The organism is Streptomyces sp. AC555_RSS877, assembly GCF_019049245.1.
Classification (GTDB): Bacteria; Actinomycetota; Actinomycetes; order Streptomycetales; family Streptomycetaceae; genus Streptomyces.
The window spans coordinates 29,185-86,855 of sequence record NZ_JAGMUK010000052.1 but is presented as its reverse complement, the minus strand read 5'-3'; the positions used below and the strand labels follow the sequence as shown (position 1 = coordinate 86,855).

The following is a 57,671-nucleotide window of genomic DNA, read 5'->3' as shown; positions in this document are numbered from 1 at the left end:
CCCAGAGGGGTTGGAGGGGGTTTCCGCAGGTCGGCCGCTATGTGCTAGCGGCCTGATCAGGGGCGGTTTGGGTCGCTAGCAGGGTTGCTACCGGTAGCGACGTCTGCCGCTACCGGTAGCAGGCTGTGAGACCTATCCGGCGTCCCGCTTCTGGTTGCGCTGCGTAATCGCGGTGGCGATGTCGTCGCGCTTGATGCCGCGCTTGTTGACCTGTTCGCCGTCGATGCGCCGGCTGATCTGCATCGTGCCGATGCCGTACGGCTTGAGCGCGGCGGTGAGCGCTTCCGCCTTGGGCTTGGGCTCCAACTCCGCCCACGGGCCGTAGACGTCCGGGCGCAGGTCGGCAAGCCGGTCCACGACCGTTTCCGACCACACCTTGGCCTCGCCCTTGCCGAGCACGGCCGCGACGTCGTCAAGGATCGTCGCGGACGTCTCCGCCGCCGGGACCTCGCCGACCGCGTCACCCGACAGGGTCCCCTCCGCCTCGCGCAACGCGGCGGCACGGGTCAGGACACGTTCGGCGTCGCGGCCGTCGGCGAGGTAGGTGCGCACGATCCCGGAGTCGTCGGACATGCCCTTGAGCAGACCGACGCCCTTGTGGGACTTCAGCAGCTTGGACGCGTCCAACCCCTCCGAGTACGACCCCGCACCGAGGATCGTGTCCGACACCTGGTAGGCGCCTACCCGCAGGGCGAACCGGGCCTGATGCTGGTCACGCAGCTCTGACGGGCACGCCTTGTCGTCCGGCTTCTGCGTCGCCGTCATCACGGAGACGCCGACGGCCGGGGCGACGCGGGCGAGGTAGACCATCAGGGACAGGATTTCCTTGCCGTGCTCGGGGTGGGTCAGGTACTCCTGCACCTCATCCACCACGAACAGGGTCAGGGGCATGTTCAGCTTCTTGTCCCGGCTGATCTCCGGGGTCAGCTTGCCCTCCGGGCAGACGTGCAGAGGCAGTTCCGAGAGCCGGTGGTACCGGTCCTCCACATCCGCCTTCAACTCCCGCAGGGAGGTCAGGAGATGCCCCACCGGGTCGACCCCGTTCTTCGGGACGATGCCGAAGCCGATGCGGTGCGCGACCAACGCGAACTTGCGCCAGTCCGGCGACGCCTTCCCGTCGAACACGTACAGGCGCACGTACGGATCCAGCGCAGCGGCGAGCGCGATCGTGCGCGCTGAGAACGTCTTGCCCTGCCGCGGCACGGCGCCTACCAGCAGCGACAGCCACAGCATCGTGGCCATGACCGGGTTGCCCCGCTCGTCGACACCCCACGGGAACGGCTTCCAGAAGTCCACCCGCGTCGCCCCCAGCAGCGGCGACTTGCCCGACGGCACGGCGAGCGGGTCACGGTCGGCAATCCAGTACGACACCCGCCGCCCGCTCGTCTCGTCCTTGTCGAGGAAGAGCTGAGTGGGGGCGATGTCCATACCGGAGGCGAGACGGGCGTGAGCCTTCATCGCGTCCTCGAACGTCTTGCCGTACGGCAGATCCACGATCACGCGCCACCCGTCCCCGTCCCGCCCGATCGGCCGCGGGAAGGCAATCGTCTGATCCTTGGTCGTCAGCCCGGCCGCCTCGTGTGCGCGGATGACGATGTCCGAGGACAGCTTGCGCTTGCGGAACGTCACCTTGGCCATGTCGATGAGCGGCCGGTCCGCCGGCGCACCGACCACACCCAGGGTGGTGGCCAGCGTCGCCATGGCCAGCATGAGCAGCCACGACGGCGCCATGACGTACAGGGTCAGCGCGGCGGCCAGACCGACGAACCCGACGACCGTCGCGACGATCCCCCGCAGCCGTACGCGGTCGTTGCGCTGCCGGGACAGCTTCAGGTACTCCGCCGCGTCCTCGTTGGCCACGGAGGCGAGCCGCAAGCCCTTGCCCTCCGCGTCGAACACCCATCGGCCGATCGCGGTCGACCACCGCCACGCGCCGCGCGGCGAGTACATGCAGATCTTCGGCGTGTAGACCAGCGGGAGCCGGACCACGTGGTAGCCGACCACGGCGGAGTAGTGCCGCACGGCCCACTTGCGGACCGCCGTGCGCTGGTCAGGCAGCTTCACCCAGTCCGGCAGCACCGGCAGACGGGCCTTGTCCTTGGCCTCCATCCATTCCGCGACCGAGGGCGGGTAGACCTCGCGCGGCGGGTCGACCGGCGCGCCCTCGCTCAGGCCGTCGGCCTCCGGGTCGTCGGTGTCGGGGAGTTCGGCCTCCCACTCCCCCGGCTTCACGACACCCTCGCTCGGAGCGGTCGGGTCGGGGTCGGTCTTCTTCTTCAGCGGGAACGGCACGATGTCGGCCGTCGGCTGTTCGGAGCCCTCCGGGTCCTCCGAGGGCGGGAAGGCGGTGGTTTCCGTCACGATGTACGCACTCCTTCGGGAGTCGAAGGGTCCGGCTGGCTTGCTGTGGAAGGTCGGGCGGCCGGACCCAGGAACGATCGTGAAGCCGTGGAAGGGCCGTAACTAGCCTGGGTTTGGGCTAGTTCTGAGCCTTAGCTTCACTCTGTGTGTTCGTTGGTGGTACTCAGGCAGCGCGCTGGTCTTCGGGAAAGGCGCAGGTCACACAGGACCCGAGCGAGGAAGGGATCACGTATCCGGCGTCCCGGCCGCACTCGGGGCAACGGCGGCGGGCGGCATTGGCCTTGGCGAGCGCCGCCCACCTCGCCGGGGTCATCGGCCTCACCGGCCGGGCGAGGTCGACCCGGTACAGGTATGCCGTCAACGGTTCGCGCCGACGGCGCGGCCGGAGGATCTGTGCCGCGATGTCCTGACCACCCGGGCGCAGTCCACGTGTGCGGAGTTGGCGGCGGGTGGCCAGGTCGTCGGGGGCGTATCGCCACGGGTAGGTGGGGATGCCGAAGCGCTCGCCGTCCGGGTCGAAGCAGTCGGCGAGGGTCAGCCGCTTCACGCGGCCTTACCGCCGTCGGCGGCACGTTCGGCGAGGATCGTGTCCCGCAGCGTCCGCGCGTTCGCCGGCGAGGTACGGAGTTCCCGGCGGATGCCCTCCGCCGTGATCCGGCTGTCCGGCCAATCGGCGGTCGCGGTGCGGGCCTCAGTGAGCAACTGATCCGCCGTGCGCTTCGGTCGGGACGACCGGGCCACGTCGGGAACCCGGCCGGTCGCCCGACGGGATCGGGGGGAGTCGACCGCCACCGCCCGCCGCCCGGCCGAGTCGACCGGCGAGGCGAGCGCCGGGGCAGGCTTGAAGGGAAGAGTCGGCTTCATGAAGTCGACCGGCACCGGATCGGGTGCGGGCAAGCGGGTCAGCACCACCGACGGCGCCGGGGTCGATTCCCGCAGGTCAGCCATAGACCGATTCCTCATGGTCTCGGTAGATTCCTCCGCATTCGCGTCCACGTCGGGAACCGGCGCGAGGGCGGGGGCCGTGCCGCCGAACATCGACCCGAGCGCGGCATCCGCACCGTCCGCGATCCGGTCGCGCTGGACATCCAGCAGCCTCGACCCGAGCGCGGCATCCCCGACCCCGACCTTGCGCGCCAGACGCCACGACGCCCGATCCGACCGCTTCCGCACCCGGTCGACCGGGTGGTGTGCGGCACGCGCCCGGTGGTAGGCGAGGGCCTGCACGATCTCGGCGGTGCGCCGCTCGTTCTCCGCGTCCCGGCCGTCGGTGTGAACGACGATCCGGCGGGCGAGGAACGCCATGCCCTCCGCCGACACGGACATGCCCATCGGGGTCAGGGCGTAGATCACGGTCCGCCCCGGGTCCGGCGCGGCCATGGCACCCATGACGGCGGCGGCGGCCGGCAGCGCCCACAACCCGATCCGTACGACGCGCGGCGAGGACTGGCCCAGCATGGTCAGTCCCAGCAGAACCAGGGCGAGAACGGCCGTGGCGCCCTCACCGGCACCGAGGGCACCGAGCGCGGTCCCCGTGCCGTAGGCGTGCCCGATGTTGCTGTACGTGCCGATCCCGCCGACCACGCCCGTGGCGAGCATCGGCACGAACGCAGCCGTCAGAACGCCGATCTGAACTTTCGTCAGAGGCTTGCGGGTCTCGTTCATGCCGCTTCCCCCGTCCCCGACCGGTAGCCGCGAGCGGAGCGCAGGAACGGCACCGTACGGGTCAGCGCGTCGGCGTACAGGGCGTCCCAACCGGCGATCTCGTCACCGGCCTCCGCCTCCGCACGCAGGTCGGCGAGGATGTCACGGGCCGCGTCCTCGCGGGCGGCACGCTCGCCGTCCGTCTCGAACTCCAACGGGCCCCGGAACAGGTCGACGTCGATACCGAGCGCCAGTTCCGCGAACTCGATGTCACCGTGCGCTTCCTGGCCGGCGACGAAGGTGCGCATACGCATGGTGGATCTCTCCTTGGAACGTCGGGAATGGGAGATCCGACGCGGCGGGCTGTCCTGTCCGGGAGTGCCGCCGCGTCGGAGGTGAGGGCCAACGCCGCACGTCGCGGCGGACCCCAAGTGGCCCCGGGCGGAAGTCGATTCCGCGCCCTCACGGCTGGATACCGGGGCCGACGGTCCTCACCCGGCCGTCACGGGGACAGGGGCAAGCCCCGTCGATCTCAAAGCACTCTGTTGAGTTCTCAAGGAACCGGCGCTTCCTTCGTACTCACCCCCTCGGGCTTTCCTCCGGACGCTGTCTGTGCAGGTCAAGCGGTTTCCCCTTTGAGTCGGGGCGACCTCTTACTGACTAGCTTGCACTAGTCTGCTGTGGTGCACAACCCTCGTAGGGTGATGCGAACTAGTTCGCTGTGGTGGGTACCCTCAAGTCATGACTGTCACAGGAGGGCCCAAGCCGAAGGCGGTGCAGGTCGCGGACGCTCTCCGCGACGACATCAAGAAGATGAAGCCGGGGGAGAAACTCCCGTCTCAGCGAGAGTTGATGGACCGCTTCGGATATGCGAGCCAGACCATCCAGAACGGGCTAGCTGCACTCCGGTCCGAAGGACTGATCGTGTCAGCGGGGAACCTGGGCAACTTCGTCAGCGACGGGTCTGCCCCGGGTGACGACGTACGCGATGACATCAAGGAAATCCGCTCCCAACTCAAGGCGTTGACCGAACGGCTCGAAGCGCTGGAAAGCCGCTCCGTACCGGGTGGCGCTTGATCTGCAACCAGCATGGGAGTAACGGAGTGTGTGAGGTAAGTGACAGCAAGGGGACGGCGAAAGGGGGGTGGGGACATGTCCAGTGACACCCCTCTGTCCCCTTCCCTGTCCCCCCTGCCCGCGCGCGAGACTCGGAGTAGGCACTCGGAGGAGGGCGCATGACTGACGACAGGCCCGCATGGGCGCGACGCATCGCTGCCGAACGACAGGCGCGCGACTGGTCACAGCGTGACGCGGTCAGGGCCCTGCGTGCGCATGCCCCCACGGAGCTGCCAGCAGACGACAGCATGATTCGCCAGTGGAAGCGCTGGGAGTCCGGCCAGGCACCGAACGACTTCTATCAACCGATCATCGCTGCCGTGTTCGGCACGGTGACGCACGCGCTCTTCCCTGCTCCGTCTCGCCGAGACGGAGACAAGGAGATCTTGGCAGCGAGCGGAATGGAGACTCTGGAGATCGTGAGTCGCCTGAACCGGTCCGACGTCGATAGCGCGACGCTCGATGCGCTCCGGATCACCACGGACCGCCTCTGCTCCGAATACCCGTTCATGCCGAGTGGTCAGCTTCTTATCGAGGGTCGGCAGTGGCTTCGCCGCGTTGTTGACCTGCACACGAAGAGCCTCACACTTGCCCAGCATCGCGAGGTGCTCGCACTGTCGGGTTGGCTCGCCTTGCTGGTCGGCTGTGTCGAGTACGACACGGGCGACCGCCACGCAGCCGAGTCAACGCGGCGTGCCGCTCTCTCGCTCGCGACCGAGTCCGACCACCCCGAGGTGGCGGGGTGGGCACACGAGATGCGGGCGTGGTTCGCCCTCACGACCGGCGACTACCGCGGGGTCATCGCGGCAGCGCAGGCTGGGGCAGAGACCGCAGCACACCATGGCGTCGCCGTGCAGCTCGCCGGCCAGGAGGCCAAGGCATGGGCGCGGCTCGGGGACCGTCGGCAGGTTGAGGTGGCCCTCGACAAGGGGCGCCGGCTGCTAGAGGGGATGCCGTATCCCGAGAACCTGGACAACCACTTTGTTGTCGACCCCGCCAAGTTCGATTTTTACGCGATGGACTGCTACCGGCTGGTCGGGGAAGACCGACTTGCACGGACACTCGCGGATGAGGTTCTGCGCGCCGGAACTGACTTCGACGGCACGGAGCGCTCACCCATGCGGAACGCCGAAGCGCGGGTAACCCTGGGGGTCACCGCAGCGCGAGAGGGCGACCTCGAACAGGCACTCATCCATGGCGAGCGGGCCCTACAGGGAGACCGGCAGTCTGTCCCGTCCCTGATCATGACCAGTCGAGAACTCGCGGCCGTCATGAGACAGCGCTACAGCACCGAACCGGCAGCACAGGACTACTTGAACCACCTGCAAGATCTAGGCAGGGAGAAGCCTGGGTTCCTGCCCTCCTGACGACAGAAACTGAGGCGGGCGGGGCCTCGCACTGAGGCCCCGCCCGTCTCAGTTCCATGCCCTCCCAGTTGTTCCATGTACCCGACAGTGTCAGGCTTGAGATAGCAGACCCATCGCTTCACTCGGCGGTATCATCTGCCTGCTTCTCCGGTAGGCGGCGTTTCACCCGTAACGTTCAACTGCTGCTCAGCATTCTGCGCTCTCCGCTCCGTTTGCACTCGACACCATGCGCCTAGTCCAATTTTAGAGATGGCGCACAGAAGTACGGCAATCGCTGGAGCAAGAAACGACGGGGCCGAGTCAAGCTGTGGCGCAATGAATGCAGTAATGGTAGCGACTAGGCCAGTCTGGCCCGTTTTGAAGCCGTTGGCAATTTGCGCGCGCTCTTGCTCGTAAGTGTTCCCAACGCATAGGAAGTCGTGCAGCTCGTCAACGACTTTCTCAAGATAAAGGTTGACACCCGCCCCCGCCCCAAAGGGAGCTGTCTGTTCGGCAACGCCACCGTTGAGCCATGCTGCAGCGACCTGCTCCGGCGTCTTTCCACTTGCCAGCATGTCAGCTACAGTCTGCCGCTGATAGCCCGGAAGATCTGCAAGCCAGAAATCTTGCTCTCCAGAGATGAGAATGCCCAAACCGGTCACGGGATCATTCCTTTCAGGTACTCAGCGCTTACCGCATGTCCAGTTTGGTGGAGTGTCGTTGGGTCCACTCCACCAACGACGACCGTGGCACTCGAAGCCGGGGAGTAACTCCCGATAGAGACTGCACAAAGCGTCCCAGTCTTGGCATCGAAGATGGGACCGCCTGACTGCCCAGGGCGAAGGTGAGCATTCACCACAATATGCTTACTCTTAACTCCCTGGTTCGAGAGTAGGACTTTAGCCCCGACATGAGACCGCTGTACCGTAATCACCCGGCGCCCGAATTCCATATGCGGATATCCGTACACATTAACTTCTGCGCCAGGCTGCAACATATCGGTCCCACCGATTTGATACGGCACGCTCGCCGTCCAGCTTTTAGGAAGTTCAAGGAGGCATAGATCCCTCATTGGATCCACTGCAACAATCTTCACCGTATGCGCGTTGAAGTGATTTACGGTCGTATCTTGATACTCCGAGACGTCCGACATCGCAGGAAGCGAAGCAACTAGGTTCCTGTCACTACCTCGAACCACATGGAATGCGGTGGCAAGATAGTTCGATGTGACCGGAAAGCATGACCCTAGAAGGGTCCCAGTCCCACCCTCGACTCTAGCGAGTGATACAACCAACTGGCCGTGCCAAAGCATGTCGTGCGCCCCCCTAGGTGCAGACTGTTTCAGCACAATATCCGACGCCGGACCACGGCACACCGTTGTTGCGGCGTGGTTACACATTCGCGGCGTGGCTCCTCGCGTCTGAGTTGTGACCTCGGTTCAGACCCCGCTCGTTGTCCTGGTCTTTGTCCTGTACGCCGACGGTCCTCACCGTTCAGCACCGTACGCGCACCCCCTCTGACCTGGCCCGTGAACTCCTGCGAACGCCCCCGTACGGCCATGCGGACAGTTGGAAAGCGTGTTGGGGCGCAGACGCCTGAAGCCCCCGAACCGCTTCAGCGGTCGGGGGCTTCGGCACGTCTTTGCCTCTCGGTATCAGGCCGTGTGACCGATGCGCCGCAACCATTCGGCGTAGCGCCATGCCAAGGCGTCGCGGTGGGGAAGACGAGGCAAGGCGAGCTTGGGGTGAACGATTCCGAGCTCATCCAACGTCGGGCCCTCCGGGCGCACTTCTGCCGTCAATGTGTCCGGGTTGATGGCGAACAAGTGGGCGTCAAACGCACGGTGAAGGGCCGCGTTCATGGGCAGGCCGTTCCGGGCATCCGAGCTACCACCGTCGGCATCCCCCCGCAGGTGGGCAGCTTCGATCATCTCGGGAACGGCAATGCCCGACAGGGGACAGTGAGGCCCGTACCGACGGAACACCTCGATCTTGAAGCGCGCTTGATCCGGGCGGACCGTCACCGCACCTCGCCGCTTCCGCCTGCGGTTGCCCTCCAACACGAACGGCTCTTCTTCAGATCGGTCCCGGTCGATGATGCGCTCGGGCGGAGCCTCGCCGAACCGGACGAGGAACAGGTGACTCTCGTCTTCCCACCCCTCGACCCAAGCGAGCTGTACGCCGCGGTAGTCGCCAACCTCGCTGATGACGAAGACGGGAATCTTGAGTTCGGCGGCCACCTTGGTCGCGTTGACCTCGGCGAGGTCATGACCAGGGCGTCCCGTGACGGGGTAGTGGTAGAGCACGCCCGTGTCGCTGAAATCGTCTGGGTAGTGCTGCCCCGTGTGTTTAAGACCGACCGCGACGCCAGCGGGATGGACCTTCTTCGTGCGAGCGGAGTCAACCCAGATGCCGCGGAAGTTTCCGTACGCTCCGACGGACCGTACGGCATCGGGAGTCACGAGACCGGCCTCGTTCCGACGGTTGACGAGGTCCCCCCAGACCAGGAGTCGCCAACTGCGCTCTTCTTCCACGGACTTGGAGTGGCTGTCGACGATGGTGAATCCAAGGCGGCGTAGCACCTTGTTCGTTGCCGCCTCGCCGCCGTCGAACTGCTTGTTGGTGAGCGCTCCCGTGGCGGGGTGCTGGTAGCCGTATGCCACGCCGGCAATGGCCTTCGCGTCATAGAGCCGGCCGTCGTGGCTGAGGTAGTACTGAGTGGACGGACCGAAGTTGTACCGCTTGCGAAACGCGAGTCCGCCAAGGTCGTCGAACTCGGCGACGGCCTTGGCAACGGCTCCAGCATCCGTAAGGTCTTGGATCTTCAACCTGTACCCCCGTCTGGTTGGCGTTTCCCAGAGCGTACGCAACGGCACTGACAACGACCGCTCTGGCATCACCGTTCGCCCCCTCCAGGGATGGCGCACACCCCGGGGCCCGCAGACCGTCTCAGGTTCCGTCTCGTTGATCGCCGTGCGCAAGCGTCCAGGACCGTTCGCCTAGTCGCGGCCGGTGGAAGGGCCGTACGCGAATGAAACCCTGCTGAACGCATCCGGATCACGCTCCGACCAGAGCGGACAAACCTGCAAAGCCAGGGACTCAAGGTTCGATGCACTCCACGGTCTCCGAAGGCAGTCTGCGTGTCAGAAGCTGGCCGTAACCTGATCCCCATACAACTTGAGGGGGATCGATGCCGAGGGTGCCCGAAAGCCGGCGTATTGGACGCATGGCGGTGAATGAGCTGCGTGCTCTGCTGGAGCGGCACGGCCACATCGTGCAGGAGATCGATGGTGGTAACGACCACGGCGAGGATCTGCACGTCACCTTCGTCCAGAACGGGCAGCGGACAGAGGATTCCGTAGCCATGCAAGTTAAGGGCGGGGTTTCGACCCGGACCAGGCGCGGGCACCGCGTCCCAGTCGGCGATCACGGCGACAACTGGCGCGATGGCAGCCTGCCCGTGCTGTGCGTAGTCCACGATGCTGAGCGGGGCGGCCTCTTCTGGGCCAATGCGACCCGTCAACTTCGTCGAGCCAGGGCGCTACGCAAAACGGCGAAGTCCATCGTCGTATCCCGGGAGTCAGTACTAAACGACGCGAGCCTCAACGCGTTCGTGCAGGACATGCGGCACTACCTGGCTCGGGAACGCGAGGGAGTCGGAAGGTGGGCAGACATGGCCGATGTCGAATTCGCCCCGGACGACATCGTCAAACCCTTCGAGAACGAGGTCTACGAACCCATGGTCTTCTGGCAGCGCCGCGGCCAGCCTTACGCGGTCCTGCTCCACCACGATCTTGACTGGGAGCCAGTGCCCATCCAAGAGGGAATGCTCCGCTTCCGGCCGATCCCGTCGGTCGGCCAAGTCATCCTCGACATCGCGGAAGCACACTGGCTGATGGGCTGCTTCAAATCCACGGAGTGGTGGCGGCGGCCGCTCGAGCAGCCCGACTCAGCCTAACCATCACGCGGCGAGGCCTCCCCTATGGGAACCCCCCGCAGTGAGGCGTCACCGTCTCAGTTTCCGTCTCGTTCATCGCCGTACGCGGGCGTCCGAAGCCGTCCACATGCACCGCTCCGCTCAACGCCTGAACGACCTTGAACTCGCGCGAACCAGGCCGGATCACGCTCTGATCAGCGCCGACAAACCTGCAAAGCGAGTTACGTGGGTTCGAATCCCGCTACGGCCTCTGACGGCTTCACGCGGCTTCACCAGGAAAAGCAAAAGGGCGGCATCCCCGAGAGGGGACCGCCCTTTTGGTCTTCCGTCTCGGTTTCCGCCCCGGTCGGCTATATCACGTTGTGAGAGAACCAGCCGTGGGAGCAGCTGCCGCACCTGCCGTTACTGCCACGGGTCCATCCCTCGCACGCAATGCAGGCCAGGCAGTTCAGTATGTCCGTGCCATCCCCCAGCCCCGCTCTCTCCAGGCGATGCAGCACCTTTTCGTGTACCTCGTCCAGCTGGGGTTGCAGCTTTTCCAGATCGTCCGCGTTCTCCTCGAGCGCCTTCATCTGCACGTCGGTCAAGTCAGTGTTGAGGTCCACCGTCTTCCCTCATTTCACACTAGAGAAGCCGTGCATCTGTACCGATTGTCACTCAAGCGAGACGGGGAAGCATCTGGAGCAGTCACCGCATCACGGTCGACTCTTTGTTCGACACAGGGGCGCCCAAGCGGTCGGTCACAGCGCCCCGCTCGCCCCGCCCGCCTCGCCCCGGAACCACTCCGTCCAGTAGTGCCGCCCCGGCTGCGTTCTCGTACCCGTCGGGTCGACGGTCGACAGCACCTGGATCATCATCGCGGCCAGTTGGTCGCGGGTCTCCGCGGTCAGGCCGTTGGACGGGTCCTCGTCGATGGCTCGCTCGCGGTGGAGCAGCCAGAGGGTGAAGCCCAGGGTGGAGACGTCCGTGTTGAGGGGGTACAGGGCCGCCTCGGGCTCGCTCCAGTTCAGGACCGCGCCCGTCTCGCCGTCGATCACGAGGCTGTTGTCCTCGACCAGGTCGCCCAGGCGTATCAAGTGGGTGGCCCGGTCCGGGAGTTCCACGGACGGATCCTCGGCGTAGTATTCGGCCAGTGTCGCCAGCGGCACGTCCGTGTCGAGGTGGAAGAGGAAGGCGTCCTCGGGCAGGCCCGTCTCGCGCAGGAAGCGGCGGGTCGGTTCGTGTGTGAGGGTCGCGGGGAAGTCGACGTCCTCGAAGCGGGCGACCTTGCCCCGGCCGAACTCCTGGTCGAGGAGGCGGGCCGGGAGGTCCAGGGCGAGCCCGGCCGGTGTGCCCGGTCCCGCGACCAGGGAGAGGGGGCGGATCAGGGCGGCCATCTTCCAGAACGGCGGCACCTCGCCGCCCGTCCCCTCCTTGAACACGGCCAGCAGCTGACGCGACGCCTCGGCCACGGCCTTGGGCCCGAAGCGACCCTCGTACGACGCGAACCGTCCCCGCAGCGCGGCCAGTTCGTCCGTCGCCGTCGCGAACCGCACCAGCCTCTCCAGCGAGGGCGCGAGCGGGCGACGGCCCATCAGGCCGGGGCGGTCGTGGAGGTAGCGCGTCGTGGAGATCTCGCCGGTCGCGCCGTCCAGCAGGACCGACTCCGTCTCCCGGCCGCCTGGCCCCAAGAGCCCGCCTATCACCAGCTGGGCGCACAGATCCGGTGCCGGGCAGTCCATGTCGCCGGTCGAGTCCCCCACCGTCCGCAGCCCCTCCCGGCGCAGTTCCGCGAAGGTGAACAGGCCGCTGTCACCCGGCAGTCCCGGCCCCGTCAGCCAACGGCGCGTCGACGCGTGTGTGACGTACGGATCCAGTTCGGCCTCGGTCAGCGTGATCGTCGCCGGGCCGGCGTCGGTCGTGCTCATGTGTTCCCCCGCATGTGCTTCTCTCACGGTCCCCGTGCAGGGCACGCACAGCCGACCGATTCCGGTGGCCGTCCCAGCCGTCCCCCACTGCTCAGAACACTACGCGCCACCACTGACAACGCCCCCGGGCCAAGCCCCCCGCCCCAGGAGACGTCAGACCACCCTCGCCCGTTCCCATCCGGCCAGGATCTCCTCCACGGTCTCCCTCACCGTCAGCCCCGAGGAGTCCACCCACAGCCCGATGCGCGGCGTCCGTGTCCGCAGGGCCCGGTCCAGCTCCTCGACCGTCCAGGCTCCGTAGCCCGTCTTCACCCGCCCCGTCTCCCGCGCCGCGACGGCCTCCGAGTCGGGGGCCAGGAGGATCACGTGCAGCGGGCGGGTGCGCACCAGCCGGACGTACGCCGCGAGGCCCGCGCCCAGCACCACGTCCTGGACCACCGCCGTGAACCCGGCTTCCGCGTACGCGTCCGCGGTCGCCGCCGACAGCCGGTACCGCAGCCGGAGTTGGTCCTCGCCCTCGCCGTCGTCGCCGGGCTCGTAGTCCGCACGCCCGGACACGATCATCCGCCGGAACAGGTCGCCACGGACATGCGCCGCTCTCGGCAGCCTCTCCGCCAGTGCCTGGGCGACCGTCGACTTCCCGGCCGCCATCACCCCGGTGATCAGCACGACCCCGTGCATCACACGAGGTAGACGCCGCCCAGCACCACGACGATCGCCGCGAGCAGGAACAGCAGGACCCACATCGCCACCTTGCCCACGCCCGGCGCCGGTTCGTAGCGCGGCTGCTCTCCGGTCGCCGGCCGCGGCGTGCTCACTGCGCCGTCACCACCGCGGCCTGCGGCCGGATCGGGAGTCGGTTGACCGGGCGGCCGGTCGCGGCGCGGACCGCGGAGGCGATCGCGGCGGGGGACGTCACCACCGGCACCGCGCTGACCGCCTTCGCCCCGAAGGGGGCGACCACGTCACGTTCCTCGACCAGCTTCACGATCCGGATGTCCGGCGCGTCCAGGGCCGTCGGCAGGGCGTACCCGGTGAGGTCGGGGTGTCGGATCAGCCCGCGCGCGCTGCGCAGGTTCTCCGTGAGGGCGATGCCCACACCCTGTGTGACGCCCCCCTCGATCCGGGCCACCAGCTGGGTCGGGTTCAGGATCCGGCCGACGTCCTGGGCGAGCGCCAGCTCCACCACCCGCACCGAGCCGAGTTCGATGTCGACGTCCACCACCGCGCGGATCGCGCAGAACGCGAGGCCCACGAAGGCGTCGCCCTGGCCGGCCTCGTCCAGCGGCTCGGTCGGATGCGGGCGGCACTGGGCGGTCGCCCACAGCTCCTTGCCGTCCATCGCCTCGGTGACGGTGGTCGACAGGACGCCGTCGTACGACGTGATCTTGCCGTCGGTAATCTGCAGCAGCTCGGTGGACATGCCGAACTTGTGCGCCAGGGGCTGCAGAAGCTGGGTGCGGACCATCTTCGCCGCCCGCTCCACCGCGCCGCCCGACACCCAGGTGTGGCGGCCGCGGCAGCCCGGACCGGCCGGCGGCTGGTCGGTGTCGACGGGGGCCACGTGGACCTCGTCGATGCCCAGGGTCTCCTGGACGATCTGCCGGGCCAGGGTCGTGAAGCCCTGCCCCGTCTCGACCGCCGCGCACAGCACCGTCGCCACGCCGTCCTGGACCCGGACCGTGGCCGTGGAGACCTCGTCCGCGCCCTCCGCGCCCAGCATGTGCACCATGCCCAGGCCGTAGCCGACGCCGCGGCGCACCGCGCCGGGTTCGCCCGCGCCCTCAAAACCACCGGGCAGCAGCCACTCGTCCTCGGGGGTGTCCTTGGGGAGCGTGGGCAGCGGGAAGTCCCGTACGGCCTGCAGCAGTTCGGCGACCGGCGCCGGGCAGGTCACCGTCTGGCCGGTGGGAAGGACGTCTCCGGTGGCCATCACGTTCTGCAGGCGCAGCTCCGCCGGGTCCATGCCCAGCTTCTTGGCCAGCTTGTCCATCTGCGCCTCGTAGGCCGCGCACACCTGCATGGCGCCCTCGCCGCGCACGTGGCCGGAGGGCGGGTTGTTGGTGCGTACGGCCCAGCCCTCGATGAACGCGTTCGGGACGACGTACGGCCCGCAGGCGAACGAGACGGCGGCGGCCAGTACCTCCGCCGAAGTGTCCGCGTACGCGCCCGCGTCCAGGAGGATCTGCGCCTCGACCTTCACCAGCCTGCCCTCGGCGTCGGCGTGGTGGCGGTATCTCAGCAGGGTGGGGTGGCGGTGGATGTGCCCGAGGAAGGACTCTTCGCGCGTCGCGGTCAGCTTCACCGGGCAGCCGGTCTTCAGCGCCAGGAGGCCGAGCGGCAGTTGGAAACCCTGGTCCTCGCGGTCGGCGGTGGCGCCGGGCACGCCGGTGACGACGACCTTCACGCGCTCGGGCTCCAGGCCGTAGCAGGCGGCGGCCGTGTCCCGGTCGGTGTGCGGGTCGGTGGAGGCGACGTACAGCTCGACGCCGCCGTCGGGGCGCGGCACGGCGAGGCCGGCCTCGGCACCGATCGGGGCGGGGTCCTGGCGGCCGATGCGGTACAGGCCCTCCACGACGATGTCGCCGGCCGCGTCCGGGTCGCCGTGGCGCAGCGGGATGTGCCGGATCAGGTTGCCGTCGGGGTGCAGGGGTTCGGCCTCGAAGGCCCGCTCGGGGTCGGTGACCGGGTCGAGGACTTCGTACTCGACGATGACGGCGGCCGCCGCCATGCGCGCGGTGTCGGGGTGGTCGGCGGCGACGGCGGCGATGGGCTCGCCGTGGTGGCGTACGACCTCGGAGGCGAACACCGGGCGGTCGGCCTTGCCGCGGCCGTGGACCGGGCTGCCGGGCACGTCCTCGTGGGTGACGACGGCTCGCACGCCGGGCATCTCGCGCGCGTGGGTGGTGTCGATGGACACGATGCGCGCGTGCGGGTGCGGTGAGCGCAGGACGGCCGCCCACAGCAGGCCCTCGGCCCACAGGTCGGCCGCGTAGGGGAAGGTGCCCTCGGTCTTCGCACGGGCGTCGGCGGCCGGCAGTGCGGCTCCGAGGCCGTGCGGAATCGGTTCGGGGGCGGGGGCTGCCTCCGCGGCGGTGGTCGCGGTGGCGGCTTCGTTGCTCACGCCTGGCCTCCGTCCTGTCCCTGTCCGTTGCCGTACGAATGGTCATGCCGTTCGGCCGGTTCGAACGCCGACGGGTGGACCCCGCCCGCTCCCGGACCCGCCTGGTGCGGAATACGTGCTTCGTCCGCGTCCGTCTCAGTGTCCGCCGCGGAATGCGACTCGCGTTCCGCGACGACCTCCTTGACGGCCTCCACGACACCCCGGTAGCCGGAGCACCGGCACAGGTTGCCGCACAGCGCCTGGCGGGTCTCCATCTCGTTCGGCGCCGGGTTGCCCTCCAGGAGGTCGTGCAGGGTCATCGCCATGCCCGGCACGCAGAACCCGCACTGCACGGCTCCGCACCTGGCGAGCGCCCGCTGCACGTCCGAGGGCTGTCCGTCGACGGCCAGGCCCTCGACGGTACGGACCTCGCTGCCGGCCGCGGTCACGGCGGGCACCAGGCAGGAGGCGACGAGCCGGCCGTCGACCTGCACGTTGCAGGCGCCGCACTCGCCCTGCGAGCAGCCGTCCTTGGCGCCCGCGAGACCGAGCCGCTCGCGCAGCACGTAGAGCAGGGATTCGCCGATCCACGCGTCGGTGACGGGGCGGTCGACGCCGTTGACGCGCAGGACGTAGGAGGCGAGGGGGTGTTCCTCGCCGGACGGCGGGGGTGCGGCCTCGCCGTCGGGAGTCTCCGCGGCTACGGCGGTGTCCTCGCCGGCGTCCGCCTCGGCGGGCGGCTCCGTGGCCCCGTCGACGGCCTCGGCGGCCCCGTGGGCCTCCTCGGGCGCCCCGTCGGCTTCTTGGGTCTCGCCGTCACCGTGAGCGGGCTGTGAGGCGGGTTCGGCGGGCGGTTCGGGCGCGTGTGAGCGGGGCTGCTCATGGTCGTGTCCGGCCGGGCCGGACTCGACGGGGGTCGGCGCGTCCGGTGCGAACTCCTCCGGCGCGTACGCGTCCGGCGCGCGGCCGCCTTCGCGGGGCGCGTGGGCGGCAGGCGGCAACGGGTACGCGGCGGGCTGCTCGCGCGTGTGCCCCGCCTCCGCCGGCGGTTCGGCAGGCTGCTGGTCCCAGGGCTGCCCCGCGGCCTCCGTCGCCCAGGGGGCGGACGCGCCGCCCGGCAGGGTGGCCGGCGGCGTACCGCCGCCCCACTGCTCGACCAGGGACGACGTGGTGAACTCGCCCGATTCGTCCGGGATGTCCCCGCCGGCGACGGGGATCGACCACTGCCCGGTCACGTCGTGGCCGGACGCCGGAGCCGCCGTCTCGTCGAAGTTCCACTGTCCCGTGGCGCCCGGCTCGTAGGTGAACCGGTCGTTCCCGGCGTCCTGGGGCACCGCGTTCGGGTCCGGCCACCGAACCCCCTCGGCGGGCATCGCCCACGAGCCCGTCGACGCCGGGTCGGTGCCGGCAGTGGTGGCCGGCGTGACCGTTATCTGCGGCGGCACATAGCCGTGACCGGGTGCGGCAAGCGGGTCGGCGGAGGCCAGGAGGGCGTCGACACCGCCTTCGGGGAGTTTCACGAAGGCGGTGGCGCCGTCGTCGTAGTCGCCCTGGGGCAGCGGGTCCCAGCGGCCCGCGCCCCGGGACATGCCCTCTCCCTGCTGGTCGTCAGTCACGACAGTGCCCTCCCCAGTGCTCGTCGGGCCAGCGCGGCGACAGTGCGCCGCAGGTGCCGTACGGCGGGCGGAAGCTGTTGTGCGGAGCCGTCCTCGGCCGGGCCCGGCTCGGGGATGCAGGCCGCGGCGACGTACTCGCCGAAGGCGCTGAGCGCCTCGGGGACGATCGCGCGGCCGTTGTCCCAGTCGATCAGCCGGGCGACCCACTGCTCGGCGTCCAGGGGCCTGAGCGGCATCGGCGCTATGGCGCCCACCGCGCACCTGACTCCGCGGCGGGCGGGGTCGAGGACCAGGGCGACGGACGCGAGGGCCCGGCCCGGGCCGGTGCGGCCGGTCGCCTTCAGGAAGACCTGCGGGGCGTGCAGCAAGGGCACGCGCACGTAGCCGATGAGTTCGCCGGCGCGCAGCATCTCCATGCCCGCCAGCAGGTGCGACACCGGGATCTCCCGGCGGGCTCCGCCCTGGCCCGCGATGATCAGCGTCGCCTCCAGAGCGGCCAGCACCGGAAGCGCGTCCCCGGTGGGGGACGCCGAGGCGATGTTGCCGCCCAGGGTGCCCGCGTTGCGGATCTGCGGCGGGCCGGCGGCACGCGCGGAGGCCGCGAGCGCCGGGATGAGGGCGGCGAAGTCGGGGCGGCCCATGCGTGCGTGCGTGAGGCCGGCGCCGAGCAGGGCGTGGCCGTCCTGGTACTGCCAGCCACGGATCTCGCTGATCCGGCCGAGTCCCACCAAAGCGGCGGGCCTGAGCTGCCCGGAGTTGACGGCGGCCATCAGGTCGGTGCCGCCGGCCACGGGCACGGCGGCGGGCATGGCGGCCAGGGCCGCCACGGCCTCGTCCAGCGTCGTGGGCAGCGTCACGGCCTGCGCCGCCTGCGGTGCGTGCGTGGTCAAAACCGGCTGCCCCTTCCCGCTGCCCCACCTGGTCCCACCTGTGTTGCCGTACGGTACGTGCTGACAGGGCGGACGTGGCAACTCTGGCACATCTTCGCAGGACCCGGACGCGGGGGTCCGCTAGGAGGCATTCGCCCTCCTCACCAGGGAGATGGTCCGTTTTCATACGGCATCACCGGTGCGTACCGATTGACACTCTTCCGTGACTCTTGCGGGTTTTCTCGCTTACCTGTTCGGAGGCGGCCCCTCGATGGGCCGGCCGAGCACCCCGGGCCGCCGCTGCCACGGCAGGGGCCCGGTCGGCGGCCGGTAGGCGACTCCCAGGGCGTCGAGGCGCCGGTAGTGGACGGCCATCCGGCGCTCGAAGTCGGCGAAGTCCCGTTCCGCCGGGGCGGGCAGGGAGCTCCAGGCCACCTCGGCGAAGGCCGCGAGGCGGGGGAACGTCTGATAGTCCACGCGTGCATGGTCCTCCATCACCTCGGTCCACACGTTGGCCTGCGCGCCGAGTACGTGTCCGGCCTCCTCGGGCGTCAACTCCGGTGGAACGGGATCGAACCGATAGACGTCCTCCAGAGTGCGGACGTAGCCGATGGGGACCGGCTCGTCCGCACCCGCGTCCTGCCGGTGGTCCAGGTACACCTGCTGCTCGGGGCACATGACGACGTCGTGGCCCGCGCGGGCCGCCGCGATGCCGCCCTCGTAGCCCCGCCAGGACGAGACCGCCGCCCCTTCGGCCAGCCCGCCCTCCAGGATCTCGTCCCAGCCGATGAGCCTGCGCCCGCGCGCGGACAGCCACGTGTCGAAGTGTCCGATGAACCAGGACTGCAACCCGTCCTCGTCCGCGAGGCCGAGTTCCGCGATACGGGCCTGCGCGAGGGGCGAGCGCCGCCACTGGTCCTTGAGGCATTCGTCACCGCCGACGTGGACGAACTCGGACGGGAAGAGGTCGAGGAGTTCCTCGAACACCCCCTCGTAGAAGCGCAGGGTGTTGTCAGTGGGGGCGAGTACGTTCTCGGAGATGCCCCAACTGTCCCAGACCGTGAGGGAGGTCGTGTCGATGACGTCGGTGTTGCCGAGTTCCGGGTACGCGGCGATGGCGGCCTGCGAGTGGCCGGGTACGTCGATTTCGGGGACGACGGAGATATGCCGTTCGGCGGCGTAGGCGACGATCTCCCGGATGTCGTCCTGGGTGTAGTAGCCGCCGTGCGGCTTCTCCTCCCACAGCGGTGAGGCCCGGTGACCGAATTTCGTGCGCGCCCGCCAGGATCCGGTCTCGGTCAGCTTCGGATACCGCTTGATCTCGACGCGCCATCCCTGGTCGTCCGTCAGGTGGAAGTGGAAGACGTTGAGTTTGTGTGCCGCCATCAGATCGAGGTAGCGCAGGACACCGTCCTTGGGCATGAAGTGCCGGGCCACGTCGAGCATGAGGCCGCGCCAGCGGAAACGGGGGGCGTCCTCGATCACGACCGCCGGCACGAACCACTCCCGGCGGGCCGGGTCGACAGGTGCCCGCCGGTAGGCGTCGGGGCCCATCAGCTGGCGGAAGGTCTGCGCACCCCAGAAGACGCCGGCCGCGCTTCCGCCGTCGACGCGGATCGCGTGGCCGTCGATGACGACGCGGTACGCCTCCGCCGCCAGCTGCGGGTCCACGCGCAGCACGATGCCGTTGTCGCCCCGGCCCTCGGCGAACGGCAGGCCGGTGGCGGCACCCAGCGCGCCGCGCAGCCAGCGCGCGACCCCCTCCGTGCCGGGCTCCGCGTGCAGCACGGTCTCCTCGTCCAGGGGAAACGCCCCCCGCGTCGGCGGCACCCACCAGCCCTTGCCGGGAGCCGGAATCAGATCCTCGAAGCCCATGTCGTCAGTCCTTAACCGCTCCGCCCAGCCCGGAGACCAGCCGTCGCTGTACGAGTACGAAGAAGATCAGTACCGGAATGGTCATCACCGTGGAGGCGGCCATCACACCACCCCAGTCGGGGTCGTCCGGCTTGTAGAAGACGAGCAACGCCATCGGCAGGGTCGACTGCGAGGTGTCGCTGATGATGAAGGACTTGGCGAACAGGAAGTCGTTCCAGGCCGAGATGAAGGAAAACACGCTGGTGGCCACAAGACCGGGGAAGACCAGCGGGAAAAGGATCTGCCACAGGAATCGCGCCCGGCTCGCCCCGTCGATGTACGCGGCCTCCTCCAGCGCCTCCGGTACGGCTTTCACGAAACCGCGCAGCATCCAGATCGCGAAGGGCAGCGAGAAGGCGATGTGCGGCAGGATCAGCGAACCCAGCGTGTTCAGCTGCCCGAAGTCCCGCATGAGGAAGAACAAGGGGATCGTCAGGGCCTCCACGGGCACCATCTGGGCCACCAGAAACATGATCAGCAAGGTGGTCCGGAAGCGGAAGCGGAATCGTGTCACGGCGGTCGCCGCGAGAAACGCGATCAGTGCCGAGATGATCACGACACCGCACGCCACGATCAGGCTGTTGAGGAAGTAACGGCCGAATTCCTGCTGTTCGAAGACGCGCCGGAAGGAGTCGAGGGAGGGCGCGAGCGTCCAGGGCCTGGGCTCGGTCGACTCGATCTCCCCGGCCGGTTTGAAGGCGCTGAGCACCATCCAGTAGAGGGGGAAGGCGACGACGACCGCGATCAGCAGCGACGACGCCTCGGCGGCCAGCCGCCACGGGCGCCGCACCCGAAGACGAAGAAGGTTCACAGTTCCTCTCCCTGGCGGCGCAGCAGCCGCAGGTACACGAGCGTGACGGCGAGCAGGATCAGCAGCATCACCACGCCGATCGCGGAGCCGAGGCTGTACTGCGAGGACGCGAAGGCCTGCTGGTAGGCGTACACGTTCAGGACGAGGTTCTGGCCGGCGATGCCGCCGCCGTTCGTCATGACGTAGATCTGGGTGAAGACCTTGAAGTCCCAGATGACCGACTGGATGGTGACGACGGTCAGGATCGGCCGGAGCATCGGCGTGAGGACGGACCGCCAGATCCGCCACTGCGAGGCGCCGTCCAGGGCGGCGGCCTCCAGCACCTCGCCCGGGACGGCGCGGATGCCGGCGTACACCGTGACCATCACGAACGGGAAGGAGCACCACACCACTTCGAGCAGGACGAGGAGGAAGGCGCTGTAGCGGCCGTACGTCCATGAGTGGTCGCCGAGCCCCAGGACCCGGTTCACGGGCCCGAAGTCCGGGTCGAACAGGAGCAGCCACACCGTGGAGCCGGTGACGGCCGGGGTCGCCCAGGCGCCCAGCGCGGCCATCATCAGGACGAGCCGGGGCAGGGCGCGTACGCGCGTGAGGGTTACTGCCAGCGCGCAGCCGACCGCCAGCGTCGACGCCACGCAGGCCGCCGCGAAGAGGACCGTCGCCAGCAGCACCTGCCAGAACTGGCTGTCGGAAAACAGCTCCGTGTAGTTCCCGAGCCCCCTGAAGGTGGTCGGTTCGCCACCGCTGACCTGGGCCTGCGTGTACTGGAAGAACGAGATCAGCCCGAGCTGGTAGATGGGGTAGACGAGCAACCCGCCGAGGACGACGAGAGATGGGGCGAGGTACAGCCAAGGGGTGTTGCTACGCCCCCAGGGGCGCGGGTCTGTGTTGGATTTGCGGCTACCGCCGCGTGGGCGCGACCAGCCACGGGCAGCCGGCACCCGCACACGATCCGCAGCCCCCGCGCTCTCGGGCACCCGCGTCACCCGGCGGAGCCGAACGCGTCGTTCATCTTCGTCGCCGCGTCCTTCGAGGCCGCCGCCACGTCCTTCTTGCCGCTGATGACCTCCTGGAACATGGTCGGCAGCACCAGCGAGGAGTCGATCTGCGACCAGGCCGGCGAGGCGGGCACGAACTTGGTGCCGGCGGACAGGGTCTGCACGAACGGCTTCACGAACGGCTCCTTCGCCGCGACCTGCTGCCGGACGTCCCCGAAGGTCGGCAGGAAGCCCATCGCGTCGAAGAGTTCGGTCTGCGTCTTCTTCGAGGCGAGCTGTTCCATCAGGTCGACGGCGAGGGTGCGGTGCGAGGTGCTCTGCAGTACGCCGATGTTGTTGCCGCCGGCGAACGCCGGGGCGATCGAACCCGGGCTGACACCGGGCAGCGGCACCACCTCGTACTTGCCCTTCACCTTCCCCGCCTCGACCGCGGTGTGGCTGAAGTCGCCGCCGATCGCCATGGCCGCCTTGCCCGCGGCGAACGCGGTGATCGTGTCGTTGCCGCCCATGCCCGCGCACTTGGGGGCGGGACAGTTGTCGTCGCCGAAGAGGGACGTGTACGCCTTGATGCCCTTCTGCGCGGCGGCGCTGTCGATGGCGGAGGCGTACGACCCGCCCTTGCCGGTGGCGAGTTCGCCGCCGTTGGCCCAGACGAAGGGCATCGCGCCGTACATGTAGGCGCCGCCGACGACGAGGCCGTACAGGTCGGGTCGGGCCGCGCGGATCTCGCGGGCCGTGGAGGCCAGTTCGGCCATGGTCTTCGGGAGCTTCAGTCCCAGGTCCTCGAAGACGTCGGTGCGGTAGTACAGGGCGCGGACACCGACGTAGAAGGGCGCGCCGTAGAGCTTGCCGTCGACGGTGACCGACTGTTTAGCGGTGGGGTCGGTGTCCTTGGCCTCGTTCCAGTCGCCGAACTCCTTGGTGACGTCGAGGAGTCCGCCGTCCTTCACGTAGCCGGCCGTGTCGGTGTTGCCGTACTCCATGACGTCAGGAGCGGACTTCGGGTCGTTGAAGGCGGCCTTGACGCGCTGGGCGCGGGTTTCGACGGGGATGTACTCGACGTCGACCTCGGTGCCCTTGTGGGCCTTCTCGAAGGCCGTGACGACGGAGTCGACGACCTTTTCCTTCGGCTTGTTGCCGACCTCCTGGAAGAGCCAGACGCGCAGGGTGCCCGTCTCCTCGTCCTTGTCGGAGGAGGCGTTGTCGGACGTCTGCGGGGCGCAGGCCGTGATGACGAGAGCGGCCAGAAGAAGGGCGGGGAGTCGGGGGGCGAGCTTCATGGAGTACTCCTCCGAGCGTTGCAGCATATGCAATGACGGTTTCGCTCTGCACAACACCACGGAGGCTAAGTACTACATGAACGCGCCGACAAGAGGTCTCAACCACTCTGTGACCAGCCGACGCACCCCTTGCAACGACAAAGGACGACAAAGGCCCTCGGGGCGCGCAAAACGCGCCCCGAGGGCCTCGTGAACCTCAGACGGACTCAGACGGGCTCAGGCGGACTCGGACGGACTCGGACTGACCTCAGCCGGCCTCCTCAGCCGGGAAGGACTACTTGTCGCCGCCGCCCTTGCCCTTGTCGTCGCCACCGGCGCCCATGGACTCGTAGATCTCCTTGCACATGGGACACACCGGGTACTTCTTCGGGTCGCGGCCCGGCACCCAGACCTTGCCGCACAGCGCCACGACGGGAGTGCCGTCGAGGGCGCTCGCCATGATCTTGTCCTTCTGGACATAGTGGGCGAAGCGCTCGTGGTCTCCGTCGCCGCGGGACACCTGCGGCGTCGGCTCTACGAGGGTCCCCGTACCAGTCCCGCGCTGCGGCTGGGTCTCAGGCTCAAGAGTGCTCATAACAGCCAAGGGTACTGAAGCTCACACCCATCAGTTGAGCGAAGGGTCGTCCGGATAGGTGGCCACCATCGCCAGCTCGTTGCGCTGACGGCGCAGGACCTCGCGCCAGAGCCTTTCCGGGCATGGCGAGGACACGTCACCCGGTTCCGACTCGACGACGTACCAGGCGCCCTCCCCCAGCTCGTCCTCCAGCTGGCCGGGGCCCCAGCCGGCGTAACCGGCGAAGATCCGCAGGCTGCCCAGGGCCGAGGCGAGCAGTTCCGGCGGGGCCTCCAGGTCGACCAGGCCGATCGCGCCGTGCACCCGGCGCCAGCCCAGCGGGGCTCCGTTCACGGACGCGCCGCCCGGGATGACGGCGACCCCGAGGGCCGAGTCCAGGGAGACCGGGCCGCCCTGGAAGACGACACCGGGTTCCCCGGCGAGGTCCGCCCAGCCCTCCAGGATGTCGCCCACGTCCACCGGGGTGGGACGGTTGAGGACGACACCGAGGGAGCCCTCCTCGTCGTGGTCGAGGAGAAGCACCACCGCACGGTCGAAGTTCGGGTCCGCCAGGGCGGGCGTTGCCACGAGCAACCGCCCTGTGAGCGAGGACACCTCGGTCATGCCAGACATGATCCCGCATCTTCCCCTTGAGCGGGGAGCCAATGCGCCTACGGCAGTGAATGCAGCTCAGGGCGCAACGGTGCGCCCCGAGCGCACGCCCGCGCCGGTGACCCCATGTGGCCGATGCGGAACGGTTCGTGTTGTGACACAGCTATGACGGACCTGGGCGGTCCTTGGGCTTACAGAAGGGGGGTAGGCGGCGATTACCCTTTCCCTTCTGGTCCCTGCCCCACTCATCGGAACGCGAGATACATGACCGTCAACGGCAATGACGACGTACTGCTTGTCCACGGCGGAACCCCGCTGGAGGGCGAGATCCGTGTCCGTGGTGCGAAGAACCTCGTACCGAAGGCCATGGTCGCCGCCCTGCTGGGCAGTGAGCCGAGTCGACTGCGCAATGTTCCGGACATCCGTGACGTGCGCGTCGTACGCGGTCTGCTGCAACTGCACGGCGTGACGGTCCGTCCGGGTGAGGAACCGGGCGAGCTGGTGATGGACCCGACCCACGTGGAGAGCGCGAACGTCGCCGACATCGACGCCCACGCGGGTTCGAGCCGTATCCCGATCCTCCTGTGCGGTCCCCTGCTGCACCGCCTGGGCCACGCCTTCATCCCCGGCCTCGGCGGCTGCGACATCGGCGGCCGGCCCATCGACTTCCACTTCGAGGTGCTGCGGCAGTTCGGGGCGACGATCGAGAAGCGGGCGGACGGGCAGTTCCTGGAGGCGCCGCGGCGGCTTCGGGGCACGAAGATCACACTGCCGTACCCGTCCGTCGGCGCGACCGAGCAGGTGCTGCTCACCGCGGTCCTCGCCGAGGGCGTCACCGAGCTCTCGAACGCGGCCGTGGAGCCGGAGATAGAGGACCTCATCTGCGTCCTGCAGAAAATGGGCGCCATCATCGCGATGGACACCGACCGCACCATCCGCGTCACCGGTGTGGACCAGCTCGGCGGCTACAACCACCGCGCCCTCCCGGACCGCCTGGAGGCCGCCTCCTGGGCGTCCGCGGCGCTCGCGACCGAGGGCAACATCTACGTCCACGGCGCCCAGCAGCGCTCGATGATGACGTTCCTGAACACCTACCGGAAGGTGGGCGGCGCCTTCCAGATCGACGACGAGGGCATCCGCTTCTGGCACCCGGGCGGCCAGTTGAAGTCCATCGCCCTCGAAACGGACGTGCACCCCGGCTTCCAGACGGACTGGCAGCAGCCGCTGGTGGTGGCCCTGACGCAGGCCACGGGCCTGTCCATCATCCACGAGACGGTCTACGAGTCCCGCCTCGGCTTCACCTCCGCGCTGAACCAGATGGGTGCCCACATCCAGCTGTACCGCGAGTGCCTGGGCGGCTCCAACTGCCGCTTCGGCCAGCGCAACTTCCTGCACTCGGCGGTCGTCTCCGGCCCCACCCGGCTCCAGGGCGCCGACCTGGTCATCCCCGACCTCCGCGGCGGCTTCTCCTACCTCATCGCCGCCCTGGCCGCCCAGGGAACCTCCCGCGTCCACGGCATCGACCTCATCAACCGCGGCTACGAGAACTTCATGGAGAAGCTGGTGGCGCTGGGCGCCAAGGTCGAACTGCCGGGCAAGGCACTCGGCTGACCGTCGCTCATCCGCCACTCCGGCCCGGGGCAACCGCCGCCCCGGCCGGGGGTCCGGGGGTTGCCCCCGGGCAGACACAGCATCGCTCATACCGCCCGTACACGCGTTTGTACGACGATGGGGCGGCCACCCTCACCGGGTGGCCGCCCCATTCGCGTTACTGAGCCTCGTACGCAGGTTCCGTCGCGTACGCGAAGGCTTACTTGCCCTTGGCGGCTTCCTTGAGCTTGCTGCCAGCGGAGACCTTCACGCTGTAGCCGGCCGGGATCTGGATCGGGTCGCCGGTCTGCGGGTTGCGCGCGGTGCGAGCGGCACGGTGGGTGCGCTCGAAGGTCAGGAAGCCGGGGATGGTGACCTTCTCGTCGCCCTTGGCGACGATCTCGCCGACGGTCTCGGCGAACGCGGCCAGAACGGCGTCCGCGTCCTTGCGGGTGACCTCGGCGCGGTCGGCCAGCGCGGCCACCAGCTCACTGCGGTTCATGTTGTTACTCCCGTGTTCTTCTTGCTGTTGAGGCGTGCCACGCGGCGGAGCCGCATATTGGGCACAGCGAAGTCGATGCTGCCAGGGCCCTCGGACAGTCCCAGGACCCGGGTCCGTCGCCGGACCCTCGCGCCCAGAGACGCATCCTGCCCCTACCTGCGGCGGGAAAGCCAATCCGGCACCCCTAGGAGTCGTGAGAACACCCTTGGGAGTCACACGAAAAGAGGGTTGAGCCTGGCCGACACGATAAACGTCGGCCAGGAGGGCCGGGTTCCACGACGCGCCGGTGTCAGGCCTGCCGTGGCAATCCTCACAGTCGGCCCCCGCCCTCGCGGGCCCGGGCGGCTAGGAGGCCGGGCCCGCCGCCGCGCCCGCCGCCTTCGCGGCCTCTCGCACCGCCCCGGCGACCGCGCCCGCGACCTTGTCGTTGAAGACGCTCGGGACGATGTAGTTCGGGTTCAGCTCGTCCTCGGTCACCACGTCCGCGAGGGCCTTCGCCGCCGCGATCATCATGTCGGTGTTCACCGTGCGGGACTGCGCGTCGAGCAGACCGCGGAAGACACCCGGGAAGACCAGCACGTTGTTGATCTGGTTCGGGAAGTCGGAGCGGCCGGTGGCGACGACGGCGGCCGTCTGGCGGGCGACCGCCGGGTCGACCTCGGGGTCGGGGTTCGCCAGCGCGAACACGATCGCACCCTCGGCCATGCCGGCCACGTCGTCGCCGTTGATCACGTTGGGCGCCGACACGCCGATGAAGACGTCCGCGCCGCGCACGGCTTCCTTCAGCGTGCCCGTCAGGCCCTCGGGGTTGGTGTTGTCGGCGATCCAGCGCAGCGCCGAGCCCGGGGCGGCGTCGACAAGGTCCTCACGGCCCGCGTGCACGACGCCGTGGATGTCGGCGACGACGGCGTTCTTGAGGCCGGCGGCGATCAGCAGCTTGAGGATGGCCGTACCGGCCGCGCCGGCACCGGACATCACGACCCGGATGTTCTCGATGGCCTTGCTGGTCACGCGCAGTGCGTTCGTCAGCGCCGCCAGCACCACGATCGCCGTGCCGTGCTGGTCGTCGTGGAAGACGGGGATGTCGAGGGCCTCACGCAGGCGGGCCTCGATCTCGAAGCAGCGCGGCGCGGAGATGTCCTCGAGGTTGATGCCGGCGAAGCCCGGGGCGATCGCCTTGACGATCGCGACGATCTCGTCGGTGTCCTGGGTGTCCAGGCACAGCGGCCAGGCGTCGATGTCGGCGAAGCGCTTGAAGAGGGCCGCCTTGCCCTCCATGACCGGCATGGCGGCCATCGGGCCGATGTTGCCGAGGCCCAGGACCGCCGAGCCGTCCGTCACGACCGCAACGGTGTTGCGCTTGATGGTGAGGCGGCGGGCGTCCTCGGGGTTCTCGGCGATGGCCATGCAGACGCGGGCGACACCCGGCGTGTAGATCATCGAGAGGTCGTCACGGTTGCGGATCGGATGCTTGGACTGCATCTCGATCTTGCCACCGAGGTGCATGAGGAACGTACGGTCCGAGACCTTGCCGAGCGTGACGCCCTCGATGCCGCGCAGCTGCTCGACGATCTCCTCGGCGTGCGCGGTGGAGGTGGCCGCGATGGTGACGTCGATCCGGAGCTTCTCGTGCCCGGAAGCAGTGACGTCGAGGCCGGTGACCGAGCCTCCGTGGGACTCGACGGCTCCGGTGAGCAGGGAGACCGCGGTTCCGCTCGCGGGCACCTCCAGCCGGACCGTCATCGAGTAGGAGACGCTGGGCGCCGTTGCCATGGCCGACTTCCTCTGCTTTCACCTGTGCGCTGGATGCCGTCCGATCGTCGCACCTACCGCCGAGTAGGCGGTAGCCGGGTGGGATTGCGAACGTTGTGTTCGCAGCGGAAGGGCAGCGAAAGAGGCCCACGTCACGATCGACGTGGGCCTCTTCGACATTCAGTGGCACCGACCCGCCATGCTCGCCTCGCGGCAAGTGGTCGCTCGTAGCGACGAAGGTTGGGCCCGGGGGCTTGGATCGGGCCGGTGCCACACCCAGGCTAACAAACGGATCCCGTAAGGCCATTCCCGTACCGGGACTTCCTCGGATCAATCTCTGAGCAGGTCCGGCACCCCGTCGGCGTCCGGCGCGTCCCGCTCCGCCGACACCACCGTGAGCTGCTGCGTCGCACGGGTCAGCGCCACGTACAGCACCCGCAGCCCGGCCGGTGACTCGTCCGCGATCTCCGCCGGGGAGACGACGACCGTGGCGTCGTACTCCAGGCCCTTCGCCTCCAGGCTGCCCAGCGCCACGACCCGGTCGCCGAGCCCGGCGAGCCAGCGCCTGGCCTCTTCGCGGCGATTCATGGCGACCACGACGCCGATGGTGCCGTCGACGAGGTCCAGGAGACGGGCGGCCTCCACCCGGACGGCCTGGCCGAGGGATTCCCGTACGACTCCGAACCGCGGCTGTACGCCCGTGGAGCGCACCGCCGACGGGGACTCGGCGCCCGGCATCGCCAGTGCCAGCACCTTCGCGGCCAGCTCGGCGATCTCGGCCGGGTTGCGGTAGTTCACGGTCAGCTGGAAGCGGCGGCGCGGGCGGCTGCCAAGGGCCTCGTCACGGGCCTGGGCCGCCTCGTCGGGGTCGGACCAGGACGACTGGGCGGGGTCGCCGACCACCGTCCAGGTGGCGTGCCGGCCCCGGCGGCCGACCATGCGCCACTGCATCGGCGTGAGGTCCTGGGCCTCGTCGACGATGACGTGGGCGTACTCGACGCGCTCCTGGGCCAGCCGCTCGGCCCGCTCGCGCTGAGTCTCCTCGCGGACCGGCATCAGCTCCTCCAGGCCGGTGAGCTGGTCGAGCGGGTCGGCCTCGCGCCGGCGGCGGGGGCGGGCCGGGGTGCCGAGGATGGACTGGAGTTCGTCGAGCATCGCGATGTCGTGGACGGAGAGGCCGTCGCGTCTCAGGGAGCGGGCGACCCTGCGTACCTCACCGGGGTTGAGGATCCGCCGGGCCCAGCGGCCCAGGCGCCGCTCGTCGGCCATGGCGTCGAGGACCGCCCTGGGGGTCAGCTCCGGCCACCAGGCGTCGACGAAATCGATGAAGCTGTCCTCGGAGCTGACGTCCTCGTCGAAGCCGGAGCGCAGCTCGGCGGCCAGCTCCGGGTCGGTGTGCCGGCCGGCCGCGCCGGAGCGCGACCACAGGGCGTCCAGGAGCAGCTTGCGGGCGCGGGGGCGCAGCATGTTCACGGGGGCGGTGCCGCTGAGCGCGTTGTTGCGGATGCGGTCCAGCTCGGCGGCCTCCAGCTCCAGGCGGCGCCCGAAGGCGACCACGCGGAGCCGGGTGGGCGGGCCTGCGGGGGCCTGCGGCTGCGGCTCGGGGTCGTCGAGGGCGAGCTGTCCGGCGGGGCCGCCGGGGCGCGCGGTGCTGCCCGGCCCGGCCTCCAGGGCGCCTCGTGCCGCCTTTCGCAGGACCTTGAGCATGCGGTACGAGCCCTTCGCCCGCGCCACCGCCGGCGAGTCGTACTGCGTGGCCTCGGCCCCGTCGACGAGCGAGCCGATCGCCCGGATGGCGACCTGGCCCTCCTCGCCGAGGGACGGGAGGACGCCTTCGGTGTACGCCACGAGCAGCGGGGTCGGGGAGACGATGAGGATGCCGCCCGCGTACCGCCGCCGGTCCTGGTAGAGCAGATAGGCCGCCCGGTGCAGGGCGACGGCCGTCTTGCCCGTGCCCGGGCCGCCCTCGACGTACGTCACGGAGGCGGCGGGAGCGCGGATCACCAGGTCCTGCTCGGCCTGGATGGACGCCACGATGTCCCGCATGGTGTGGGTGCGGGCCTGGCCGAGTGCGGCCATCAGGGCGCCGTCGCCGATCACGGCCAGGTCCCGGCCGCCGAGGCGGGCCTTCAGCTCGGGGCGCATCAGGTCGTCCTCGACGCCGAGCACCTTGCGCCCCTTGGAGCGGATGACACGGCGACGGACGACCCGCCCCGGGTCGACCGGGGTGGAGCGGTAGAACGGGGCGGCGGCGGGCGCCCGCCAGTCGATGACCAGAGGGGCGTAGTCCTGGTCGAGGACGCCGATGCGGCCGATGTGCAGGGTCTCGGCGATGTCGGCGGTGTTGTCCGGCCGGACCGCGCCCTCCGCCGGTTCCACCGCGGTGTAGGCGCCGTCCGGCCCCTTCTTGCCGTCCTTGCCGAGGAGCAGGTCGATACGGCCGAAGAGGAAGTCCTCGAACTCGTTGTTCAACCGGTTCAGGTGGATGCCTGCCCGGAAGACCTGGGCGTCGCGCTCGGCGAGCGCGCCGGGGGTTCCGACCTGGCCACGCTTGGCCGCGTCGTTCATGAGGAACTCGGCCTCGTGGATCTTCTCCTCGAGGCGCTGGTACACCCGGTCGAGGTGTTCCTGTTCGACGCTGATCTCTCGGTCACGCACGGAATCGTGCGCGGAATGCTGAACCGAGTCGACCGCGATTTCCTGCTGAGCCTGAGCGGCCACCGGGCCCCCTTCTGACGTGCTGGGCAGCCGTCAACCGTACGCGAAGGGGGCCCCGAGAAGCTATGTGCGCGCCCAGTCGATCACACGTTGCCCTTGGCGATGACGTCGCCGTCGAGTGTCATGACCTCGAACCCCTTCATCTGGTCCGGGGTGAAGGACGCGCCGCCGACGACGTAGAGCGGGTTCTTGGACTTCTCGGTCTTGCCGTCCGGGAGGCCGTAGCCCCAGGCCGGGACGGACCAGTTTGCCGCCGTCACCCGCTCGCCGTTGTCGCCGATGAAGATCAGGGAGCACTTGAGCGGGCCCTTGACGCCCTTGAGCTCCAGGACCGTCTCGGTGCCCCAGTCCTTCTTCGCGAGGGCCACGGTGGCGCTCACGCCCGTCGACGGGTCCGTCGCCGTGACCTTCTCGCCGATGCCGTCGAACAGGTCCTTGGCCGGGGTGGCCGAGAGGGTCACACCCTCCTTGGCGCCGCCACCGCTCGAGTCGCCGCCGGCCGTTGCCGTCGCGACGATCGGGCCGCCGATGATCAGCGCGGCCGCGGCCGCCACCATGTAGAAACCGCGGCGGCGCTTCTGGGCACGTCGCTCGGCGACCTCGTCGACGAGCCTGTTCACCACGCGCGGGCTGGGCTTGGCGGACAGCGACTCGCCGATGGCGGGGGTGCCGGAGCCCGGCAGGTCCGCGAGCGCGGCCAGCATCGGCTCCATCCCGGCGAGCTCGTCGAGCTGCTGGGCGCACCATTCGCAGGTGGCGAGATGGCCTTCGAAAGCGGTTGCTTCGGCGTCGTCGAGGATGCCGAGAGCGTAGGCGCCGACGGTCTCGTGCTCGTTCGGACCCGGAGATCCCATCATGGGGCCAGACATACCCGCACCACCCGTACCGAATCCCTGGTTTCCCCCGTACACACTCATCACGCCGTCACCCCCCGCTCCTCCAGTGCCAGCTTCATCGACCGCAGTGCGTAGAAGACTCTTGAGCGCACGGTGCCGCTGGGTATGCCGAGCGTCTCGGCGGCCTCGTTGACCGTACGCCCCTTGAAGTACGTCTCAACGAGCACCTCCCGGTGAGCCGGGGTCAGGTCGTCGAGCGCGTCGGACAACGTCATCAGCCACAGCGCCTTGTCGATCTCGTCCTCCGCGGGGATGACCTCCAGCGGCGACGGATCGACCTCCTGCGGCCGGGCCTGCCGGCTGCGGTGGCCGTCGATGACGATGCGCCGGGCGACCGTCACCAGCCAGGGGCGTACCGATCCGGTCGCTCGATTGAGCTGGCCGGCGTTCTTCCAGGCACGGATGAGCGTCTCCTGCACGACGTCCTCGGCACGTTGCCGGTCTCCCGCGACAAGGCGGAGGACATACGCGAGCAGGGGTCCGGCGTGTTCTCTGTAGAGCGCACGCATGAGCTCCTCATCAGGTTCCGAGGGCTGGGACATGCGATGTCGGGCCCTCGATCCACGTTCATTGGCCACGACGGAATCCTTGCGCACGCCCACCTCCGATGTCCGGGGGTTCCCCCAGTCGGTCGCTCGTCCACGGGTACGGGCGCGGAGAGTTGGATGTTCAAAGGGAGGCGACAGTTTTCTTGTGAGTGACGTGACGAGGCGGGACATGGGTGCACATTCCCACCGCGCGATCTTTACATTTCCGCCACAGCGACAAGATCACGTCAGCTGCCCTCGGGCCGCCGAAGGTAAACGGCATGTAATCGAAATCACTTCGACAGCCGTTCCACAGAAGCAACATAACGGGCACTCAGGCGCGGGTGAGCGCCGCCCGACGACGGTGCCGGGCCACCCTTTCGCGGTTCCCGCACACCTCGCTGGAGCACCAACGCCTCCTGCGCCCCCGTGATGTGTCGAGATAGACGATCGGGCAGTTGTCCCCTTCGCACTGCCGCAGGCCCGCCCGCGCGACCGGATCCGTGAGGAGTTCCACGACGTCCCGTGCGACGGCGCCGAGCAGTGCCGCGCACTCGGGCGGCCCGTCCAACTCCCGGACGAGGGTGCCGTCTTCGCAGGTCACGGCGCGTGGAGCGGGAGGGGCCGCGCGGGCGATCTCATTGACGTGGGCGAGCGCGAGATCGTACGGCCGCCCCTCGGGCGCGAGTCCTCCGGGCACCAACTGCCCTGTGCGGTCGCGCAGTTCGCGGAAGCCGTCGAGCCAGGAGGCGTCGGCGTGCGCGAGCCCGGTGCCCGCCGGGACGAGTCCCGAACCGGTGATCCAGGCGCGCAGCACCTCTACGGAGTCGAGGCGTTCGTCGGGGTGGGTGGTCGCGAGGAGATCCAGACAGATCCGCCCGGCATCGAACCGCAGCTCGTACGCGGCCGTGGCCGTACCCAGTGCCATGTGCCTGTCACCGCCTAGCAGTCACACCGGTGAGGAACCGTTCCGTTCCCTCTTACAGTGCCTGCCCGCTCGTGCGGCCGGAACCCCTCGTACCGGCGGTGAGCGGAGTGTGACGTCCCCCCACGCGGCCTCGGGGCGCTCGGCGCCGCCGGGTCACACGCCGGCGTACTTCGTGTCCGCAGCCGGGTCCAGTGCCAGCCGGTAACCCCGCTTCACCACGGTCTGGATCAGCTTCGGCGCCCCCAGTGCCGTACGAAGCCGGGCCATCGCGGTCTCCACCGCGTGCTCGTCACGTCCGGCACCCGGCAGGGCCCGCAGCAGGTCGGAGCGGGCCACCACCCAGCCCGGGCGTCGGGCCAGGGCCCGCATCAGGGACATGCCGGCCGGCGGTACGGGCTTGAGTTCGCCGTCGACGAGGACCGCGTGGCCGCGGATCTCCACCCGGTGCCCGGCGATCGGCAGGGAGCGCGCCCGGCCGGGCAGTTCCTGGCAGAGGAGCTGGACGAGGGGGCCGAGCCGGAAACGCTCCGGCTGGACCGTGTCGATGCCCTGGGCCTGCAGCGGCAGCGCGGTGACCGGGCCGACGCAGGCGGGCAGGACGTCGTGGTTGAGGGCGGCGAGCAGTTCGGGCAGCAGACGGCGGTCCTCGGCACGGGACAGCAGGGAGGCGGCGGCCGGTGCGCTGGTGAAGGTGAGCGCGTCCAGGCCGCGCGAGACCGCCGCGTCCAGCAGCCGGTCCACCGGCGCGATGTCCTCCGGCGGCATCCACCGGTAGACGGGGATGCCCAGGACCTCGGCTCCCCCGGCCCGCAGCGACTCCACGAAGCCGGGCAGGGGTTCGCCGTGCAGCTGAATGGCGATACGGCGGCCCTCGACGCCCTCCTCCAGGAGCCGGTCCAGCACCTCGGCCATGGACTCCGACGACGGCGACCACTCCTCGGTGAGGCCGGCCGCACGGATCGCGCCCTTGACCTTCGGGCCGCGCGCGAGGATCTCCACCTCGCGCAGCCCGTCGAGCAGGGTCTCGCCCAGGCCCCAGCCGTCGGCGGCCTCGATCCAGCCCCGGAAGCCGATCGCGGTCGTGGCGATCACGATGTCCGGGCTCTGCTCGATGATCTCCTTGGTCGCCGCCAGCAGTTCGCTGTCGTCCGCGAGCGGCACGATCCGCAGGGCAGGGGCGTGCAGAACGGCGGCTCCGCGCCGTTGCAGGAGCGCGCCCAGCTCGTCGGCCCGGCGCGCGGCCGTCACTCCCACGGTGAACCCGGCGAGGGGTCCATGGTCAGGTCGCTGCTGTACCTCGTACATAACTCTCGTTCCCGCACTCGAGTCGTTGCATCTACCACCAGGTGATGGCACCCGCATGCCGACCGAGCCTGTCAACGGCTCGTGACAGGCTCGGTTCGGCTTCATGTCGCTGGTGTTACGTCACACCTTCGCGTAGCTGAGCTCGGGCTTCGCCTCCGAGGTGGTCGTCGTGGCCTGGGTGCGGGCCGCGGAGCGGCGAAGGTATACGGCCCAGGTGACCACGAAGCAGGCGGCGTAGAAGGCCAGGAAGGCCACGAACGCGCCGGTGCCGGAGCCGTAGGAGAGGAAGGACTGGCGGAAGGCGAGGTTGATGCCGACGCCGCCGAGCGCGCCGACCGCGCCGATCAGGCCCATGGAGGCACCGGAGAGACGACGCCCGTAGGCGGCGGCCGCTTCACCCTCGAGTCCCTTGGCCAGGGCCTTCGCCTGGAAGATGCCGGGGATCATCTTGAACGTCGAGCCGTTGCCGAGGCCGGTGAGGACGAACAGCACCACGAAGGCCACGGTGAACAGGGCCAGCGACTTCTCCATGCTGGCGGCGATGAGGACCGAGGTCGCCACGCCCATGCCGACGTAGTTGTAGAGCGTGATCTTCGCGCCGCCGTACTTGTCGGCCAGCCACCCGCCCAGGGGGCGGATCAGGGAGCCGAGCAGCGGGCCGATGAAGGTGACGTACGCCGCCTCCAGCGGGGTCCGGCCGAACTGGTTGGTCAGCACCTGCCCGAAGGCGAAGCTGTATCCGATGAAGGAGCCGAAGGTGCCGATGTAGAGGAAGGACATGATCCAGGTGTGCGCGTCCCTGGCGGAGTCCTTGGCAGCGCCGGTGTCGTTCTTCACGTTCTCGATGTTGTCCATGAAGAGCGCGGCGAGGACGGCCGCGACGACGATGAACGGGATGTAGATCCCCAGCAGCACCCGCGGACCGCCGCTGGCACCGATGATGGCGAGCGCGACCAGCTGGATGACCGGGACACCGATGTTGCCGCCGCCCGCGTTGAGGCCGAGGGCCCAGCCCTTCTTCCGCAGGGGGAAGAAGGCGTTGATGTTGGTCATCGAGGAGGCGAAGTTGCCACCGCCGATACCGGCCAGCAGGCCGACCAGCAGGAACGTGTTGAAGGAGGTTCCCGGTTCCATCACCGTGAAGGCGGCGACGGTGGGGACGAGGAGGAGGGCGGCCGAGACGATCGTCCAGTTCCGTCCGCCGAAGATCGCGACGGCGAAGGTGTAGGGGACGCGGACCACGGCTCCGACCAGCGTCACCACCGAGGTGAGCAGGAACTTGTCCGCCGGCGTGAGCCCGTACTCCGGGCCCATGAAGAGCACCAGCACGGACCACATCGTCCAGATCGAGAACCCGATGTGCTCGGAGAGGACGGAGAAGAAGAGGTTGCGGCGGGCGACCTTCTCTCCGGTCTCCTTCCAGAAGGTCTCGTCCTCCGGATCCCACTGCTGGATCCAGCGGCCGCCCCTGCTGGGGGGTGCGGGGGCTGTGCTAGGGGCTGTCATGACGCCTCCACGGTGTACCGGGGCTCGGGTGGTTCGAGGGAGTGGCTGAGTCCCGACGGTAGGGAGGGCGCGTTTCCGGTCTGTGGCACTGGGTGACCGGAAGGGAACTTTGCTCTCACCAAGAGTGGAGGGGGGATGAGAGGTTTCGGAACCTCATGTGACCCGGTTCATATGTGAGCGAACACGGGCAGGCCGGGAGCCCTCACCGGTGCTTGGCGTCACGGCCCCGCTGCGCGCCGTCCGGCCACAGCACGGGCCGGCGTTTGGCCGCCATGTCCTCCACCCAGCCGAAGGCGAGCACACAGGCGCCGATGAGGAGCCAGACGAGGGCCAGGACCGGCCAGGAGCTCTCCAGGAGCCAGGAGTAGTCCTCCGACAGGGTGTCGACGCTCCACAGGTGGTCCCAGAGGGTCGCGGCGATCAGGATGCACGTGTTGTGCCAGAGGTAGATCGTCACCGCGCGGGAGTTGAGCAGGGTGATCGGCCGTGCCCAGCGCCGCAGCCCGCCGGGCCACTGGGACCAGGACGGGCTGATGTGCAGGAGCAGCATCACCGTGGCGAAGGACCACAGGGACTGGGCGAAGGGGATGTCGTCGAGGTCGTGGCCCTCCCCGAAGCCGTGGGTCATGGCGTACCACAGGCCCAGGCAGGCGATGGCCGGCGCGACGGAGGGGACGACGTAGCGGGGGATCCGCCGCAGGATGCCCTCCTGGCGGGCCATGCCGAGGATCCAGCAGGCGCCGAACGTGCTGAAGTCGGTGAGCGCCGAGGGGAACCGCTCGCCTGGCAGCGTGAGGTAGCCGAACTCGAAGGCCGCCGCCAGGGCGATCGGCGACACGATCGTCACCAGGGGCAGCGCGCGCAGGGCCTTCAGCAGGAAGGGGGACAGCAGGACGAACCACAGGTAGGCGCGGATGTACCAGAGGGGCCCGGCCAGTTGCTCCGCCCAGTCCTCGCCCAGGACGCCGTGGACCCCGGACAGGCCCTCGGCGAAGGGCGGGTCGCTCAGCGGCAGGATCCAGTAGGTGAGGTGGAGCCACCACCAGCCCGGGTGCCCGTCGTCGTCCGGGCCCCAGCCCTGCGCGAGCATGCCCGTCACGCCGATCGCGCCGAGCAGCCACAGCGGGGGCAGCAGGCGGCGCATCCGGCCGCGCACGACCTGGAGGGCGGGGCGGCTCCCCAGGGAGCGGGCCATGAGGTTGCCGGCGAGCGCGAACATCACACCCATCGACGGGAACACGAGCGGGAGCCAGGCCCAGCCCATGAGGTGGTAGAGGACGACCCGGAAGAGGGCGAGGGCCCTCAGGAGGTCGAAGTAGCGGTCGCGGACGGGGGCCGCCCTGCGGGTCTGCTGCCCGGGCAGCCCCGACCCGGCCTCGTGCTGCGTGACTGCGGTGCTCATCTCTCCGGCTTCCGTGCTCGTCCCCCCAGGTATGGCGCTCATCCGACCGGCCGTCCTTCGGCGACCTGCCTGCCCTGCGAGGGCACGTTCGGCGGGGCCGACACCCCGCCCTTGCGCCGCAGCTTCTGCCAGCGCAGCCGGCCGCCGGTGAGGGCGGTGATCCAGGACTGCAGCAGGACGACGTACATCAGCTGGCGGTAGAGGATCTGCTGCAACGGCAGCGAGATCAGCGGGGTCAGGCGCTCGCGGTCGAGGACGAAGGCGTAGGTCGCGCAGGCCAGCTGGATGGCCAGGACGCCGAACCAGGCCAGGATCGTCTTCCCGGTGGGTCCGAAGACCAGGCCGTAGACGAGGAACACGTCGATCAGCGGGGCCAGCAGCGGGGCCAGGACCATGAACAGGGACACGAGCGGGAGCCCGACCCGGCCGAAGCGGCCCGAGGGGCCAGAGTCGAAGACGGCACGGCGGTGCTTCCAGATCGCCTGCATGGTGCCGTACGACCACCGGTAGCGCTGGGACCACAGCTGCTGGACGGACTCCGGGGCCTCGGTCCAGGCGCGGGCGTTCTCCGCGTAGACGACCTTCCAGCCGTCGCGGTGGATGGCCATGGTGATGTCGGTGTCCTCGGCGAGCGTGTCGTCGCTCATGCCGCCGACGCGTTCCAGGGCCGTGCGGCGGAAGGCTCCGACCGCGCCCGGGATGGTGGGCATGCACCGCAGGACGTCGTACATACGGCGGTCGAGGTTGAAGCCCATCACGTACTCGATGTGCTGCCAGGCACCGATCAGGGTGTCCTTGTTGCCGACCTTCGCGTTGCCGGCGACCGCGCCGACGCGGGGGTCGCCGAAGGGCTGGACGAGTTCGCGGACGGTGGACGGTTCGAAGACGGTGTCGCCGTCCATCATCACGACGAGGTCGTGCCGGGCGTTCGCCACGCCCCGGTTGAGGGCGGCGGGCTTGCCCGCGTTGAGCTGACGGACCACGCGGACGCCCGGCAGGTTCAGGTTCTCCACGATGCGTGCCGTGCCGTCGCTGGAGCCGTCGTCGATGACGATGATCTCGACGGGGTGGTCGCTCTCCATCAGGGAGCGGACGGTGTTCTCGATGCACTTGGCCTCGTTGTACGCCGGGACCAGCACCGACACCGGTTCGGTGATCGGCGGCCCCCAGCGGAAGTCGCGGCGGCGCACCCGGCGGGCGTGGAGGGCCGAGAGCAGCAGCATCAGACCGAAACGGGCGATGACCAGGAAGCCGATGATGGCGAGGCAGACCACCAGGACGGCTGTGATGTGGTCCGAGGCCTGTACCAGGAACACCCAGGCCTTGCCCTTCCACAGGTCGATGCCGGTGGCCGGCGTGTGCGCGCTGGGGGCGTCCAGTGCCTCGGTGAGGTTGTCGAACGTGTAGCCCTTGGCCTTCATCTGCGGCAGGAACCGGTCCAGCGCCTCGACCGTCTGGTGGCGGTCGCCGCCGGAGTCGTGCATCAGGACGACGGCGCCCGTGCCGCCCTTGGGCGTGACGTTGCGGATGATCCGCTCGGGGCCCGGCTTGCGCCAGTCCTCGCTGTCGACGCTGGTGACGACGGTGATGTAGCCGCGGGTGCCGATGTACTGGGTCACGGGCCAGGTCTTGTTGTCCATGGACGCGGCGTACGAGGAGTAGGGCGGCCGGAAGAGCGAGGTGCGGATGCCGGCGGCGCCGGTGATCGCGAGCTGGTTCTGGGACAGCTCCCAGTCGATGCGCTTCTTCGACTGGAGGGAGAGGTCGGGGTGGTTGAAGGTGTGCAGACCGACCTCGTGGCCCTCGGCGACGATGCGCCTGACCAGGTCCGGATAGCGCGAGGCCATCGTGCCGGTGACGAAGAAGACGGCGTGCGCGTCGTGTTTCTCGAGGACGTCGAGGACCTTGGGGGTCCAGATCGGGTCCGGCCCGTCGTCGAAGGTGAGGACCATGTGGTGGTCGGGCACCTTGAGGCTGGTGCTGCGGCCGGTGCGGGTGTCGATGACCGGGCCGCCGTCTTTGATCTCCTGGGGCACCTTGTCGGCGGATGCCTCGGCCTGGATGCGGTGGTCCGCGAGGATCTCGCTGTGTACGTAGCCGCGCAGCATCAGCATCGCCATCAGGGCGGCGAGGAACAGCACGGGCAGCAGCAGGCGCATGGGCAGGCGGCGACGCCGGGAGCCGTCGGCGGCCCCGGGACGGCGGGTGCGGGTTGCCATCAGTGGTTGTGCTCCGGGGACGGGGATGCCATCGGTGGATGTGCATCAGGAGGAAGTGCATCAGGAGGAGGCGCACACGAGCGGGGTGTGCGCCGGGAGACGGGGCGCGCCGACAGGTCCTCGCGAGGAGGACCTCCCGGCGCCGCCCCTCAGAGAACGGCCTGCGCCGACGGGGAGGGTGCGGGCTCGGTGCCGTTCGGCTCCGTGGCGATCGGGGTGGGATCGCTCGGTCCGTCGGCCACCGTGCCGGTGCCGGGACCGCCGGTGTCGCCGGCGCCCGTGGTCTCGGTCGGGGTGGCCGTGGGGCCGGGGTCCGTCGGTGTCGGGTCGGGCGGCGGGGTGGTGACCGGCGCATCCGTCGTCGGCGTCGGATTGGCCGGGGTCGACCCGGTGCCCGGGCCCGGGGCGGTGGCCGTCGGGCTCGGCGAGGCGTCGGCGGACGCGCCGGGGCGGCCGGTGGCCCCCGGTGCGGTGGCACTGGCGCCCGGGGCCGGGGCCGTGCCGTTGCCGACCGTCGGAACGGGTCCCGGCGAGACGCCGGCCCTGCCGGAGGGCGGCGCCGACTCGGCGGGCAGCGGCGAGGTGTCGATCTTGCCGGCCGGCTGGCCCTCCTGCTGGCCCGGGACGGGCAGCCAGGGTGCGTTGGAGTTGCCGGACAGCAGCGTGGCGACGATGACGACGGCGTAGACCGCGCAGGCCGTGCCGGCGGCGATGCCGATGCGGCGGTAGCGGCGGCTGCGGCGGCCCGACTCGTCGACGAACACCGGCCCGTCGGAGCCGTCCCCTGCGGCCGGGTCGGCACCGGGATCGCCGCCCTTGGCCTGCCGTACCAGCAGGTCTTCCAACTGCTGCCCTATGCCGTCGAGTTGGACGGTCACCTCGTGCGGGTCGTGAGCAGGATCGCTGCCGTCGCCCGGCTCTTGGCCAAAACCCGACGCGCCGGCCTCTTCCCACGGGTCACGGACGGCGGTGGTCCGGACGGCTGCCTCCGGACGGCTCCAGATCTCGGCCGTCGACGGCGTGGCGTCGGTTCCGTCGGCCCGGACGCCATCCGGGAGCGGCCCTCCGGCTCTGCCCGGTTTCGCGGTCGCGTCGGCTCCGACGGGGGCACGGTCGGCCCCGGCCGGGATTCCGGTTCCTCTCGGGAATCCGGCTCCGATGGTCTCCGGGAACGCCTGAGCGCCTTCCCCCGCAACCGAAGGGTCTCCGGCCGAGGTGACCTCGGGCCATTCCGGTTGGGCGTCTTCCCGCCACTTCTTCACGTGCACGCACATCCCCCCACGGGACAGTTCCGGGTGCGAGTACGACCCGAGCACCCGTCGTCGGAACCGAGCCCCCACCCGGTCCGAGCGCCCCCTTTATCACACTGTGCTCAGGGCAAGAATGTAGCGCACAAGGAGGTTTCGTGCTTGCCAGGTGCTCAATTGTTGACACTCATCAGGTGCACGTCACTGGCTGGAATCCATCCCTCCGCAGGTCGCCGCAGCCATCCCAGCTCGACAGAGAGTTCGACCACAGACCGGCGCAGAGCGTCAAATCCCGGGTGCACCAGCCCCTTTCGCCACACCAACGACACGGCTGACAAAGGAATGGGATCAACCAAGGGACGCAAAACAGTCACCGGCATGGCCGGAAAATCCACCACAACGAGGATCGGGTTCCGCGTCTTCGCCATGATCCGCTGGAACTCCTCGTCCCCGACGGCGAGCGGCACGGGAGGTGCGACCTCGATGCCGCGCCCCGCGAAGAGCCGGCGCGCGAGGTCCGTCCACTCCGGCGTACGCGGGTTGCCGGCGCCCGCGTACACGCACTCCCCGGCGAGCGCGTCGAGCGGCACCGCCTCCAGCGCCGCCAGCGGGTGGTCCTCGGGCAGGAGGACCGCCATCGGCTCGTAGCGCACGGGCTGGTGGGCGAGGCCCGACCGCAGCGCCGGGTCGAGGCCGGCGAACCGCCCGAAGGAGGCGTCCAGCCGCCCCGCCAGCAGCTCGCCCGCGGCATGGGTCAGACCGCTCTCGTAGCGGGCCATCAGCTCCAGCTCGGGGGCGAGTTCCCGGGCCCGGTGCAGGACCCGGCGGCCGGTGGCCAGACCCGGCGAGTTCAGATCCACGAGCAGGGGCCGGGCCTGCCCGAAGGCGGCCAGCAGCTCGTCCTGCGCCTGGAGCGCCCGGCGGGCGTACGGCACCAGTCGCTCGCCGTCGGCCGTCAGGGTCACCTGCCGGGTGGTCCGGACGAACAGCTCGGCCCCGAGGTCCCGCTCCAGGCGCCGTACGTCCCGGCTGAGCGCCTGCTGGGCGACGTAGAGCCGGGCCGCGGCGCGTGTGAAGTGCAGCTCCTCGGCGACCGTGAGGAAGGCGCGGAGGAGACGGGGGTCGAGGTGGTGGCCGGTGGCGGACATGGGCGGAACCTACAACCGGGGTGCGTGAATCGGTACGGCGTATTCACAACACGGGTGCGTCAATGGGTGCGGAGAAGGTGTTGGACCCCTTGATCGGCCGCGGGCGACGGTGAACCCATGCCGCAACCGACCCCGAGGAACACGCCCCTCTACACCGTCACCGCCGACACCCTCGTCGCCGTCGACTTCAGCCCCCGTACCACCAAGGACCCCGGCCCCTACCGACGCCTGTTCACCGTCCCCGGCACCCGCGCCTTCACCGTCGGGAACCTGCTGGCCCGCGTCCCGATGGGCATGTTCGGCGTGAGCGCGGTCCTCATGATCGCCGGTGCGCGGGGCTCGTACGCCCTCGCCGGAGCCGTCGTCGCCACCGGACTCGCCGCGACCGCGGTGGTCGCCCCGTGGACCGCGCGGCTCGTCGACCGGTACGGGCAGGCGCGGATCGCCGTACCCGCCACCCTGCTCGCCGCCCTGGGCTCGCTCTCGCTACTGCTGTGCGTACGGCACGGGGCCCCCGCCTGGACCCTCTTCGCCTCCTACGCCGCCACCGCCACGACCCCCAACCTCGGCGGCATGTCCCGCGCCCGCTGGGCCCACCTGCTGAAGGGCGACCACGGGGCGCTGCACACCGCGAACTCCTTCGAGCAGGCCGTGGACGAGCTGTGTTTCATGCTGGGCCCGGTGCTCGCGGCCTTCCTGTGCGGGACGCTCTTCCCGGAGGCGGGCACGCTGGCGGGTGTGGTGCTGCTGGTGACGGGCATGCTGCTGTTCGCCGCGCAGCGCTCCACGGAGCCGCCGGTGACGCAGCGGGCGCCGACGAGGGCCACGGCGCTGTTCCGCGCGCCCGGCATGCCCCCGCTGCTGTCCGTGTGTCTCGCCATGGGCGTGGTGTTCGGGGCGATGGAGGTCGTCACGATCGCCTACGCGGACGCACAGGGGCACCGCTCGGCGGCCGGCGCGGTACTCGCCCTCCAGGCGGCCGGTTCGTGCGCGGCGGGCCTGCTGTACGGGGCGGTGAAGCCGGCCGGGCCCGCGGCGAACCGCTACCCGTGGTGCGTCGCCGTCATGACCGCGCTGCTCACGCTGCCCCTGCTCGCCGCTGCCCTGACCGGCTCGCTCCTCGCCCTGGCGGGCGCGCTGCTGGGCGCCGGGATGGCGACGGCCCCCACGATGGTCACCGGCATGACCCTGATCCAGGAACGGACACCGGAGGGCCGGATCAACGAGGGCATGACCCTCGCGGTGACCGGCCTGCTCGGCGGGATCGCCGCCGGCAGCGCCCTCGGCGGCTGGCTGGCGGAACACGCCTCGGCCCCGGCGGGGTTCGGGGTGCCGGTCGCGGCGGCGGCGGTGGCGCTGATGATCACCCTCTTCTCGGTCGATCCGTCGAATCGCTTCCGCCGATCCCGCGCAACCCATTGACGCTCTCGCAGTCGCCAACATACCTTCGCCCGTCGAAGCGCTTCGACGTCACGCATCGAATCGAATCGATGAACACAGCGTGACGCCGGATACCCAGCCGACTCCCTGGGAGGCACTGGATGTTGACGGCACGAAGGCGTGTGACCGCCCTGGCCGCGGCGGCCCTGAGCGGAGCCCTGCTCCTGACCTCCTGCGGAGGCTCGGACAGTGGCTCCTCCGACGGGAAGACGCTCAAGCTCTGGCACTACGAGGCCCCGAACAGCGCGATGGGCCAGGCCTGGGCGGAGGCGGTCGAGGAGTTCGAGGCCAAGCACCCGGGCGTGCAGGTGGAGTACGAGGAGAAGAGCTTCGCCCAGATGCAGAAGACCGCGCAGATGGTCCTCAACTCCTCGGACGCGCCCGACCTCATGGAGTACAACAAGGGCAACGCGACGGCGGGTCTGCTCTCCCGGCAGGGACTCCTGACGGACCTCACCGCCGAGGCGACGAAGCGCGGCTGGGACAAGAAGATCGGCCCGGGCGTCCGTACCACCAGCCTCTACGACCCGAACGGCGTGATGGGCTCCGGCAAGTGGTACGGCGTGCCCAACTACGCCGAGTACACGATGGTCTTCTACAACAAGGACCTCTTCGCCGAGCACGGGATCGCCGAGCCGAAGACGTTCGACGAACTGACCGCCGCGATGGACAAGTTCACCGCCGAGGGCATCACCCCCCTCGCCAACGGCGGCGCCGAGTATCCGGCCCACCAGTACGTCTACCAGCTGGCCCTGTCGAAGGCGGACCGCGCCTGGGTGGACGCCTTCGAGCTGTACAAGGGCAAGGTCGACTTCCACGACGCCGCCTGGACGTACGCCGCCGAGACCTTCGCCGACTGGGTGAAGAAGGGCTACGTCGGCAAGTCGTCCACCGGCGCGAACGCGGAGCAGACCGGCGTCTCCTTCCTCCAGGGCAAGTCGCCGATCCTGTTCTCCGGCAGCTGGTGGTACGGCCGCTTCCAGGACGAGGCGACGTTCGACTGGGGCACGTTCCTGTGGCCCGGCTCGAACCTCACCCTCGGCTCCGGCGGCAACCTCTGGGTCGTCCCCAAGGGCGCCGAGAACAAGGACCTCGCCTACGACTTCATCGACATCACCATGTCGAAGAAGATCCAGAACCTGCTCGGCAACAAGGGCGGCGTCCCGGTCGCGGCGGACGCGAGCGCCATCACCGACCCCCAGTCCAAGACCCTCATCGGCAACTTCAACACCCTCTCCGAGCGCGACGGCCTCGCCTTCTACCCCGACTGGCCGGTCGCCGGGTTCTACGACGTCCTCGTCTCCGAGACACAGAAGCTGATGACGGGCAGCGCGACACCGGACGACTACCTGGACGCGTTGCAGAAGGCGTACGACAAGGACGCGCCGAAGCAATGACGGTCACCGTCGAACGCGGCGAGCGGGTGACCGGCAAGCAGGACCGCACCGGCCACCCGAACCGCCGCCCCCGCGACTCGTACGCCCTGTTCCTGCTCCCCGGCGCCCTCGCCTTCCTGGCCGTCATCGTCGTCCCGTTCCTGATGAACACGGGCGTGAGCTTCACCGACTGGGAGGGCGTGGGCTCCCCCGACTGGACCGGGCTCGCCAACTACCGCGAGCTGCTGGACGACTCCGAGTTCTGGGCGTCCTTCCGGCACAGCCTGTTCATGGTCGTCGCGATGGCGGCCGCCCCGACGGTGATCGGGCTCGTCCTCGCCGCCGCCCTGTTCGACTACGTCGGCAAGCACTTCGGCAGCAGGATCACGGCGGTCCTCCGGGCCTGCTTCTACCTCCCCCAGGTGCTGCCGATCGCGGTCGCCGGCATCGTCTGGAGCTGGATCCTCGCGCCGGACAACGGCACCCTCAACGAACTCCTCGCAGCCGTAGGCCTGTCGTCCTGGCAGCAGGACTGGCTCGGCGACCCGGACCTCGCGCTCTACAGCGTCATGGGCGTGATGGTCTGGGTCCAGCTCGGCTTCCCCCTGGTCGTCTTCATGGCGGGCCTGCAACGCGTCGACCCCCAGCTGTACGAGGCGGCCGAGCTGGACGGCGCCGGCTGGTGGCGCCGCTTCTGGCACATCACGCTGCCGCAGATCCGCCCGGAGATCTACGTCGTCCTCACCTGGTGCTCGATCGCCGCGCTCAAGGTGTTCGGCGCGGTGTACGTCCTGACGAAGGGCGGCCCGGGCGGCGCGACGAACGTCCCCTCCTACTTCTCCTTCACCACGTTCTTCGAGAAGACGCAGGTCGGCTACGGCGCCGCGATCTCCACCGTGCTCACCGTGATCATCCTCGCCCTCTCCCTGATCGGCCTGAAGCTCCAGACCCGCGCCGAGGACGAAGAGGAGGGGATTCGCGCATGACGACCGCGTTCCGCCGCTACCCGGTGCTCGTGGCCCTGTGCATAGCGGCCCTGTTCATGGTGGTCCCGTTCGCGATCGTCACGATCAACGCGTTCAAGTCCCCTGCGGAGTACGCCCAGAACGGCCCCCTCAGCCTCCCCGAGGGCCTCTACGTCGACGGCGTCAAGGACTTCTGGGAGCGCGTGGACTTCGGCCAGAAGCTGGTCAACTCGGTGCTGATCAGCGGATCGGTGGCGGTCCTGGCGGTCGTCCTGTCCGTCCTGAACGCGTACGCGATCGGCATCGGCCGCATCAAGGGCCGCACCTGGGTGCTCGCCTTCTTCGTCCTCGCGAACATGCTGCCGCAGGAGGCGCTGGTCTACCCGGTCTACTACCTCAGCAAGGAGGCCGGCCTCTACGACACCAGGCTGAGCGTGATCATCGTGTTCACGGTGATCCAGGCGGCCTTCGGCACGTATCTGCTCTCCTCGGTCCTCGGCCAGTTCCCCCGCGAGATCATCGAGGCCGCCCGCATCGACGGCGCGAACAAGTGGCAGGTGCTGTGGCGGATCGTCGTCCCGGTCAGCCGTCCGACCATCGGCGTGCTCCTGGTCTTCTTCTTCATCTGGACCTGGAACGAGTTCCTGCTCCCCCTGGTCATGCTGATCTCCAACGACAACCAGACCGTGTCGGTGGCCCTCGGCGTCCTCCAGGGCCAGCGCCTGATGGACGCCACGATGACCAACGCCGCCGCCCTCCTCGGCGTCCTGCCCGCCCTGGTCTTCTTCCTCGTCTTCCAGCGAACCCTCACCCGCGGCATCGCCGTCGGTGCCGTGAAGTAAGGAACCCCCACATGAAGTTCACCGACGGCTACTGGCTGCTGCGCGAGGGTGTCACCGCGGCCTATCCGGTCGAGGTGCTCGACGTCACCGCGCAGGACGGCACGCTGGAGATCCACGCGCCGACCCAGCCCATCCGCCACCGCGGCGACCTGCTGAAGGGACCGGTCGTGACGATCAGCGCCCACGCGCCGATGCCCGACGTCATCGGCGTCACCTTCACCCACTTCGACGGCGAGCAGCCGCACGGACCGGAGTTCGAGGTCGCCACCGAGGACGTCCCGCCGCAGGTGGCGTACGACGACGAGCACGCGACCCTGACCTCCGGCGCGCTCTCGGTCCGGGTGGCCCGCACCGGCTCCTGGCACGTCGACTTCCTCGCCCACGGCCGCGTCCTCACCTCCAGCGCCACCAAGGGCATGGGCATCATGCGGGACGCCTCGGGGCACTACCTGCGCGAACAGCTCAACCTCCGTGTGGGGACCTCGGTCTACGGCCTAGGTGAACGCTTCGGCCCCCTGGTGAAGAACGGCCAGGTCGTCGACATCTGGAACGCCGACGGCGGCACGGCGACCGAGCAGGCGTACAAGAACGTGCCCTTCTACCTGACGGACGCGGGCTACGGCGTCTTCGTCGACCACCCGGGCAAGGTGGCCTTCGAAGTCGGCTCGGAGGTCGTCTCGCGGGTGCAGTTCAGCGCCGAGACCCAGCAGTTGACGTACTACGTCATCTACGGGCCGACCCCGAAGGACATCCTGCGCAAGTACACCGCTCTCACCGGCCGCCCGGCCCTCCCGCCGCCCTGGTCCTTCGGCCTGTGGCTGTCGACCTCGTTCACCACGTCGTACGACGAGGAGACCGTCACCTCCTTCATCGAGGGCATGCGCGAGCGCGAACTGCCGCTGTCCGTCTTCCACTTCGACTGCTTCTGGATGCGCGAGTTCAACTGGTGCGACTTCCAGTGGGACCCGCGGGTGTTCCCCGACCCGGAGGGAATGCTGGCGCGGCTGCACGCGCGGGGCCTGCGGGTGTCCGCGTGGATCAACCCGTACATCGCCCAGCGCTCCCCCCTGTTCGCGGAGGGCAAGGCACTGGGACACCTGCTGAAGCGGCCGGACGGCAGCGTGTGGCAGTGGGACCTGTGGCAGCCCGGCATGGCACTGGTCGACTTCACCAGCCCGGCGGCCCGCGAGTGGTACGCCTCCAAGCTGGAGGCGCTGCTCGCCCAGGGCGTCGACTGCTTCAAGACCGACTTCGGCGAGCGGGTGCCCCTCGACGTGGCCTGGTCCGACGGCTCCGACCCGGAGCGGATGCACAACTACTACACCTACCTCTACAACCGCACTGTCTTCGACGTGCTGCGCAAGCACCGGGGCGAGGAGGAGGCGGTCGTCTTCGCCCGCTCGGCGACGGCGGGCAGCCAGAAGTTCCCGGTCCACTGGGGCGGCGACTGCGAGTCGACGTACGAGTCGATGGCGGAATCGTTGCGCGGAGGCCTGTCCCTGGGGCTGTCCGGCTTCGGCTTCTGGAGCCACGACATCGGCGGCTTCGAGGGCACGCCGACCCCGGCGCTCTTCAAACGCTGGCTGGCCTTCGGGCTGCTGTCCTCCCACAGCCGCCTGCACGGCAGCTCCTCCTACCGGGTGCCGTGGCTGTTCGACGAGGAGTCGGTCGACGTCCTGCGGCACTTCACCCGGCTGAAGCTGCGGCTCATGCCGTACCTGTACGAGGCCGCGCGCACCGCCCACACCGAGGGCCTGCCGGTGATGCGCGCGATGGTCCTGGAGTTCCCGGACGACCCGGGGTGCGCGCATCTGGAACGGCAGTACATGCTCGGCCCGGACCTGCTGGTCGCGCCTGTGTTCTCCGACGAGGGGGACGTCTCCTACTACGTCCCCGAGGGCACCTGGACCCACTTCGTGACCGGGGAGACGGTGACGGGGCCGCGCTGGGTGCGCGAGCGCCACGACTTCTCCAGCGTGCCGCTCCTCGTGCGGCCCGGCGCGGTGATCCCGGTGGGCGCGGTGGCCGACCGGCCCGACTACGACCATGCCGACGGGGTCACGCTGCGGGCGTACAGCCTGGAGCGGGGCGACCAGGTGACGGTAGAGGTCGGGGACGTGACCTTCACCGTCGTACGCGAAGGGGATCTGCTGCGGGCGTCGTGCGATGACCCCGCCGCGCCCTGGGGGCTTGCCGTGGGCGAGCGCGAGGTGCGGGCCCGGGCCGGGACCGGGTTCCTGACGGTGGAGTGGGCCTGATGGTGAAGATCACGGACGTGGCTCGGCATGCCGGGGTCTCTCCCAGCACGGTCTCCTACGCCCTCAGCGGCAAGCGGCCCATCTCCGAGGAGACCAAGCGCCGGGTGGAGGAGGCCATCCGCGAGCTGGGCTACCGCCCGCACGCCGGCGCCCGGGCGCTGGCCAGCAGCAAGTCGAACGTGCTGGCGCTGGTGGTGCCGCTGCGGGCCGGCATCCACGTCCCGGTGGTCATGCAGTTCGCGGTGTCGGTGGTCACCACGGCCCGGCGCCACGACCACGACGTCCTGCTCCTCACCCAGGAGGAGGGCGAGGACGGCCTGCGCCGGGTCGCCGACACGGCGCTGGTGGACGCGCTGATCCTCATGGACGTACAGCTGCACGACCCCCGGCTGCCGCTGCTGCGGACCCTGGAACGACCGTCGGTGATGATCGGCTTCCCCGCCTCCTCGGAGGGCCTGACCTGCATCGACCTCGACTTCAGGGCCGCCGGGGAGGCGTGCGTGGACCATCTGGCCGGACTGGGACATCGGGTCGTGGCCCTGGTCGGGTCGCCGCCGGAGGTGTACGTCCGCCAGACCGCGTTCGCCCAGCGCGTGGTCCAGGGCTTCACGGCCGCCGCCGACCGGCACGGCCTCGCCTCCTCCGTCCACCCCTGCGAGGCCGCGTCCGGAGCCGCCCGTACGGTCGCCGAGCGGCTCCTGCGCGACCAGCCCGCGTTGACGGGTGTCGTCGTCCACAACGAGCCCTTGCTGGAGCCGCTGATCGACGCCTTCGAGCAGCTCGGCCTGCGCGTCCCCGGCGACCTCTCCGTCACGGCCATCTGCCCCGACGAACTCGCCGAGTCCGTGCGCGTCCCGGTGACCTCCGTCGCCCTGCCGTCCGCCGAGGTCGGCACCCGGGCGGTGGAGCTCCTGATGGAGAAGATGGGCGGCACGGCCGTTCCGGAGGCCACCCTGCTGCCACCGCGGCTGACGGAACGGGCGAGCACGGGACGGCGTACGGCGTGACCTGCGAGGGGGAGGTCCCGCGGGTCAGCCGAGACCCCAGGCCCGCCCGAGCCGGTAGGCGGCACACAGGTTCACGTCGAGGATGTACGCCCCGGCGGTCCCGCACTGCTCGCTCCCGCTGCCGGGATCGACGGGCTGCCCGTGCCCCATGCCCGTGAGGCTGTAGGTCTCCACGACGGCCTTCCCGCCCGCGTCCCGGAACACCCGGTGCGGATACCCGGCGACCGTGTCGCTGACGTCGGCCGCCTGGTCGGCCCCGTGCACCTCGGTCCACTGCTCGACCAGGTCCGTCATGTTGACGGGCTTCACGGTGTGGTCGGCCGTGCCCTGGAAGGCGATCAGCGTCGGCCAGGGTCCGGCGTACCCGGGCCCCGCGGCCCGCACCCGGTCACCCCACTGCTGCGGGGTCTGGGTGGCGCCGACGTACATGCAGACGTACGGCGACCCCGCGGCCTGCGCGCACCCGTACGTCAGCCCGGCGACGATCCCGCCGGCGGCGAACTTCTCCGGGTACGCCGCCATCATCACGGCGGTCATGCCGCCCCCGGCGGACAGGCCGGTGACGTAGACGCGCGAGGCGTCGCCGGTGACGTCGGCGAGCTGCCGGTCGACCATCTGCGCGACCGACGCGGCCTCGCCCTGCCCGCGCTGCATGTCCCCGCTCTGGAACCAGTCGAAGCAGGATGAGGCGTTGTTGGCGGTCTGCTGCTGCGGCAGCACGACGGAGAACCCCCAGCGGTCGGCGAGCTGGATCCACCCGCTGCCGGTGCCGTACCCGGAGGCGTTCTGGGTGCACCCGTGCAGCGCGACGACGACAGGCCGGCCGGCGGGCAGTCCGTCGGGGACGTACCGGAACATCCGCAGGGCACCGGGGTTGGCGCCGAACCCGGTCACCTCCTGAAGGGAGGCCGCCGCGGCCCGGCCCGGGGTGAGGAAGGCGGCGAGGAGGGCGACCAGGAGGGTCGCGAGGAGGAGAGGACGGCCTAGGGCTGTGGTGTGTGTCCTGGTGGGTGTCATGGAGAGGGACCGTAGAAGCGTGAACAGCCCCTCGATATGGGGCGGCACACCACAACGGGCGCGGCATGCATATGACGACCCGACGGCCTCGCCGCGGTCCGGGCATGACACAGGCCCCGCCGCTCGGAAGCGACGGGGCCTGTGCCCACATGGGGTACCCGCTCAGGCGCGGGCGAGTGGAGATGGCGGGAATCGAACCCGCGTCCAACGGTGCAGAATCAGGGCTTCTCCGTGCGCAGTTCGCTGTGATTTTCTCGGCCCCGGCGATCACGCGAACAAGTCGCCGACGGGCCCAGTCACTGTTTGATTTCCCTCTTCACCCCGTGACCGGGATCAAGGTTTAGTCCCCTAGCTGATGCCAGGATCCGGGTCGGGAACAGCCCCGGGCTGACACTCCGTTACGTGCGGAGCAGTAGCCTAGTTACCTGAGATCAGGCAGCGATGGCGTACTGCGACTGCACGGGAGAATCGCTCTTGATAGTGGCGATTATTTTTTTCGGCCTGTGGTTTACGAGATCATGGCCGCTTCCTCGACACGCTTCCCCTGCTTCGACATCCGCTGTCGAAACCGATCATCCCCATGTTGATTTTTCAAGCTGTCCCTCGTGAGGGACGCGCACCCGCTGTGAGGTGCAGGTGCCATCGTACGTGACCAACGCGGGACGAGGCCACCGTATTCCGGCGCTCCCGCCCTACTGGGCCCGCTGCTTCCGCTTCGCCGCCGCGATCGCGCGGTCCGACTCCCGCCGGTCCTGCTTCTCCCGCAGGGTCTGGCGCTTGTCGTACTCCTTCTTGCCTCGCGCGAGGGCGATCTCGGCCTTCGCCCGGCCGTCCTTGAAATACAGGGCGAGGGGCACGATCGTGTGCCCCGTCTCCTGGGCCTTGGACTCCAGCTTGTCGATCTCCTCGCGGTGCAGGAGCAGCTTGCGCTTGCGGCGCACGGAGTGGTTGGTCCAGGTGCCCTGGCTGTACTCGGGGATGTGGGCGTTGTGCAGCCACGCCTCGTTCCCGTCGATCTGGACGAAGCCGTCGGTCAGCGAGGCGCGTCCCTGGCGCAGCGACTTCACCTCGGTGCCGCTGAGCACCAGCCCGGCCTCGTAGACGTCGATGATCGCGTAGTCGTGCCGCGCCTTCTTGTTCTGGGCGACGATCTTGCGCTTGCCGTCCTTGACCTTCGCGGGCCCTGCGCCCTGCTTGGGCTGGGATTCCTTCGGTACGTACATTCCCTTGCTCATAGTGCCGCCCATTTTCGCACTACCGAGGGGGTCTGCGGGAAACCGATTAACGGCTACCTGCCCAGGCCGCTCAGCACGGTCTCCGCCCGCTTCAGCACCTGCCGGTCCGCCTCCAGGTCCGGCGTGATGCCGCGCCCGTCGACCCCGCGGCCGGAGGGGGTGCGGTAGTGCCCGACGGTCAGCTCGGCGACGGAGCCGTCGGGCAGCCGGCTCGGCATCTGGACCGAGCCCTTGCCGAAGGTGCGGGAGCCCACGACGACCGCGCGGCCGCGGTCCTGCAGGGCTCCGGTGAGCAGCTCGGCCGCGCTCATGGTCCCGCCGTCGACGAGCGCGACCAGGGGCCGGGTGGTGTCGCCGCCTGAGTCGGCGTGCAGGGCTCGCTGTTCGCCCTCGACGTCGTACGTGGCGACCAGGCCGCCGTCGAGGAAGGCGGAGGCGGCGGTGACGGCCTCGGTGACCAGGCCGCCGGAGTTGCCGCGCAGGTCGAGGACGATCCCGGCGCCGGCCGGGGCCCGCCGTACGGCGGTGCGGACCCTGTCGCCGGCTCCCTTGGTGAAGGCGGCGATCCTGATCACGGTGATGCCGTCCGCCGGTGTGTGGACGGTCACGTCGTCCGTGGAGAGGCGGGCGCGGCGCAGTGTCTCGCTCCACGCGCGCGTGCCGCGCTCCAGGCCCAGGCGGACGGTCGTACCGGCGGCCGCGTCCGTGGCGTCGCCGCGCAGTAACGAGACGACCTCGGTGACGGGCCGCCCGTCGACCTTCCTGCCGTCGACGCTGTGCAGCCGGTCGCCCTCGCGGATGCCGGCCGCGGCCGCGGGCGACCCGGACCGCACCTTGGTCACCTCGATACGGCCGTCCCGCTCGCGCCGGGCCCACAGGCCGACGCCGGTGTACCGGCCGTCGAGAGCCTCCTCGAACTCCTCGTACTCACCCTGGGAGTAGACGGCGCCCCAGCGGTCCCCGCTGCGGCTGACCGCGCGTTCGGCGGCCTCCATGGGGGACTCGCCGTCGGCCATGGCCTCCTCGGCGGCCTTCTCCACGTCCTCGTGGCGGCCCGCCGAGGCGGCCGCGATGGTCGGGCCGGAGGGGGATTTCCGGTCGCGGCCGTCGGCTGCGGGAAGGGAGCCGGTCGCGGCACCGGCGACGAGGACGCTCGTGAAGACCAATGTCAGGGCGGCCCCGCGGCCGATGCGACGGGGCTGACAGAACAGGTCTCGGCCTGACATGCGGGTGAGTCTAGGACAACGCGAAGGGCCGCACGGCCGGTTGACCGTACGGCCCTCTTGGCATGCGTCACACCTTCAGGTACTTGCGCAACGCGAAGAACGCGGCCAGCGCGGGCATCAGCAGACTGGTCGCCAGGATGAGCGGCAGCTTCGTCAACACGGCGTCCCAGCCGATGAAGTTGATCAGGTTCAGCTTCTCGGACAGGGCGAGGCCGTGGTCGATGAGGAAGTACCGGGCGACCACCAGGAAGCCGCACGCGACCGTGCCGCCGATGAGTCCGGCTACCGCGGCCTCCATGATGAACGGCGCCTGGATGTAGAAGCCCGAGGCGCCGACCAGGCGCATGATCCCGGTCTCGCGCCGCCGGCTGAACGCCGAGACACGCACGGTGTTGACGATCAGCATCAGCGCGACGACCAGCATGAGGGCCATCACCGCGCGCGCGGCCCAGTTCATGCCGTTCAGCAGCCCGAAGAGGTTGTCGAGGATCCCCTTCTGGTCCTGCACCGACTGCACGCCGTCACGGCCGTCGAAGGCGGTCGCGATGACCTGGTACTTCTCCGGGTCCTTCAGCTTGATGCGGTACGACTCCTGCATCTGGTCCGGCGTGAGGGAGCTGGCCAGCGGGGAGTCGCCGAACTGCTCCTTGTAGTGCTTGTACGCCTGGTCCTGCGACTCGTAGGTCACCTTCTGCACGACCGACGTCATCTTGTCGAGGTCGGCGAGGATGGCCTTCTTCTGGTCCTCGGTGACCGCGCCCTTGGCGCAGTTCGGATCGGACTCGGCGTCGCTCTTGTTGCAGAGGAAGACCGAGACGTTGACCTTGTCGTACCAGTAGCCCTTCATGGTGTTGACCTGGTCGCTCATCAGGAGCGACCCGCCGAACAGGGCGAGCGACAGGGCGACGGAGACGACGACCGCGAAGGTCATCGTCAGGTTGCGGCGGAGACCGACACCGATCTCCGACAGAACGAACTGGGCGCGCATGGCGTGTTCTTCAGGCCTTTCCGTGGACAGTCGTCAGACAGCGGTCAGTGCTGGTAGCCGTAGACGCCGCGTGCCTGGTCGCGGACGAGGCGGCCCTTCTCCAGTTCGATGACGCGCTTGCGCATCTGGTCCACGATGTTCTGGTCGTGCGTCGCCATCAGCACGGTCGTGCCGGTCCGGTTGATCCGGTCGAGCAGCTTCATGATGCCGACGGAGGTCTGCGGGTCGAGGTTGCCGGTGGGCTCGTCGGCGATGAGCAGCTTGGGACGGTTGACGAAGGCTCTCGCGATGGCCACCCGCTGCTGCTCACCACCGGACAGCTCGCCGGGCATCCGGTCCTCCTTGCCGCCGAGCCCGACGAGGTCGAGCACCTGCGGCACGGACTTGCGGATCTCGCCCTTCGACTTGCCGATGACCTCCTGCGCGAAGGCCACGTTCTCGGCGACCGTCTTGTTCGGCAGGAGCCGGAAGTCCTGGAACACCGTCCCCAACTGTCGCCGCATCTGCGGCACCTTCCAGTTGGTGAGGCGCGCGAGGTCCTTGCCCAGGACGTGCACCTGACCGTGGCTGGCCCGCTCCTCGCGGAGCACCAGCCGCAGGAAGGTGGACTTTCCGGAGCCGGAGGACCCCACGAGGAACACGAACTCGCCCTTCTCCACTTCCAGGGAGACATCCCTGAGTGCGGGGCGGGTCTGCTTGGGGTAGACCTTGGATACGTTGTCGAATCGGATCACGGATGCACCACGGGTAGCCGGGGGTAGATGAGCGTGACCATACGCGAACCCGGTGCGCAAGCGCAGGCACCGGTTGGGGTTGCGCGACAGATGTGCGTTTTGTGCCTGCCCCGGCCCCACGGGACCCCGCGCTGAATCGCGGGGAACCTGGCACAGTGGAGGGGGAACGTTCGGGTTCCCGCGGGCGTTGTGTACATGGAACCGGTGCAAGGAGGGCGAGCGCATGACGTACGACCGGCTGGTGTGCGCGAACTGCGCGGCGCCCGTGATCGAGGGCCGGTGCCATGTGTGCCGCGCGAACCGCGAGCGGCTGCAGCAGGACAACCTTTTCGCGGGTCTGAACCCCATGGCGCTCATCACATTGCTGGCGGTACTGATCGCGGCGGTCGCGCTGCTGGCGCACCAGACCGCGTAGGACGCGCCCCCAGGACATACGAAGGGCCCGGAGCGATGATCGCTCCGGGCCCTTCACCGTGCGGCGTGCGCACGGTCTGTCAGCAGACGGCTACCGTCAGGCGGCCGCGCCACCCCGGCCGCTCATGAGGCGCGGCAGGATGCGGAAGCCGACACCGCCGGCGATCATCGTGGCGGCGCCGATCACCAGGAAGGTGGTCTGCGCGGCACCGGTCTCGGCGAGCTGCTCACCGCTGCCCTGGGCCGACGTGTCGGTCGAGGTGTCCGTGCCGGTGTCGGTGAGGGACGAGGAGCCCTCCTCCTGGGCGGAGTCGCCGGAACCGCCGTCGGGGTCGGTGTTGCTGTTGCCCCCGCCGTTTCCGTTCCCGTTTCCGTTCCCGTTGCCGTTGCCGTTGCCGTTCCCGTTGCCGTTCCCGTTGCCCGGGTCGGTCGGGTCCTCGGTGGGCTCGGTGGGCTCGTCGGTGGGCTCGGTCGGGTCCGTCGCGGTCGGCGGGTCGGTCGGAGTGCCCGGGTCGGTCGGGATGGTCGGGTCCGTCGGCAGGCCCGGGTCCGTCGGGTTGGGCTCGGTCGGGATGCCCGGGTCCGTCGGGGCCGGAGGCGTTTCGTCGCCGAGGCCGGGGTCGACGTTCACGCCGACGCCGCTCTCGTCCACGGTCACGCCGATCTCCAGCGCGGAAGCGGCGCCGGCGGCGGTCAGCGAGGCACCGGCCGCGATCACGGCACCAGCGGCTATCCGCGCGATCCGGATCCGCGTCTTCTTGGTCATCTGGTTGCTACCCCCAGTAGCTCATCGTCAGTGAGGCGGCGCTCGGGGGCCGTGATCGACGGAGGAGGTAGCTGCGCTTGAAGGCCCCCCGGTTCACATGCGCCCCAGAGATACGCATGCCACGCTTTACCTTTCCCATTTTTCAAAGCAACGTCAAGGCCATTGCGCGCGCAATGTCCAACTAAGCGATCTATGCCGGGCATTGAAGTGTGTGAGTGTGATGTAAAACCCAGACATCGGGAACACATCCGGGTACACAAAAGGCAACTGCCGCCGGAGGGGCGGCAGTTGCCTTGTCGACAAACTTACTTCTCCTGCTGCTTGCGCCAGCGAATTCCGGCCTCCAGGAAGCCGTCGATCTCGCCGTTGAACACGGCCTCGGGGTTTCCGACCTCGAACTCCGTGCGCAAATCCTTGACCATCTGGTACGGGTGCAGGACGTACGAACGCATCTGGTTGCCCCAGGAGTTGCCGCCGTCGCCCTTGAGGGCGTTCATCTTGGCCTGCTCCTCCTGGCGGCGCCGCTCGAGGAGCTTGGCCTGGAGCACGTTCATCGCGGTCGCCTTGTTCTGGATCTGCGACCGCTCGTTCTGACAGGAGACGACGATGCCGGTGGGGAGGTGGGTGAGCCGCACCGCGGAGTCGGTGGTGTTCACGCCCTGGCCGCCCGGCCCGGACGACCGGTACACGTCCACCCGCAGCTCGGACTCGTCGATCTCGATGTGGTCGGTCTGCTCGACCACGGGAAGGATCTCGACGCCCGCGAAGGAGGTCTGGCGCCGCCCCTGGTTGTCGAAGGGCGAGATCCGCACGAGCCGGTGCGTGCCCTGCTCGACGGAGAGGGTGCCGTAGGCGTACGGGATCTGCACGGCGAAGGTGGTCGACTTGATGCCGGCCTCTTCGGCGTACGACGTCTCGTAGATCTCGGTCTTGTAGCCGTGCTGCTCGGCCCAGCGCAGGTACATCCGCTGCAGCTTCTCGGCGAAGTCGGCGGCGTCGACGCCACCGGCTTCCGCGCGGATGTTGACGAGCGCCTCACGCGCGTCGTACTCACCGCTGAGCAGCGTGCGGACCTCCATCTCGTCCAGCGCCTTCTTGACGGCGACGAGCTCGGACTCGGCCTCGGCCTTGGTGTCCGGGTCGTCCTCCTCCTCGGCCATCTCGAACAGCACGGAGAGATCGTCGATCCGTCCGCGCAGCGTCTCCGCCTTCCTGACCTCGGCCTGGAGGTGGGAGAGCTTGCTGGTGACCTTCTGCGCCTCGTCCGGGTTGTCCCACAGGGACGGCGCGGCCGCCTGCTCCTCGAGCACGGCGATGTCTGCCCTCAGCTTGTCGAGGTCCAGAACGGCCTCGATCGACTCCATGGTCGAGGAGAGGGACTTGAGCTCTTCGGATACATCGACGACTGCCACGCCTCCAGCCTAACGGCTCCGCCAAGCGGGGGGCGCCGGTGCGGGCGTCGACCGGGGGCCCCCGACCGGGCCGGGGAGTCCAGGAGGCGGAGCCCCCTGGGCGTCAGGGTGTCGCCGGGGACGAGTTCCGGCCGTCCTGGGGCGTGCCGGGGTCGCCCGAGGTGGCCGCCCAGGTGCCGACGCCT

At 69.4% G+C, this 57,671-nt stretch carries 50 protein-coding genes and 1 other RNA gene; 11 read left to right on the top strand and 40 right to left on the bottom strand.

Going from position 1 to position 57,671, the window contains the following annotated elements; genetic code table 11:
- Positions 1-132: 132 nt before the first annotated feature.
- The 4 genes from KUM49_RS22345 to KUM49_RS22330 form a co-directional block, all read right to left on the bottom strand.
- Entirely contained in the window at positions 133-2,361 is a 2,229-nt protein-coding gene (locus KUM49_RS22345; protein ID WP_217238674.1) for a cell division protein FtsK, read from the bottom strand.
- A 163-nt stretch (positions 2,362-2,524) separates the two neighbouring features.
- Positions 2,525-2,908 (bottom strand): RRQRL motif-containing zinc-binding protein, encoded by a 384-nt coding sequence (locus tag KUM49_RS22340; RefSeq protein WP_217238673.1) that lies wholly within the window; start codon positions 2,906-2,908, stop codon positions 2,525-2,527.
- Complete coding sequence (locus tag KUM49_RS22335; protein WP_217238672.1) at positions 2,905-4,026, bottom strand: conjugal transfer protein; 1,122 nt, start codon at positions 4,024-4,026, stop codon at positions 2,905-2,907. The genes KUM49_RS22340 and KUM49_RS22335 overlap by 4 nt, the downstream gene beginning before the upstream one ends.
- Positions 4,023-4,313 (bottom strand): hypothetical protein, encoded by a 291-nt coding sequence (locus KUM49_RS22330; protein ID WP_190026785.1) that lies wholly within the window; start codon positions 4,311-4,313, stop codon positions 4,023-4,025. The genes KUM49_RS22335 and KUM49_RS22330 overlap by 4 nt, the downstream gene beginning before the upstream one ends.
- A gap of 433 nt (positions 4,314-4,746) precedes the next feature.
- Here KUM49_RS22330 and KUM49_RS22325 point away from each other — a divergent pair, with 433 nt between their 5' ends.
- Complete coding sequence (locus KUM49_RS22325) at positions 4,747-5,082, top strand: winged helix-turn-helix domain-containing protein (protein ID WP_254401621.1); 336 nt, start codon at positions 4,747-4,749, stop codon at positions 5,080-5,082.
- Positions 5,083-5,240: 158 nt separating this feature from the next.
- Complete coding sequence (locus tag KUM49_RS22320; RefSeq protein ID WP_217238671.1) at positions 5,241-6,488, top strand: XRE family transcriptional regulator; 1,248 nt, start codon at positions 5,241-5,243, stop codon at positions 6,486-6,488.
- Between the two features lie 131 nt (positions 6,489-6,619).
- Here KUM49_RS22320 and KUM49_RS22315 read toward each other — a convergent pair whose 3' ends face one another.
- From KUM49_RS22315 to KUM49_RS22305, 3 genes are all read right to left on the bottom strand, one after another.
- Positions 6,620-7,129: a hypothetical protein gene (locus tag KUM49_RS22315; RefSeq protein ID WP_217238670.1), complete on the bottom strand. Its 510-nt coding sequence runs from the start codon at positions 7,127-7,129 to the stop codon at positions 6,620-6,622.
- Positions 7,126-7,779: a serine protease gene (locus tag KUM49_RS50740; protein WP_217238669.1), complete on the bottom strand. Its 654-nt coding sequence runs from the start codon at positions 7,777-7,779 to the stop codon at positions 7,126-7,128. The genes KUM49_RS22315 and KUM49_RS50740 overlap by 4 nt, the downstream gene beginning before the upstream one ends.
- A 342-nt stretch (positions 7,780-8,121) precedes the next feature.
- Positions 8,122-9,294: an HNH endonuclease gene (locus KUM49_RS22305; protein WP_217238668.1), complete on the bottom strand. Its 1,173-nt coding sequence runs from the start codon at positions 9,292-9,294 to the stop codon at positions 8,122-8,124.
- Between the two features lie 398 nt (positions 9,295-9,692).
- Between KUM49_RS22305 and KUM49_RS22300 the strand changes: the two genes are divergently transcribed.
- Positions 9,693-10,424, top strand: coding sequence for a DUF4365 domain-containing protein (locus KUM49_RS22300; protein ID WP_217238667.1), 732 nt, complete (start codon positions 9,693-9,695; stop codon positions 10,422-10,424).
- Between the two features lie 329 nt (positions 10,425-10,753).
- On the opposite strand, the gene KUM49_RS22295 is transcribed toward KUM49_RS22300, so the two are convergent.
- From KUM49_RS22295 to KUM49_RS22235, 13 genes are all read right to left on the bottom strand, one after another.
- A complete protein-coding gene (locus KUM49_RS22295) occupies positions 10,754-11,008 on the bottom strand; it encodes a hypothetical protein (protein ID WP_217238666.1) in 255 nt (84 codons plus the stop codon).
- Between the two features lie 135 nt (positions 11,009-11,143).
- Entirely contained in the window at positions 11,144-12,310 is a 1,167-nt protein-coding gene (locus KUM49_RS22290; RefSeq protein WP_217238665.1) for an SUKH-4 family immunity protein, read from the bottom strand.
- Between the two features lie 153 nt (positions 12,311-12,463).
- Positions 12,464-12,991: an AAA family ATPase gene (locus KUM49_RS22285; protein ID WP_217238664.1), complete on the bottom strand. Its 528-nt coding sequence runs from the start codon at positions 12,989-12,991 to the stop codon at positions 12,464-12,466.
- A complete protein-coding gene (locus KUM49_RS22280) occupies positions 12,991-13,128 on the bottom strand; it encodes a hypothetical protein (protein ID WP_217238663.1) in 138 nt (45 codons plus the stop codon). The genes KUM49_RS22285 and KUM49_RS22280 overlap by 1 nt, the downstream gene beginning before the upstream one ends.
- Positions 13,125-15,434, bottom strand: a complete 2,310-nt coding sequence (locus tag KUM49_RS22275) for a molybdopterin cofactor-binding domain-containing protein (RefSeq protein WP_217238662.1) — start codon at positions 15,432-15,434, stop codon at positions 13,125-13,127. The genes KUM49_RS22280 and KUM49_RS22275 overlap by 4 nt, the downstream gene beginning before the upstream one ends.
- Entirely contained in the window at positions 15,431-17,029 is a 1,599-nt protein-coding gene (locus KUM49_RS22270) for a 2Fe-2S iron-sulfur cluster-binding protein (RefSeq protein WP_217238661.1), read from the bottom strand. Before KUM49_RS22270 ends, KUM49_RS22275 begins: the two co-directional genes overlap by 4 nt.
- Positions 17,026-17,919: a xanthine dehydrogenase family protein subunit M gene (locus KUM49_RS22265; RefSeq protein WP_217238660.1), complete on the bottom strand. Its 894-nt coding sequence runs from the start codon at positions 17,917-17,919 to the stop codon at positions 17,026-17,028. The genes KUM49_RS22270 and KUM49_RS22265 overlap by 4 nt, the downstream gene beginning before the upstream one ends.
- Positions 17,920-18,144: 225 nt before the next feature.
- Positions 18,145-19,773, bottom strand: a complete 1,629-nt coding sequence (locus KUM49_RS22260; protein ID WP_217238659.1) for a beta-N-acetylhexosaminidase — start codon at positions 19,771-19,773, stop codon at positions 18,145-18,147.
- Between the two features lie 4 nt (positions 19,774-19,777).
- Positions 19,778-20,623 carry a carbohydrate ABC transporter permease gene (locus KUM49_RS22255; RefSeq protein WP_217238658.1) on the bottom strand — a complete coding sequence of 282 codons (846 nt, stop codon included), beginning with the start codon at positions 20,621-20,623 and terminating at the stop codon, positions 19,778-19,780.
- Positions 20,620-21,609, bottom strand: coding sequence for a carbohydrate ABC transporter permease (locus tag KUM49_RS22250; protein ID WP_374200189.1), 990 nt, complete (start codon positions 21,607-21,609; stop codon positions 20,620-20,622). The genes KUM49_RS22255 and KUM49_RS22250 overlap by 4 nt, the downstream gene beginning before the upstream one ends.
- A complete protein-coding gene (locus KUM49_RS22245) occupies positions 21,606-22,901 on the bottom strand; it encodes an extracellular solute-binding protein (RefSeq protein WP_217238656.1) in 1,296 nt (431 codons plus the stop codon). Before KUM49_RS22245 ends, KUM49_RS22250 begins: the two co-directional genes overlap by 4 nt.
- Positions 22,902-23,175: 274 nt before the next feature.
- Positions 23,176-23,475 carry a DUF3039 domain-containing protein gene (locus tag KUM49_RS22240; protein WP_217238655.1) on the bottom strand — a complete coding sequence of 100 codons (300 nt, stop codon included), beginning with the start codon at positions 23,473-23,475 and terminating at the stop codon, positions 23,176-23,178.
- 30 nt (positions 23,476-23,505) lie between these two features.
- Entirely contained in the window at positions 23,506-24,078 is a 573-nt protein-coding gene (locus KUM49_RS22235; protein ID WP_217238654.1) for a YqgE/AlgH family protein, read from the bottom strand.
- A 252-nt stretch (positions 24,079-24,330) separates the two neighbouring features.
- On the opposite strand from KUM49_RS22235, the gene murA reads away from it, so the two are divergent.
- Positions 24,331-25,677: a UDP-N-acetylglucosamine 1-carboxyvinyltransferase gene (murA, locus tag KUM49_RS22230; RefSeq protein WP_053749314.1), complete on the top strand. Its 1,347-nt coding sequence runs from the start codon at positions 24,331-24,333 to the stop codon at positions 25,675-25,677.
- Positions 25,678-25,876: 199 nt separating this feature from the next.
- Here murA and KUM49_RS22225 read toward each other — a convergent pair whose 3' ends face one another.
- The 12 genes from KUM49_RS22225 to KUM49_RS22170 form a co-directional block, all read right to left on the bottom strand.
- Positions 25,877-26,158: an HU family DNA-binding protein gene (locus KUM49_RS22225; protein ID WP_007382399.1), complete on the bottom strand. Its 282-nt coding sequence runs from the start codon at positions 26,156-26,158 to the stop codon at positions 25,877-25,879.
- Between the two features lie 345 nt (positions 26,159-26,503).
- A complete protein-coding gene (locus KUM49_RS22220) occupies positions 26,504-27,931 on the bottom strand; it encodes an NAD-dependent malic enzyme (RefSeq protein WP_217238653.1) in 1,428 nt (475 codons plus the stop codon).
- A gap of 309 nt (positions 27,932-28,240) precedes the next feature.
- Positions 28,241-30,631 (bottom strand): UvrD-helicase domain-containing protein, encoded by a 2,391-nt coding sequence (locus KUM49_RS22215; RefSeq protein WP_217238652.1) that lies wholly within the window; start codon positions 30,629-30,631, stop codon positions 28,241-28,243.
- An 80-nt stretch (positions 30,632-30,711) separates the two neighbouring features.
- Entirely contained in the window at positions 30,712-31,545 is an 834-nt protein-coding gene (locus KUM49_RS22210) for a zf-HC2 domain-containing protein (protein WP_302185468.1), read from the bottom strand.
- Positions 31,545-32,066, bottom strand: a complete 522-nt coding sequence (locus KUM49_RS22205) for a sigma-70 family RNA polymerase sigma factor (protein WP_010039908.1) — start codon at positions 32,064-32,066, stop codon at positions 31,545-31,547. The genes KUM49_RS22210 and KUM49_RS22205 overlap by 1 nt, the downstream gene beginning before the upstream one ends.
- A gap of 319 nt (positions 32,067-32,385) precedes the next feature.
- Positions 32,386-32,979 (bottom strand): ABATE domain-containing protein, encoded by a 594-nt coding sequence (locus tag KUM49_RS22200; protein WP_217238650.1) that lies wholly within the window; start codon positions 32,977-32,979, stop codon positions 32,386-32,388.
- A gap of 153 nt (positions 32,980-33,132) precedes the next feature.
- Complete coding sequence (locus tag KUM49_RS22195) at positions 33,133-34,284, bottom strand: uroporphyrinogen-III synthase (protein ID WP_217238649.1); 1,152 nt, start codon at positions 34,282-34,284, stop codon at positions 33,133-33,135.
- Positions 34,285-34,404: 120 nt separating this feature from the next.
- On the bottom strand, positions 34,405-35,790 hold the full coding sequence (locus KUM49_RS22190; protein ID WP_217238648.1) for a NarK/NasA family nitrate transporter: 1,386 nt from the start codon (positions 35,788-35,790) through the stop codon (positions 34,405-34,407).
- A gap of 202 nt (positions 35,791-35,992) precedes the next feature.
- On the bottom strand, positions 35,993-37,192 hold the full coding sequence (locus tag KUM49_RS22185; RefSeq protein WP_217238647.1) for an acyltransferase: 1,200 nt from the start codon (positions 37,190-37,192) through the stop codon (positions 35,993-35,995).
- A gap of 38 nt (positions 37,193-37,230) precedes the next feature.
- A complete protein-coding gene (locus tag KUM49_RS22180; RefSeq protein WP_217238646.1) occupies positions 37,231-39,411 on the bottom strand; it encodes a glycosyltransferase in 2,181 nt (726 codons plus the stop codon).
- A gap of 149 nt (positions 39,412-39,560) precedes the next feature.
- Positions 39,561-40,685: a hypothetical protein gene (locus KUM49_RS22175; protein ID WP_254401620.1), complete on the bottom strand. Its 1,125-nt coding sequence runs from the start codon at positions 40,683-40,685 to the stop codon at positions 39,561-39,563.
- Positions 40,686-40,831: 146 nt separating this feature from the next.
- On the bottom strand, positions 40,832-41,806 hold the full coding sequence (locus KUM49_RS22170; RefSeq protein ID WP_217238645.1) for a LysR family transcriptional regulator: 975 nt from the start codon (positions 41,804-41,806) through the stop codon (positions 40,832-40,834).
- A 117-nt stretch (positions 41,807-41,923) separates the two neighbouring features.
- On the opposite strand from KUM49_RS22170, the gene KUM49_RS22165 reads away from it, so the two are divergent.
- From KUM49_RS22165 to KUM49_RS22140, 6 genes are all read left to right on the top strand, one after another.
- Entirely contained in the window at positions 41,924-43,228 is a 1,305-nt protein-coding gene (locus KUM49_RS22165) for an MFS transporter (RefSeq protein ID WP_217238644.1), read from the top strand.
- A gap of 119 nt (positions 43,229-43,347) precedes the next feature.
- Positions 43,348-44,643, top strand: a complete 1,296-nt coding sequence (locus KUM49_RS22160; RefSeq protein WP_217238643.1) for an ABC transporter substrate-binding protein — start codon at positions 43,348-43,350, stop codon at positions 44,641-44,643.
- Complete coding sequence (locus KUM49_RS22155) at positions 44,640-45,608, top strand: carbohydrate ABC transporter permease (protein WP_217238642.1); 969 nt, start codon at positions 44,640-44,642, stop codon at positions 45,606-45,608. Before KUM49_RS22160 ends, KUM49_RS22155 begins: the two co-directional genes overlap by 4 nt.
- On the top strand, positions 45,605-46,429 hold the full coding sequence (locus KUM49_RS22150) for a carbohydrate ABC transporter permease (RefSeq protein ID WP_217238641.1): 825 nt from the start codon (positions 45,605-45,607) through the stop codon (positions 46,427-46,429). Before KUM49_RS22155 ends, KUM49_RS22150 begins: the two co-directional genes overlap by 4 nt.
- 11 nt (positions 46,430-46,440) lie before the next feature.
- On the top strand, positions 46,441-48,687 hold the full coding sequence (yicI, locus tag KUM49_RS22145) for an alpha-xylosidase (protein WP_217238640.1): 2,247 nt from the start codon (positions 46,441-46,443) through the stop codon (positions 48,685-48,687).
- Positions 48,687-49,694, top strand: coding sequence for a LacI family DNA-binding transcriptional regulator (locus KUM49_RS22140; RefSeq protein ID WP_217238639.1), 1,008 nt, complete (start codon positions 48,687-48,689; stop codon positions 49,692-49,694). Before yicI ends, KUM49_RS22140 begins: the two co-directional genes overlap by 1 nt.
- 24 nt (positions 49,695-49,718) lie before the next feature.
- Here the strand turns inward: KUM49_RS22140 and KUM49_RS22135 are convergent, their stop codons facing one another.
- The 6 genes from KUM49_RS22135 to ftsE form a co-directional block, all read right to left on the bottom strand.
- Complete coding sequence (locus KUM49_RS22135; protein WP_217238638.1) at positions 49,719-50,711, bottom strand: PHB depolymerase family esterase; 993 nt, start codon at positions 50,709-50,711, stop codon at positions 49,719-49,721.
- A gap of 174 nt (positions 50,712-50,885) precedes the next feature.
- Positions 50,886-51,291: a transfer-messenger RNA gene (ssrA, locus tag KUM49_RS22130) on the bottom strand.
- 112 nt (positions 51,292-51,403) lie between these two features.
- Positions 51,404-51,946 carry an SsrA-binding protein SmpB gene (gene smpB, locus KUM49_RS22125; protein ID WP_254401619.1) on the bottom strand — a complete coding sequence of 181 codons (543 nt, stop codon included), beginning with the start codon at positions 51,944-51,946 and terminating at the stop codon, positions 51,404-51,406.
- A gap of 53 nt (positions 51,947-51,999) precedes the next feature.
- Positions 52,000-53,172 carry a S41 family peptidase gene (locus KUM49_RS22120; protein ID WP_217238637.1) on the bottom strand — a complete coding sequence of 391 codons (1,173 nt, stop codon included), beginning with the start codon at positions 53,170-53,172 and terminating at the stop codon, positions 52,000-52,002.
- 67 nt (positions 53,173-53,239) lie between these two features.
- Entirely contained in the window at positions 53,240-54,160 is a 921-nt protein-coding gene (ftsX, locus tag KUM49_RS22115; RefSeq protein WP_217238636.1) for a permease-like cell division protein FtsX, read from the bottom strand.
- A gap of 44 nt (positions 54,161-54,204) precedes the next feature.
- Positions 54,205-54,894, bottom strand: a complete 690-nt coding sequence (gene ftsE / locus KUM49_RS22110) for a cell division ATP-binding protein FtsE (protein WP_217238635.1) — start codon at positions 54,892-54,894, stop codon at positions 54,205-54,207.
- Positions 54,895-55,117: 223 nt separating this feature from the next.
- Here ftsE and KUM49_RS22105 point away from each other — a divergent pair, with 223 nt between their 5' ends.
- Positions 55,118-55,309: a hypothetical protein gene (locus tag KUM49_RS22105; RefSeq protein WP_217238634.1), complete on the top strand. Its 192-nt coding sequence runs from the start codon at positions 55,118-55,120 to the stop codon at positions 55,307-55,309.
- A 96-nt stretch (positions 55,310-55,405) separates the two neighbouring features.
- On the opposite strand, the gene KUM49_RS22100 is transcribed toward KUM49_RS22105, so the two are convergent.
- Together KUM49_RS22100 and prfB are read right to left on the bottom strand one after the other, a co-directional pair.
- On the bottom strand, positions 55,406-56,074 hold the full coding sequence (locus tag KUM49_RS22100) for an LPXTG cell wall anchor domain-containing protein (protein ID WP_217238633.1): 669 nt from the start codon (positions 56,072-56,074) through the stop codon (positions 55,406-55,408).
- Positions 56,075-56,379: 305 nt separating this feature from the next.
- Positions 56,380-57,486, bottom strand: coding sequence for a peptide chain release factor 2 (gene prfB, locus KUM49_RS22095; RefSeq protein WP_217238632.1), 1,107 nt, complete (start codon positions 57,484-57,486; stop codon positions 56,380-56,382).
- Positions 57,487-57,671 lie beyond the last annotated feature (185 nt).

Bases quoted from the DNA above. Each gene is read 5' to 3' on its own strand.
- KUM49_RS22335 (WP_217238672.1), bottom strand. From the start codon at position 4,026: ATGAACGAGACCCGCAAGCCTCTGACGAAAGTTCAGATCGGCGTTCTG.
- KUM49_RS22330 (WP_190026785.1), bottom strand. From the start codon at position 4,313: ATGCGCACCTTCGTCGCCGGCCAGGAAGCGCACGGTGACATCGAGTTC.
- KUM49_RS22325 (WP_254401621.1), top strand. From the start codon at position 4,747: ATGACTGTCACAGGAGGGCCCAAGCCGAAGGCGGTGCAGGTCGCGGAC.
- KUM49_RS22320 (WP_217238671.1), top strand. From the start codon at position 5,241: ATGACTGACGACAGGCCCGCATGGGCGCGACGCATCGCTGCCGAACGA.
- KUM49_RS50740 (WP_217238669.1), bottom strand. From the start codon at position 7,779: ATGCTTTGGCACGGCCAGTTGGTTGTATCACTCGCTAGAGTCGAGGGT.
- KUM49_RS22300 (WP_217238667.1), top strand. From the start codon at position 9,693: ATGGCGGTGAATGAGCTGCGTGCTCTGCTGGAGCGGCACGGCCACATC.
- KUM49_RS22290 (WP_217238665.1), bottom strand. From the start codon at position 12,310: ATGAGCACGACCGACGCCGGCCCGGCGACGATCACGCTGACCGAGGCC.
- KUM49_RS22285 (WP_217238664.1), bottom strand. From the start codon at position 12,991: ATGCACGGGGTCGTGCTGATCACCGGGGTGATGGCGGCCGGGAAGTCG.
- KUM49_RS22260 (WP_217238659.1), bottom strand. From the start codon at position 19,773: ATGGGCTTCGAGGATCTGATTCCGGCTCCCGGCAAGGGCTGGTGGGTG.
- KUM49_RS22245 (WP_217238656.1), bottom strand. From the start codon at position 22,901: ATGAAGCTCGCCCCCCGACTCCCCGCCCTTCTTCTGGCCGCTCTCGTC.
- KUM49_RS22240 (WP_217238655.1), bottom strand. From the start codon at position 23,475: ATGAGCACTCTTGAGCCTGAGACCCAGCCGCAGCGCGGGACTGGTACG.
- KUM49_RS22235 (WP_217238654.1), bottom strand. From the start codon at position 24,078: ATGACCGAGGTGTCCTCGCTCACAGGGCGGTTGCTCGTGGCAACGCCC.
- murA (WP_053749314.1), top strand. From the start codon at position 24,331: ATGACCGTCAACGGCAATGACGACGTACTGCTTGTCCACGGCGGAACC.
- KUM49_RS22225 (WP_007382399.1), bottom strand. From the start codon at position 26,158: ATGAACCGCAGTGAGCTGGTGGCCGCGCTGGCCGACCGCGCCGAGGTC.
- KUM49_RS22220 (WP_217238653.1), bottom strand. From the start codon at position 27,931: ATGGCAACGGCGCCCAGCGTCTCCTACTCGATGACGGTCCGGCTGGAG.
- KUM49_RS22210 (WP_302185468.1), bottom strand. From the start codon at position 31,545: ATGAGTGTGTACGGGGGAAACCAGGGATTCGGTACGGGTGGTGCGGGT.
- KUM49_RS22205 (WP_010039908.1), bottom strand. From the start codon at position 32,066: ATGTCCCAGCCCTCGGAACCTGATGAGGAGCTCATGCGTGCGCTCTAC.
- KUM49_RS22200 (WP_217238650.1), bottom strand. From the start codon at position 32,979: ATGGCACTGGGTACGGCCACGGCCGCGTACGAGCTGCGGTTCGATGCC.
- KUM49_RS22195 (WP_217238649.1), bottom strand. From the start codon at position 34,284: ATGTACGAGGTACAGCAGCGACCTGACCATGGACCCCTCGCCGGGTTC.
- KUM49_RS22190 (WP_217238648.1), bottom strand. From the start codon at position 35,790: ATGACAGCCCCTAGCACAGCCCCCGCACCCCCCAGCAGGGGCGGCCGC.
- KUM49_RS22185 (WP_217238647.1), bottom strand. From the start codon at position 37,192: ATGAGCACCGCAGTCACGCAGCACGAGGCCGGGTCGGGGCTGCCCGGG.
- KUM49_RS22180 (WP_217238646.1), bottom strand. From the start codon at position 39,411: ATGGCAACCCGCACCCGCCGTCCCGGGGCCGCCGACGGCTCCCGGCGT.
- KUM49_RS22175 (WP_254401620.1), bottom strand. From the start codon at position 40,685: ATGTGCGTGCACGTGAAGAAGTGGCGGGAAGACGCCCAACCGGAATGG.
- KUM49_RS22170 (WP_217238645.1), bottom strand. From the start codon at position 41,806: ATGTCCGCCACCGGCCACCACCTCGACCCCCGTCTCCTCCGCGCCTTC.
- KUM49_RS22165 (WP_217238644.1), top strand. From the start codon at position 41,924: ATGCCGCAACCGACCCCGAGGAACACGCCCCTCTACACCGTCACCGCC.
- KUM49_RS22160 (WP_217238643.1), top strand. From the start codon at position 43,348: ATGTTGACGGCACGAAGGCGTGTGACCGCCCTGGCCGCGGCGGCCCTG.
- KUM49_RS22155 (WP_217238642.1), top strand. From the start codon at position 44,640: ATGACGGTCACCGTCGAACGCGGCGAGCGGGTGACCGGCAAGCAGGAC.
- KUM49_RS22150 (WP_217238641.1), top strand. From the start codon at position 45,605: ATGACGACCGCGTTCCGCCGCTACCCGGTGCTCGTGGCCCTGTGCATA.
- yicI (WP_217238640.1), top strand. From the start codon at position 46,441: ATGAAGTTCACCGACGGCTACTGGCTGCTGCGCGAGGGTGTCACCGCG.
- KUM49_RS22140 (WP_217238639.1), top strand. From the start codon at position 48,687: ATGGTGAAGATCACGGACGTGGCTCGGCATGCCGGGGTCTCTCCCAGC.
- KUM49_RS22135 (WP_217238638.1), bottom strand. From the start codon at position 50,711: ATGACACCCACCAGGACACACACCACAGCCCTAGGCCGTCCTCTCCTC.
- smpB (WP_254401619.1), bottom strand. From the start codon at position 51,946: ATGAGCAAGGGAATGTACGTACCGAAGGAATCCCAGCCCAAGCAGGGC.
- KUM49_RS22120 (WP_217238637.1), bottom strand. From the start codon at position 53,172: ATGTCAGGCCGAGACCTGTTCTGTCAGCCCCGTCGCATCGGCCGCGGG.
- ftsX (WP_217238636.1), bottom strand. From the start codon at position 54,160: ATGCGCGCCCAGTTCGTTCTGTCGGAGATCGGTGTCGGTCTCCGCCGC.
- KUM49_RS22105 (WP_217238634.1), top strand. From the start codon at position 55,118: ATGACGTACGACCGGCTGGTGTGCGCGAACTGCGCGGCGCCCGTGATC.
- KUM49_RS22100 (WP_217238633.1), bottom strand. From the start codon at position 56,074: ATGACCAAGAAGACGCGGATCCGGATCGCGCGGATAGCCGCTGGTGCC.